Annotated in this window: 39 protein-coding genes; 18 read left to right on the top strand and 21 right to left on the bottom strand. The window is 44.9% G+C overall.

Annotated elements, in window-relative coordinates:
- From QUB10_RS22665 to QUB10_RS22630, 8 genes are all read left to right on the top strand, one after another.
- A partial coding sequence (locus QUB10_RS22665; RefSeq protein WP_333205532.1) for a transposase occupies positions 1-310 on the top strand: 310 nt, incomplete at its 5' end.
- Between the two features lie 313 nt (positions 311-623).
- Positions 624-2,363, top strand: coding sequence for a helix-turn-helix transcriptional regulator (locus QUB10_RS22660; protein ID WP_333205531.1), 1,740 nt, complete (start codon positions 624-626; stop codon positions 2,361-2,363).
- 530 nt (positions 2,364-2,893) lie between these two features.
- A complete protein-coding gene (locus QUB10_RS22655; RefSeq protein ID WP_333205530.1) occupies positions 2,894-6,325 on the top strand; it encodes a plasmid replication protein, CyRepA1 family in 3,432 nt (1,143 codons plus the stop codon).
- 731 nt (positions 6,326-7,056) lie between these two features.
- On the top strand, positions 7,057-7,407 hold the full coding sequence (locus QUB10_RS22650; RefSeq protein ID WP_333205529.1) for a hypothetical protein: 351 nt from the start codon (positions 7,057-7,059) through the stop codon (positions 7,405-7,407).
- On the top strand, positions 7,376-7,693 hold the full coding sequence (locus tag QUB10_RS22645) for a helix-turn-helix domain-containing protein (protein WP_333205528.1): 318 nt from the start codon (positions 7,376-7,378) through the stop codon (positions 7,691-7,693). Before QUB10_RS22650 ends, QUB10_RS22645 begins: the two co-directional genes overlap by 32 nt.
- A 267-nt stretch (positions 7,694-7,960) precedes the next feature.
- A complete protein-coding gene (locus QUB10_RS22640) occupies positions 7,961-8,155 on the top strand; it encodes a hypothetical protein (RefSeq protein WP_246276690.1) in 195 nt (64 codons plus the stop codon).
- Positions 8,156-8,607: 452 nt separating this feature from the next.
- A complete protein-coding gene (locus QUB10_RS22635; RefSeq protein WP_333205527.1) occupies positions 8,608-9,837 on the top strand; it encodes a hypothetical protein in 1,230 nt (409 codons plus the stop codon).
- Positions 9,838-10,589: 752 nt separating this feature from the next.
- Positions 10,590-12,017, top strand: coding sequence for a DEAD/DEAH box helicase (locus QUB10_RS22630; protein ID WP_333205526.1), 1,428 nt, complete (start codon positions 10,590-10,592; stop codon positions 12,015-12,017).
- A 464-nt stretch (positions 12,018-12,481) separates the two neighbouring features.
- On the opposite strand, the gene QUB10_RS22625 is transcribed toward QUB10_RS22630, so the two are convergent.
- Complete coding sequence (locus tag QUB10_RS22625) at positions 12,482-12,616, bottom strand: hypothetical protein (RefSeq protein ID WP_333205525.1); 135 nt, start codon at positions 12,614-12,616, stop codon at positions 12,482-12,484.
- A gap of 19 nt (positions 12,617-12,635) precedes the next feature.
- On the opposite strand from QUB10_RS22625, the gene dnaN reads away from it, so the two are divergent.
- The 3 genes from dnaN (at position 12,636) to holA (ending at position 17,119) form a co-directional block, all read left to right on the top strand.
- Positions 12,636-14,138: a DNA polymerase III subunit beta gene (dnaN, locus tag QUB10_RS22620; protein ID WP_333205524.1), complete on the top strand. Its 1,503-nt coding sequence runs from the start codon at positions 12,636-12,638 to the stop codon at positions 14,136-14,138.
- 612 nt (positions 14,139-14,750) lie between these two features.
- Entirely contained in the window at positions 14,751-16,166 is a 1,416-nt protein-coding gene (gene dnaX / locus QUB10_RS22615; protein WP_333205523.1) for a DNA polymerase III subunit gamma/tau, read from the top strand.
- The gene (holA, locus tag QUB10_RS22610) at positions 16,163-17,119 is read left to right on the top strand and encodes a DNA polymerase III subunit delta (protein WP_333205522.1); all 957 of its coding nucleotides are present in this window, start codon (positions 16,163-16,165) and stop codon (positions 17,117-17,119) included. Before dnaX ends, holA begins: the two co-directional genes overlap by 4 nt.
- Positions 17,120-17,352: 233 nt before the next feature.
- Here the strand turns inward: holA and QUB10_RS22605 are convergent, their stop codons facing one another.
- Both QUB10_RS22605 and QUB10_RS22600 read right to left on the bottom strand, forming a co-directional pair.
- Complete coding sequence (locus QUB10_RS22605; protein WP_333205521.1) at positions 17,353-17,955, bottom strand: hypothetical protein; 603 nt, start codon at positions 17,953-17,955, stop codon at positions 17,353-17,355.
- An 88-nt stretch (positions 17,956-18,043) separates the two neighbouring features.
- Positions 18,044-18,241 carry a hypothetical protein gene (locus tag QUB10_RS22600; RefSeq protein WP_333205520.1) on the bottom strand — a complete coding sequence of 66 codons (198 nt, stop codon included), beginning with the start codon at positions 18,239-18,241 and terminating at the stop codon, positions 18,044-18,046.
- Between the two features lie 270 nt (positions 18,242-18,511).
- On the opposite strand from QUB10_RS22600, the gene QUB10_RS22595 reads away from it, so the two are divergent.
- Together QUB10_RS22595 and QUB10_RS22590 are read left to right on the top strand one after the other, a co-directional pair.
- A complete protein-coding gene (locus QUB10_RS22595) occupies positions 18,512-21,157 on the top strand; it encodes a DEAD/DEAH box helicase (protein ID WP_333205519.1) in 2,646 nt (881 codons plus the stop codon).
- Positions 21,158-21,372: 215 nt separating this feature from the next.
- Positions 21,373-22,554 carry a hypothetical protein gene (locus QUB10_RS22590; protein WP_333205518.1) on the top strand — a complete coding sequence of 394 codons (1,182 nt, stop codon included), beginning with the start codon at positions 21,373-21,375 and terminating at the stop codon, positions 22,552-22,554.
- A gap of 7 nt (positions 22,555-22,561) precedes the next feature.
- Here the strand turns inward: QUB10_RS22590 and QUB10_RS22585 are convergent, their stop codons facing one another.
- Positions 22,562-23,566, bottom strand: coding sequence for a hypothetical protein (locus tag QUB10_RS22585; protein ID WP_333205517.1), 1,005 nt, complete (start codon positions 23,564-23,566; stop codon positions 22,562-22,564).
- A gap of 354 nt (positions 23,567-23,920) precedes the next feature.
- Between QUB10_RS22585 and QUB10_RS22580 the strand changes: the two genes are divergently transcribed.
- The 3 genes from QUB10_RS22580 to QUB10_RS22570 all read left to right on the top strand — a co-directional run bounded on the left by QUB10_RS22580 (position 23,921) and on the right by QUB10_RS22570 (position 26,141).
- Positions 23,921-24,352, top strand: a complete 432-nt coding sequence (locus QUB10_RS22580) for a helix-turn-helix transcriptional regulator (RefSeq protein WP_333205516.1) — start codon at positions 23,921-23,923, stop codon at positions 24,350-24,352.
- A gap of 127 nt (positions 24,353-24,479) precedes the next feature.
- Positions 24,480-25,190, top strand: a complete 711-nt coding sequence (locus QUB10_RS22575; protein WP_333205515.1) for a hypothetical protein — start codon at positions 24,480-24,482, stop codon at positions 25,188-25,190.
- 273 nt (positions 25,191-25,463) lie between these two features.
- Entirely contained in the window at positions 25,464-26,141 is a 678-nt protein-coding gene (locus QUB10_RS22570) for a response regulator transcription factor (RefSeq protein WP_333205514.1), read from the top strand.
- Between the two features lie 81 nt (positions 26,142-26,222).
- Here the strand turns inward: QUB10_RS22570 and QUB10_RS22565 are convergent, their stop codons facing one another.
- Together QUB10_RS22565 and QUB10_RS22560 are read right to left on the bottom strand one after the other, a co-directional pair.
- Positions 26,223-27,386, bottom strand: coding sequence for a hybrid sensor histidine kinase/response regulator (locus QUB10_RS22565; protein WP_333205513.1), 1,164 nt, complete (start codon positions 27,384-27,386; stop codon positions 26,223-26,225).
- Positions 27,383-29,317, bottom strand: coding sequence for a type IV secretion system DNA-binding domain-containing protein (locus QUB10_RS22560; protein ID WP_333205512.1), 1,935 nt, complete (start codon positions 29,315-29,317; stop codon positions 27,383-27,385). Before QUB10_RS22560 ends, QUB10_RS22565 begins: the two co-directional genes overlap by 4 nt.
- A gap of 83 nt (positions 29,318-29,400) precedes the next feature.
- Here QUB10_RS22560 and QUB10_RS22555 point away from each other — a divergent pair, with 83 nt between their 5' ends.
- The gene (locus tag QUB10_RS22555) at positions 29,401-30,471 is read left to right on the top strand and encodes a DUF5895 domain-containing protein (protein WP_333205511.1); all 1,071 of its coding nucleotides are present in this window, start codon (positions 29,401-29,403) and stop codon (positions 30,469-30,471) included.
- A 3-nt stretch (positions 30,472-30,474) separates the two neighbouring features.
- Here QUB10_RS22555 and QUB10_RS22550 read toward each other — a convergent pair whose 3' ends face one another.
- From QUB10_RS22550 to QUB10_RS22530, 5 genes are all read right to left on the bottom strand, one after another.
- Complete coding sequence (locus QUB10_RS22550; RefSeq protein ID WP_333205510.1) at positions 30,475-31,113, bottom strand: hypothetical protein; 639 nt, start codon at positions 31,111-31,113, stop codon at positions 30,475-30,477.
- A 670-nt stretch (positions 31,114-31,783) separates the two neighbouring features.
- Positions 31,784-33,871: a hypothetical protein gene (locus QUB10_RS22545; RefSeq protein WP_333205509.1), complete on the bottom strand. Its 2,088-nt coding sequence runs from the start codon at positions 33,869-33,871 to the stop codon at positions 31,784-31,786.
- Positions 33,872-34,198: 327 nt separating this feature from the next.
- A complete protein-coding gene (locus QUB10_RS22540) occupies positions 34,199-34,420 on the bottom strand; it encodes a hypothetical protein (protein ID WP_333205508.1) in 222 nt (73 codons plus the stop codon).
- Positions 34,421-34,713: 293 nt separating this feature from the next.
- On the bottom strand, positions 34,714-35,388 hold the full coding sequence (locus QUB10_RS22535; protein WP_333205507.1) for a hypothetical protein: 675 nt from the start codon (positions 35,386-35,388) through the stop codon (positions 34,714-34,716).
- Entirely contained in the window at positions 35,385-35,945 is a 561-nt protein-coding gene (locus tag QUB10_RS22530) for a hypothetical protein (protein WP_172186631.1), read from the bottom strand. Before QUB10_RS22530 ends, QUB10_RS22535 begins: the two co-directional genes overlap by 4 nt.
- Positions 35,946-36,605: 660 nt before the next feature.
- On the opposite strand from QUB10_RS22530, the gene QUB10_RS22525 reads away from it, so the two are divergent.
- Positions 36,606-38,462, top strand: a complete 1,857-nt coding sequence (locus QUB10_RS22525) for a bifunctional 3'-5' exonuclease/DNA polymerase (protein WP_333205506.1) — start codon at positions 36,606-36,608, stop codon at positions 38,460-38,462.
- A gap of 112 nt (positions 38,463-38,574) precedes the next feature.
- On the opposite strand, the gene QUB10_RS22520 is transcribed toward QUB10_RS22525, so the two are convergent.
- From QUB10_RS22520 to QUB10_RS22475, 10 genes are all read right to left on the bottom strand, one after another.
- Positions 38,575-40,011: an NCS2 family permease gene (locus QUB10_RS22520; RefSeq protein ID WP_333205505.1), complete on the bottom strand. Its 1,437-nt coding sequence runs from the start codon at positions 40,009-40,011 to the stop codon at positions 38,575-38,577.
- Positions 40,012-40,045: 34 nt separating this feature from the next.
- Positions 40,046-40,309: a hypothetical protein gene (locus QUB10_RS22515; protein WP_333205504.1), complete on the bottom strand. Its 264-nt coding sequence runs from the start codon at positions 40,307-40,309 to the stop codon at positions 40,046-40,048.
- A gap of 79 nt (positions 40,310-40,388) precedes the next feature.
- Complete coding sequence (locus QUB10_RS22510; protein ID WP_333205503.1) at positions 40,389-41,099, bottom strand: Rieske 2Fe-2S domain-containing protein; 711 nt, start codon at positions 41,097-41,099, stop codon at positions 40,389-40,391.
- Positions 41,100-41,893: 794 nt separating this feature from the next.
- Positions 41,894-42,964, bottom strand: a complete 1,071-nt coding sequence (locus QUB10_RS22505) for an IS630 family transposase (protein WP_333205502.1) — start codon at positions 42,962-42,964, stop codon at positions 41,894-41,896.
- 243 nt (positions 42,965-43,207) lie between these two features.
- On the bottom strand, positions 43,208-45,766 hold the full coding sequence (locus tag QUB10_RS22500) for a sigma 54-interacting transcriptional regulator (protein WP_333205501.1): 2,559 nt from the start codon (positions 45,764-45,766) through the stop codon (positions 43,208-43,210).
- A gap of 658 nt (positions 45,767-46,424) precedes the next feature.
- Positions 46,425-46,802 carry a nuclear transport factor 2 family protein gene (locus tag QUB10_RS22495; RefSeq protein ID WP_333205500.1) on the bottom strand — a complete coding sequence of 126 codons (378 nt, stop codon included), beginning with the start codon at positions 46,800-46,802 and terminating at the stop codon, positions 46,425-46,427.
- 108 nt (positions 46,803-46,910) lie between these two features.
- On the bottom strand, positions 46,911-47,267 hold the full coding sequence (locus QUB10_RS22490) for a RidA family protein (protein WP_333205499.1): 357 nt from the start codon (positions 47,265-47,267) through the stop codon (positions 46,911-46,913).
- 561 nt (positions 47,268-47,828) lie between these two features.
- Positions 47,829-48,773 (bottom strand): zinc-binding dehydrogenase, encoded by a 945-nt coding sequence (locus QUB10_RS22485; RefSeq protein WP_333205498.1) that lies wholly within the window; start codon positions 48,771-48,773, stop codon positions 47,829-47,831.
- Between the two features lie 159 nt (positions 48,774-48,932).
- The gene (locus QUB10_RS22480; RefSeq protein WP_333205497.1) at positions 48,933-49,475 is read right to left on the bottom strand and encodes an SDR family oxidoreductase; all 543 of its coding nucleotides are present in this window, start codon (positions 49,473-49,475) and stop codon (positions 48,933-48,935) included.
- The gene (locus QUB10_RS22475; protein ID WP_333205496.1) at positions 49,417-49,677 is read right to left on the bottom strand and encodes an SDR family NAD(P)-dependent oxidoreductase; all 261 of its coding nucleotides are present in this window, start codon (positions 49,675-49,677) and stop codon (positions 49,417-49,419) included. Before QUB10_RS22475 ends, QUB10_RS22480 begins: the two co-directional genes overlap by 59 nt.
- Positions 49,678-50,019: the final 342 nt, after the last annotated feature.

The raw sequence follows: 50,019 nt of genomic DNA, 5'->3' as shown, positions 1-50,019 counted from the left end.
AAGAAGGATTTTTTCAGAAAAAGACTCACGCACAAATATGATTTTATGTCAACTTAATTTAGATGCGTTTACCCTGGTATACCGTCTTAGTGTGCTTTTACTGTTTCAGCCTGCCTACAGTCCGGAAGTCAACCCAATAGAAAGACTCTGGGGATATATAAAAGAACAATTGAAATGGTTGAGGTTTGAACAAATAGAAGAGTTAAGAGCGGCGGTGCAAAAAGAGTTAAAAAAGTTGACTAATGAATTCATTGCTTCTTTGACGGGATGGCAATTTATTTTAGACGCCATATTTGTAGCAGGACTTTAGGAAAATAGTATTAGTGTCGGGCATAAATTAACAGCGATAGAGCAGGAAATTATTACTGGAAAATGTTAAAATAATAGCGTTATGGTAAACTGTAGTAACGAGCGAATTGGGACAGTATATGGGAGAGCTTTCGATCGTGAAGTTAGTGGAAAAACACATTATTTTTCGCCACCACTGGAACGCAAATGCTTTGGGGATACAGGGCCTGGTAGTACGGAAAGTTCGGGTTACTCCTTACAAAAAGGTTCGAGAAAGCAAGTGAGATATTTGTCTATCAAACCTGTAACTATTATTAGCATGAAGAGGCTAGGCTATGGAGTTATCTACTACCACCACCACCACCACGATAGATGGCGACCGCATTCAAGAGTACGCCAAGAAGCTACGCCAGAGTAATTTTTTAGAAACTTTGGCCTTGAATGTAGCAATGGGGATTCATGCCGAAATTACTAAAAGGGATGAAACATTAGAAGGCTTTAGTCATAAGTGTGTTGATGAACTCGAAAAATTTCTCAAAGAGCAGATAGTTGATGATGCTTTCTACTTGACAAAAGCAGAGGAAATATTAAATCATCTGACCCTCTGGCTTCAGGCAGGTAGAACCGAGGAAAATTTATGGAAAAACGTGGCACTTGATTCAGCTTTAATTTTTCTAGAGCCACTCGATTTATCCAATCGGACACTAGATGAGTTAACCGCTATGCTGGGGCTGGCTTCAAAAACAGTTCCCGCAACCGAACCCCAGCTATTTATCAGCACCACAATCACTCAAATACTCACCTCAGCCCCTCCTAGAACGGCTTGCAAGTCCTTATTACGAATTTGGGATTGGCAAGAAGATACCCATAAAAATGTGTTTTTTCGAGATAATTACAGCACGGGTTTTGTTAAGTTAGCCTTAAAGGATAAAGACCCAGTTACTAAAGAATATTTTTACTTTACAGGCAAGGCAGCCTGGGGAATTATTGAGGAATTTGGCAATTTGGGGAAAGATACTGCCAAACTCCACTGTTTACTATCTGCCTATGTTTTTCAACAGGCTGTGCCTTGGAGAACTGAAATTAAGCTAGCTGGAACTGGGAAAAATGGCGGCACTAACCTCATAGACTTAATGGGTTGGGGTGAGCGTAAAGATATGACCACTTCCCAGAAGTTACTCAGGATAGAGCAATGCCTGAAGCTTCTGAGAAAGCTGGACGCTACCATTAAATGGAATATCGGGAAGCTAGGATGCGATATGAATTCCCTCATTTGGGACGTTGCTGTGGAGCGCTACGGGCAGCGTAACATTTTCACAGATGAAATTGATGAACCAACAGAAATAGTAGCCTTCATTCGGGCGGGTAGATGGGCTGAGTTTTTCTTTAATAAACCTGGCAAGAATGCCAGACCTCCAGTTGCCTTATATGAGTTTGGTTGGATTTCAGAAGCGACGCTCAAAATGAACCCGTATCATGATGAGCTAGCATTCTTAATTGCCATCAATATAACAACAGAAAGCGCCATTCATACAAATGGAAAATACACGGTTAAGACCGTGCTAGAGATGGTGATGCCGAAAAATGAGATTGAATTAGCCCGTAAGGATCATCGCTACGCTGGTAAGCTGAAGCAACGTTGGGATAAAGCCTTAATGCAGCTAGCTGAGTTAGATTGGCAGATTATATATGACTCTGAAACCTACCCAGAATGGTTGCGTCCTGGAAGTACAACAGGTAAACCCAAAGATTGCAAAAAAAGAATTATTGATTTACTGCTAGAAGCTGGCGTCACCATCAAGCCTCCCGGTAAAATTCCTGCCTTGATAGCTGCTAAAAAATCAGCATCTTTGCCCCGGAAACGGAAATCAGCATTTGCTGCCCCGTTAGAGTGGGAACCGATACAGAAGGCTTGTGAAGCAAAGGATTGGACGAAGCAAAGAGTCATCGCCGAAAAGCTGGGCATATCTCAGCAGCTAGTCTCACAGCTTCAGCGCGGCAAGCCAATTAGCCCCAAAACCGCCGCCCACCTCAAAAAAATCTTGCCTAAAGTGCTACCAGAATTGTCAATCTAGCTTCCCGTCCCCTTGACCCCAACTCCAGCCCCAAGCGTAGTAAGGCTGGAGTTTTGCGTAGTAAGGCAAAAATGACCTCAAAATCACCTTCAAACTTTTACCAGGCAAGGCTTATGACTTTACTACGGACACACCCGGATCTAGTGACAAAAACACCCGGATCTGGTGACAAAAACTCCCGGATCTGGTGACAACTCAATTTTGAAACTCTTGAGTAGCAAGCATTTCAGAACCTTACTACGCGCGGATTAACTATTAATTAATTATCTTTGATCGGCGTGCAAGCAGCGATTTTCAGAACATGAGACAAAGGGATGTTCCCCACTCAAGGAATAGCCCGGTGAAGATTTATCGAGATAGCACAGGCATTGACCTTCAAAATCAGTCCTCACAGAGACTCATAGTCCACTTAACCCCATCTGACCCGTTCATGAGGCGCTCTGGCGGTAGCCAGATTCGGGTGCAACTTGGAGTGCCTTTCGCATTGCTACTAGGCCAGAAGGTCAACACAGCCAACATGGGGGTGCGTTATGGTCTTGTCTAAGTCCGCCCTCACTGAATGGCAAGAAAGCGGCGTAGACTCCGCCATCTTCGCCCTCAACGTGCAAACTCTTAGTGGCGACGCCCCCTACGCCTACCTCCTCTACGAAATTAACGCCGCCTCCGGCAGAGTCCACCCCGACGCACAATGGCGGTGGGCCAGAAAACACTACAGCCACATCGAGCACGGTGGTTGGTGGTGTTCGGGCCTTGACCCCCTCAACAACTGGCAGCCCATGTATTGGGGCTGCTTCAAACCCTATCAGCCCCGCAACAGCTTCGACCCAAACGGTAAAACCAAGCCCGTTAAATACGAACACCCCCCCAAAACCCCCACCAGAGCCTTCTTCCTGCAAGTCCCAGACCACATCTGGGCAAAAGTTGCAGAACGCCACGGCGTCCCCATCAACCCAGAAAACCCAGAGGACTTAGAGATGGGGAGTACAGGAACGGGGGAGACGGATCTCCCCTTTGCCCCTGTGCTCCTCCGCAACCCCACGAACCCCCCTCAATTCTGGGAATGGGTTTGGCTCAACAACATCCCCGTCATCATCGTCGAAGGCGTAAAAAAAGCCGCCTGCCTGCTCACAATGGGCTACGCGGCCATTGCCCTCCCCGGCGTTACAATGGGTGTCAGAACCAAAAACGCGCTAGGGGAAAAGTGCAACCCCTATCTCATCCCCGAACTCCAACACTTCGCCACCCCAGGGCGGGAAATCTACATCGGCTTCGATCGCGACAGCAAGCACTCTACCGTCCTCAACGTCAACCGCGAGATTGACAAACTCGGCCGCCTGTTCACGACCGCCAAATGCTCCGTCAGCGTCATCACTCTGCCAGGACCGGAGAAAGGCATCGACGATTTCGTGGTAACCAGAGGCGAAGATGCGCTCATTGCCCTTAAAAACGCAGCACGAGGCTTCCAATTTTGGCAGGATAGGGAATCATGGCTTTTAACCTATCCCGCGTCTTTAACGCTAAATTCTCGCTATCTGGGAGAACTCCCCTATCCAGAGGCCGGCTTAGCCTGCATCAAATCCCCCAAAGGCACCGGCAAAACCCGCTCCCTCGCCCACCTGGTTTCCCACGCCCTCAACACGGGCGAACGCCGCGTGCTAGTCATCACCCACAGGATTCAGCTCGGCCGCGCCATCTGCGCCGGGTTGGGAATCAACTACATCGACGAAACCAAGAACTCGCCGGAAGGCAAATTATTCGGGTACGGCTTGTGTGTAGACAGCCTCCACCCCCACTCAATGGCCCGTTTCAACCCCGAAAACTGGTCTGGGGCGATCGTCCTCATTGATGAGTGCGAACAAGTCATCTGGCACGCCTTGAACTCCAGCACCTGCCGCGAAAACCGCGTCGCCATCTTGCAAACCCTGCAAGAACTCATTCGCACCGTCTTAACTACCGGCGGCTTAATCGTTGCCCAGGATGCTGACTTATCTGATTGCGCGATCGACTACTTGAAGGCGCTTGCTGGCATCCCTCTCGAACCTTGGATTGCCGTCAACGAATGGAAACCTAAAAAAGAGCGGGACGCGATCTTCTACGCCACTCAAAGTCCCGCACCACTATTCGCTCAAATGGAGCAAATTCTGTCGCGAGAAGTCACCGGCTGCGACCTTGAAAGTCGCGCCCTCTGCTGCCCGCTCGATCGAAACAGGCCCCACATTATGGTTGTTGAAGACTCCCAAAAAGTCAAAGGAAAATGGTCGTGTCGCAACCTAGAAACACAACTGCAAAAACGATTTCCCAACAAGCGCATTCTCAGGATTGATAGCGAGTCAGTAGCCGACCCCAACCACCCCGCTTGTGGCTGCGTTGAGAATCTTAATGCCACCATTCAAAACTACGACATCATCATCGCTAGCCCCACCATTGGCACAGGAGTTAGCATCGACATTCGCGGTTATTTTGCAGCGGTATTCGGCATTTTTAAAGGAGCAATTGCCGTCAACGATGCCCTGCAAAGTCTCGCTCGAGTCAGGGATGAAAATGTTCCAATCTTTGTCTGGACAGCGCCCTTTGGCATTGGCAAAATTGGCAACGGCAACGCTTCTTATCGATCTCTCCTCGCTTCCCAGCAGAAGGTTATCAAAGCCAATATTCGCTTGCTGCAAGGAGTTGACTTCGACATCGACGCGGCCCACGACCCGGTTCACCTGAGAACTTGGGCAAAAATGGCTGCTAGAATTAATGCCGGAATGTGGCATTACAGGGAGGCGATTAGGTACAGCCTAAAAGCTGAAGGGTTTCAGGTAAAACTGTGCCGAGAAAATCAGCTAGAACAACTCCTTTTAGAGGGATTAGCGCAGCAAATAGCAGCCAGCGCGGTTAAAAACTGGAAGCTATTGCAGCAGGTTGCCCAGAAGGTTGATGCTGGGTTAAATGAATTAAATCTCCGAAATGTTGGAGCTGCTCTGGCTAAGAAAGAGGCTGAGTCAATTCAGCGAGAGAACTGCAGGGTAGAAGCGGATGCTGTTGCTGATGCTCCTGATATTACTCTGTCTGAGTATCTGGAGTTGAAGGACAAGCGCTCCAAGACAAACGGCGAACTCAATCAAGAGCGCAAGTACCAACTGCAAGAGACTTATGGTGTGTCGGTGACGCCCGAGCTGAAATTGAAGGACGACGACGGCTGGCTGCCTCAAATTCGCCTGCATTACTATTTGATCCATGACCCAGAGTTTGTCAGGAAACGAGATAAAAATCACTTGGCAGGCCATCAAGAAAGGGGTCAAGGGAAGGTTTGCCCGCAAGATTTGCGCTTCCTGAAAGCTTCTGTGGAAGCTCTCAAAAAGTTGGGGCTGATGGAATTCTTTGACTCAGACAGGGAGTATCGAGGGACTGACCCGGAGGTGATAGCCTTTGCTCAAAGGGTCAAGCAGTATTCTGCGGACGTGAAAGATTTTCTGGGTATCAACGTCCACCCTAATGCCCACCCAATGGAGGTGGTTCAGTATGTTTTGAAGGGGAAGCTGGGCTTTACCCTGCGACTGGTTCGCCAAGAAAGGTCGGAGGAACGAGATGCTTTGGGCAGGCCCAAGCGCATTCGAGTTTACCAGTTCCAGTTCCCCAACGACGGCAGGTCGGCGATTTTTGCAGCTTGGCAGCAGCGGGATGAGAAGGCCATCTCTTTGGCAGAAGCCGCGGCTCCCTGCTTGGAAGGGATTCCAGGCGGCACAGGGTCGGATAAAGATATGAAGATATCCGGGGGTGTGCCACCAAATGATGAAGCTGCGAACGCAGGGCGCTCCTTGAAAGTGGGCGCGCTAGTGCGGTTTGTTGGTGAGGTTCAAAAATATGTGGTTAAAGCTGTCTCAGGCGCTCGAGTGATGGTGCAATCGTTGCTTTCGGGTGCGATCGTCCACACTTGCGATCGCCGCTTGGAGCTGGCGGATGGAGGAGCGACATGAGAACGCTGCCAAAAAGTGTGATTCGTTTAGTCCCAGCGTGACCTGTAAAGGATTGTCTGTTCCGCAGAGCCTACTCTGCTAAGGACTTCACAGCCTTTACCCTCATGTAAAAGACTCATCTGAGTCCGGCCGCGTCTCAGTACAGTATTAGACGCTCGCGGCGCCGGCTCGCCGAAAAAATACTTTTCAAACGCGATCTCGACGGGAACTCGCGGATGGAACGATCGCGCTCACCTATGCGTGCGGTCTCAGACTATATTGCCTCGAAAGACCGCAATACCCCTATCGCAGGAGTTCTGTGGGGGGCGCAGTTGGCGCTCTTCAAAGCAAGTAATGCTGCGAGCGATCGCCAATAAACATATCTCAAGCCAATAAATAATAACTCCGACAGGTATCCGGTAAAAACTTGAAAGATTCCAATCCCTCACAAGTTAAATTAGAGATTTGTTTGATAGAGGATATCGTCTTTCCAAACGCTTCATCTCTGTTGGCATATCTGTCAGTTGTCGCGCGCTCAGCAATCGATGCTACCTAGCCTCCCATCATATCTTTGAAGTGCGTGAATATCAGACGATTGTGCTTGCATCCGCTTGCAATTAATGCAGGCTCTAATATTAGAGATTTTCATTGATTGATTTAAAGAAATGTCGCTCTGCAATTTCTCTATCGAGAAATTTCTCTGAAAATTTATCAAAACAAATCAGGTGCAATAGATGCACAGTTAAAAACTCATGTCAATCCCAAAAGGAAAGCGAGATTTGATTTCAATTTTGCCACTAAAACATTTGAAGGATATGCCGCCTGCAATTGAATTGCCTGCCAACTTTGCCAAAATTCATCCCGCGCGCTTTAACTGTGGCGAAATGGTGCGCTGGACGGGTGTTAGCGAAGAAGCTGACAGAGGAATGGTTATCGGCAAATTTTACAACTACGAACAATGTCAATGCTGTTGGATGTGGTGTTATATCATTTGCCTTACTCCTGATTCCAAAAGTGCAACGTGGTGTCAGTTTGATACTGCCTGGGAGGAAGATTTGGAGAAGTTTGAGGATGATAAAAAAGCAGCAGAATCTGACCGATAGAGAACGCAATTTGATTGCAATTTACAGTCAATGCCAATTGCGAATGACACCGAGGCAGTTTTATGCAAAGTGGGGAGTGAGTTATGAGGAAATCGCTTTTATTTGTTCTCGTTCAGATTCTACAGTGCGGCGTTGGTTTAAAACGGGTAAAAATCGCAGATTTCCTACTGCTGTCGATTTGCGTCATTTGGCTTTAATGGATTTTTTGCTGGAGCATTTTGAGGAAATTCCCGAGACATTGGTGGCTTTCCTGTGTCCGCCTTGCGAAGAGAATAGCCTGGATTAATAGTGGCGCGTATAACGGAAAGACTGTTTAGGGCAACGACTGTATACGTTGTCGCAATCATATACTGCTGACTTGTTCTAACAGTTTTGTTGGCTGCTATACATCAAGCTTTTTCAGCATCAAAAAATAATTTGAGCTTGTCTTAGCACAAACCTTGTCAAATATCAATGTCACCGTGACCTGTCTTTGACAAGATTATTCAATTACTGTCTTGGCAAGCAATGAAACAAGAGCACAATCTGTTACTTTTAATGCTGAGGTACTAAAATGACCTACTCTGAAAAATTGCACCCGTGGTGTATCATTAGCCTGCTTCCTAATTGTCAGCGTGTTATTGTGGCACGATTTCGTAAGAGAAACGATGCAGACGATCATCTACGGGTTTTGCAGCGGTTAGTTAAAACGCGCACATTTGTGATTATTTTTGACATCCAACCAAAGCCTACTGTGCCTAAAGAATAACGGCGAATGCAGCGAAGGTTTGAAATCGAATTAATCGAGATACCTGCGTTAGTTGAATAACCGACTTTCCAGCGATTTCTCCCAGCGACAGAACCTACTGATAGCTGGGAGAACTTTTTATGAATTGAATGATGTTAACTAAATAAATTGTTAGCATTCGATTTTTTAATTTGTACTAAATACAACTTTTTATCATAGTCTTAATTGACTATATAGAGCTATCGCATTTGTACGGATAATTACAATTCTATGAGTGAATATACTATAATTGATAGCTGTGCAATCGTACATATGGCTAATAGTAGTATAGCTGGCCATCACAACAGATCCTCCCTCTAACAACAGCTAATTTATTTCCTGCTGGTGGCTCAAGAATCCTTTGTTAAGGACACCTGCAAATTTAAAGCTACCCCCTAGCGGGAGAAGTTAAGAGATAACCACTTCTTACCGTTATGAACGCTATCAACCCCCACAAAACCTTTCCTGAATCAGCCAGCCAGGACTCCCCTCAAATTAAAGAAGTGATTGCAGTAATTTTTCCTTTCCTCGCGGATGCACCTGCTGAAGAGCATCCCTTCAAATTAAACGATATCGTAAAAACAGGCAACCAATACGGTATTGTTACTTCTCTCAACAAAAGTGAAAAACCTGTGACAATTACTTGGGACGCAAGTCCCGGCGAAGATTCATTTTCTTGGACTTATAACCTCGACGAAATCCGCGCCCTCACAATCTCTCTCGTTCCTCAGTTTATCCCTAAAAAGACTGCTGGAGAACTTCCAACTTGCACAACCATCGTACTCGCTAATTCCGAACAGGTACAATTCAGCAATGCAACTCCTTTCAAAGTAGAATCGCTCACTGAACAGCACATTCTCATCTGGGCTCTCGACCAATTGTATCACTTTCCCATCAACTTGTTTCCCGGCTACCCGACAATTTGTACCATAGATATCCCGACACCCCAGCAATTAAAAGCCGCCAGCTATTTATCTGTTACCGATATCAGAATCCGAGCTAAAACGCATTTAGCTCTCGAAGTACCCCACAACTTTTTAGAATTCGCTATGCCAATCTACAAACAGCAGTTAAAAGAAAAAATAGCTCAACAATTGAGCGAAGAAAATTACCAACTTCTCGACTTTCACATAGCTTGGGAAGAAGCCTGGAAGCAGCAGTTAGAAAACCTAACAAAGAAACAAGGCTTCTACGGATTTAGAGAGGGAGATTGCATTTTACAGCACCGAGAAGGAGTTCAACGAATGGGGAGAGTCCAACACTTGAACGTTGAAGAGCCACGTCCATTTCACATCCAGTGGAACAGCGGAGAACTCCTAAATTACAGCTTGAGAGAACTCAAAGGTTTGGGTATTGTCCGCATCGAACCCCTGGTTAAATTATCGCCCAATGTGGCTTATCAAATTAGCGAAGACGGCTCCTACTTTACAGCTTGGATTGGGTTCCGTACTAAAGCGTTAGCTAAAGCGTGGCTAATACCTGTCAAAAAGCTAGTCGGCAACTTGAGCAACTTAATTGAGTGCCAAATTTATGAACTGCAACATACAGGTTCTAAATATGAGTATGCTGTAGAAGGTCCCCGACATAAAACATTAAACAAGCGTCTTGAAGCTCTGGAAAAAGTTGTTAAACTTGATTTAGAAAGGATGCCATTTAGGAGATGAGTGGGAACGAGCGAGCACTCCGTAGGGTGTAAACGGTGCTTTTTTGCTGGGACAAAAAACAGAAAAGTTTTCTATTTGTCTTAAAATTTTTATAACAGGACTTACGAATTGTAAGGGCAACATAAGGGTTTGGGATTTGGAGTTTACTTGCATAGTCCTGGACGCATAAATACCAAAGAAACTGGGTTTTTCACTCCTATTAAAGACTCAAATGCAGTATTTTCCTAAAAAAACCCGGTTTTCGCGTAACGTAACTCCTATTGCAGAACGCAGTGAAAGCCAACACTTGTGAATGACAAAAAATCATTCTCGCTGCGTAAATCATGAGCGATTAAGAGGGATTATCGGACTACTTAATAAGCGTCCATTCCCCTCTCTCCTCAAGGGTAGGTTTTTTACAATTCAGAAATTGAGGGCAAGCAAGAGGCAAGTTTTAAAGGCATAACAAGTCGAAATCCGGGCTTTTTCGCTTATCCCTCTCTCCCTCTCTCCCTCTCTCTCTCCCTCTCTTCCTCTCTTCCTTGCCCGGAATCTAAAAAACCTACTCTTGAAAGACTCCCCCGTCAGGGCAAACGCATCTAAATTCTGAAAGCTTTATGCTATCAGAGGTTCCATTTTTGGCAACTAAACTCAAATAATGACTGAAACCTTTGTCCAGCAAGTATTCTAAAAATAAGATGCGTTTGCCCTAACTCCCCCGTCAAGCTAACGCTTAATCAGAGGTTGAGAAAATTAGTAATGGACGCTAACTAATGATTCAAACGTTACTCGAACAACCCCAGAAACTTACACAATTTCCCTTCACGCTCAAACCGCAACAGCAGCAAGCCATCGACAAATTAAGAACCTTTCTAACCACTACCGAGTCATTCTTCTTGCTGTGCGGCTATGCAGGAACTGGAAAATCCACAATTGTTTTTCAAATTATCCAAGAACTCTTGAGTCAAAGCAAACGCATTGCCCTCACAGCACCTACTAACAAAGCAGTCGGCATCCTCAGAAAAATGGCAGCGTCTCAAGGCATTTTCGGAGTAGATTTTATGACGATACACCAACTTTTAGGATTAGGCATGGTCAGAAAAGAACAAGAAAAAGCTTTGGAACAGACAAGTTCCAGCAGCCTTCACCTCTACGATATCATCTTCCTCGACGAATGTTCGATGGTTGGAAGCGAATTGTGGAAATGGATAGAACGCAATTTTGAACGCACATTCTTCAATCACCGCAAGCTAATTTTAATGGGCGACCCCGCTCAACTCAATCCTGTAGGAGACAAAAAGTCGCCTGCTTTCAGCATTACCAATAAAGCTGTACTGACCAAAGTTGTCAGGCAAGCAGGGGAAAGCCCTGTGCTCGATTTCATAACAGAATGCCGCTCTTTTGTCAATAGCAAAGCAGACATATTTTTGCCACACTCTAAATACAAAAAAGGAGACAAGTCAAACGGTGCATTCAAAGTTAAATCAGAAACGCTGCTACAATATGCCGTCAAAACGATCGATCTGGAATTTAGTCAAAATCCCGATCGCTTCAGAATTCTGTGCTGGACTAACAAACGAGTCAGATACTACAATCAGCTTATCAGAGAACAAGTCTACGGTAAAGCTGCACCCAGATTTGTACCGGGAGAAAGGCTAATTACCAAAAAACCCGTCATGGCACCTGACGGCAAAACCGTAATTTTACCGACTTCAACGGAATTTACCGTCAAGGAAGTTGAGATTAACCAGCACGGAGGCTATCGAGTTTGGCTGCTAAAAATTGTGACTGATGACGGTTTATTTCGGCAAATCTTTGTCCTGCACGAGTCTGAGAATAAGCGCTACCATGCTGAACTTAAAGAAAAGCTAAAGAGTGCTAAACGCAATGGATTTCTTTGGAGGAAATATTACTGGTTCAAAGATGACTTGTTTGCTGAAATTAACAATTGCTTTGCTCTGACTATTCACAATTCGCAAGGCAGCACTTTTGATGAAGTTGGCATTGACGGAAGCGACCTTTTCAGCAGATTGTTAATCGGTCAAGATTTGAGCCGTCAACAGAAACTTAAAGAGTACCATCGACTTTATTATGTCGGTGCAAGCCGCTGCCGATATCGGATATTATTTGTTGCCCCCAATGACTCGTACTCAAACAAGAAAATTCTCAAGTACAATGTAAACTTCTCAACCAAGAGGTAAAGTCTTCAACCAAGAGGCACATACGTTTGTAGAAAACAGTCAGTAACACTCAACTTTCAAAAAGCTTCTCCATCGGGACTTAGGCTGCATAAATCAATTTTTACACTATCTGTAGTAGTAACGTGTGCCATCAGCACCTACAAGTACAGTCCTGGGCGCAACTGGCACAATTAGTAAGGTACGTTACTATCCCAAACCCTCGATAATCGCCTTATAACGAAAGTCTGACGCACCCTACAAATCGATTGGAGTCTGCCAGTTGCGTAATTCCTAAAGTAGAGTCTGTGCGTAAGTCCTATTTATAAAATAAGGCGAACAAGGAAACGAAAGGGCAAGGGGAAAGAGAAGATAAAGATGGAGAAAAAAACTTTAGTTTTGGGTTGATAGCAACGTTCAAAAAATTAATAATTGTATCGATACCCACCGAGTTAGATACAAAATGTCTACCCTTCAATCCTATGCTTTTAAGCGTGGGTTCCTTCTCTTTCTCCTTTTCCTTCTCTTTCTCCTTTTCCTTCTCTTTCTCCTTCTCCTTCCCCTTCCCACTCCTCTTTCTCAACAACCTGAATAAGTGCTGCTACCGCAGCGGCCAATCGCACCCCTGACACCAGGCTAATTATGGCAAAATCTCGACTAACAGGAACACCGCCTCAAGAGGAAAATTTGGAGAGAACAGTTAAGAAAAAACGCTCGACTGCCACAGCACATAATTCTGCCAAAACTGTGAAGAAATCAGTCAAACCAACAACTGAAACTGACTCGGTTTGCGAACCCTTAACAATCTCTCCACAAAAAGTAGAAGCTTCGCAAACTTGCACAAATTTGGCAGCACTTCCAGCCGTCGATGCTCCTTCTCTAGAAACATTGTCAAATGAGGCAATATTGCCTTCCCCTTCTACTCTCCCATCAGCTATTGAAGTTGCCTGCAATTCAAGAGAATTCAACGATTATATACAAGCCCTGAAAGGCATCATTCCCAGCAATAGCAGCCATCCCATTTTGTCCAATATTTTGATTGAAGCTGATGCAGAAACTCAACATTTGCACCTGACTGCTTACAACTTAGAATTTGGAATGCAAGTGAGCTTTGGTGCGAATGTCAATCAATCTGGGAAGCTTACCCTCCCCGCACCCATACTTGCTGACATTCTGGGAAAATTTCCTAACGGCAGCCTTACCTTAAAGAGTTCTTCTGAAATTATTAAAGGAAGCCACGTTCCATCAGTCAGTGCCACTCTGAGTGCGTCAAGAAGCAAGCACGCCATTCGCGGGCTAGCTGCGGACGAATTTCCGGCTATCCCCAGCGTTCAACAGAAACTTGTAACGCTTCCTGCTAGCGTGTTAATTTCTGTCCTAAAAGCTAGCTTATTTGCTGTAAGTTCTGAGGAAAACAAACGCATTTTAACAGGAGGGAATTTTCAACTCAGTCACGACGCAGACAGAGGACTCGATCAACTGAGAGTTTGGACGACAGATGGGCATCGGGTAGCAATGGTTTTAGGATTGAACGAAAGCAGCAATTCCTATCTTTTGAGCCGTCAAATAGTTAATTTTACTGTCCCTGCTAAGGTACTCCGGTTATTGGAGCGTTCTTTGAATTCTGCTGACAAAGTTACGATTTACTATGAAGGTTTGCCAGAGCAACCTAGTAATTTTGTCGCATTCGAGTGGAATAATTGGCGGTTGACAACGAAGTTGCTAGAAGGGCAATATCCAATTTGTGACCAAATTATCGCTCCCTATCGACCTGAATTTAGTCATCAAGTGGTGGTTGAGAGGCTGAGCTTTTTAAAAGCCTTAGAGAGGTTAGCTTCTCACAGCGACAAGTCTCACCTAACAGCTATTTTAGAATTCGATTTAGATGCCCAACAAGTGCGAGCATCACTCAACAATACTCTCAGTTCAGGAACTGAGACAGTTGATGCTAAACTCTGGGGCTGTGAGTTTCGTCTCAAGTGCGACATCCGCTATTTGATTGATACAGCTAAAGCGATTTCCAGCTCGGATTTGCGGGTGTTAATGGCAACTCCTACCGCTCCCCTACTGATTGCACCGTTTGGAACGCCAGCTTCGGGTACAGAGGCTTTGGATTGCGAATATATTGTCGCTCCGCAAGAATAATTGAAAGGTAGGGAGTGGCATCTAAATTTGATGCCCTCTCCTGCCAAAATTTGGCTTATATTACTGTATGAAATACGACAAATAGATTGGTTTAGTGCAACAGTCACTTCTCTAACAACTCAGATATATTCTACTATTTATTTTTTGATATAAGCAACCTTTTTGCTAAAAAATAAGTGAATTTTAATGTCTCTCTCCATTGGTTCAAATAAGCTCGCGACCGCCGACCCTGTTGCACCTTCAAAATTCCCAAAACCGCAAGTAAGCGGGGTGTAAATTACCCCTGTCTTGCGATCTGGAATCAGCTTCCACTCGCTCAAACCTTTTGCTTTCTATTTTTCCTTCATGCCGTGCTTTTTTGCTGTATCTCAGCAGCAGATGGTTTAGCAATTTTTCCTTGCGGTAGTGTGTTCAGCGCGATCGCCAGCGCCAACAACTGAGCCAGGACTTACGCCAAAAATACTTGGTAACACTATTAGTAGCGAGCGGTAAAATACACAATTTTTATACTACAGATAGAGCTTATGCGTAAGTCCTATGAGTTTAATTTCAGGCACGGCTCACGCCTCCCCTATCGGGGAATAGTTACCAGAAGTATTCTAACGACTCAAAATGTACCAACCACTGCACCTCAAATACCGCCCCAAAAACCTACAAGAATTAGTGGGTCAAGATACCATCAAAACAACCTTGACCAATGCCATCACCTCCGACAAAATTGCTCAAGCTTACCTATTTACTGGCCCCAGAGGAACAGGCAAAACCTCAACCGCTCGCATTCTTGCTAAATCCCTCAATTGTTTGAATAGCAAAAAGCCAACCGCCACTCCTTGCGGAGAATGTTCAAGCTGCAAAACCATTGACTCCTGTTCAAGCTTAGACGTAACTGAAATCGATGCTGCCTCTCACAATGGCGTGGATGATGCCAGAGAATTAATACAACACAGCAACTTTGCCCCAGCGCTGAGCCGCTACCGCATCTGGATTTTAGACGAGTGCCACCAACTCAGTACCAGCGCTCAAAATGCTCTCCTCAAATGCCTTGAAGAACCTCCGGCTCATGTAGTATTTATTCTCTGTACGACTGAAGCACATAAAGTCCTGCCGACAATTATCTCCCGCTGCCAAACTTTTAACTTCCGAGCCTTGTCAGTTGATGCTATTGTCGGCCAATTGCACAAAATTAGCTCCGCTGAATCTATTGAGATCGCAAGTGAGGCCATGCGGGATCTCGCTCGCACCTGCGACGGAGGGTTAAGGGATGCCCTGCAATTACTTTCTCAGCTTTCACTGCTAAACTCAGAGATTACCCTAACTCAAGTTGCAGAAGTATCTGGCAGCATCAGCGAGCAAGACTCGATCGCCCTTCTCAAAGCCATTCATTCTGGCGATACCTTAAGCGTACTGCAATCTTCGAGAACGCTCATTGACAGCGGCAAAACCCCTAAACTTATTCTCAGCAGCTTGCTAGCAGCAATGAGAGATTTGCTCATTGTCAAATCAACGCGCCACTGCCAGAATTTAATTGCAGGGCCAGTAGGCTACTCACAACTGCGCTCGCTCGCTCTTCATCTGGATTTTGAAACAATTGATGCGGCTTGTACACAATTGCAAAAATCAGAATTTCAATTGAGAACTAGCACCAATGCTGCTACGTGGTTAGAAGTTTGCCTGCTGAACTTGATGCTGTCAAGCAAACCCGCTGCCCCCGAAACGCGATTGCCGGCAACTTTCCCATCTAATCAGCCTGACAATTTTGATAAAACCCCTCAAAAAATAGAGGCAGATTCTCCTGACTTTGAGACAACTTGGGCGCAAGTAGTAGCAGCAGCGAAACCAGGCAATCGTAGCCTCTTAAACCGCGCTCAAATTGCCGAACTTTCGGCTGATTCATGTGTGTTAGCAGTAGAAAGAAAATACGCGAACAAGTTTCAGAGTCACCTTGAATCCGTGCAGCGGATCGTTACTAAAGCTTTAGGCCGCTCTGTTACTGTAACTGTCAAACAACAGGAGGAGTTAGCAGCATGATTAGCATCCTAATTGGGAATGATACCTACGCAATTGAACGAGAAGTTGAAAAGTTTAAGACTCAAACTCATCCTCTCTGGCGAGATTTCAACATCCACCGCTTCGATGCTTCTTCCCTGGATGCAGCCCTCTCTGCTGCTGCTTCAGTTCCTTTCGGCGGTGGAAACAAACTTATTGTCGTTGAAAATTGCGATTTCAAGCAATTTGGAGAAATGGGGCTAGAATTGCTGCAAATTTTGCCCCAATTACCTGCTACAACGCATTTAGTCTTCACTGCTGCTGTTATCGACAAACGACTCAAGGTAGTCAAGCATTTGTTGCAGTTTGCTAAACTTAAGGAATTTACTCTCATTCCTCCTTGGCGTACTGACTTGATTGAAAGTGCGATTGCTACTACTGCTAAACAAAAGAATCTCTCAATTGCCAGAGATGCTGTCAGCTATCTAGCAGTAGCGATTGGCAACGATTCTGCTCGAAGAGTCAGTGAACTGGAGAAATTAGCCATTTATGCAGCAGGCGCTCGCATTACGAAAGAAGCTGCTAAAATCCTCGTTCCAGCTACCACAGCCAACTGTTTTCAACTTGCCGAAGCTCTTTTAAAAGGTCAAGCAGTGGCGGCAATTAAGGTGCTTGATGAATTGCTATCTCGGGCAGAGTTTCCTTTGGCAATTATCGCGACTCTTCAAACTCAGTTTAAAACTTGGCTGTGGGTAAAAGCTACTATCAATTCCGACCAACAACGTTCTGATAGCGAAATTGCTAGTATGTGCGGAATTAGTAACCCCAAACGGCTGTATTTCCTTAAGCAGGAGGTTAAGGAAGTATCTGCGAACTTCTTAAGTCGATCGCTCTCCATTTTGTTTGATTTAGAAATCGCTCTCAAAACAGGAGATAAGCCTGACTCGATGTTGCCTGCTTTGCTCAGCATCACTCAACTCACTCACCTTAAATAACAGGAAAGCGCTGCCGAGTTAATTCGGCAGTCTTTCATTAACAATCCTGGAGGCAAAAACTGCTTTGCAACACTATTGGTAGCAGTAAGGTGCGCGGCGTACCCTACAGATAAAGTTTATGCGTAACTCTTAATTAACTGTAGTGATAAAGAAGTTGTTTTTCTCATTAATTTATCAAAGAAGTTTGTGAGTTTATTTATCACACTAGCTCGCTATTTTTGTTTAATAACAGCTCATCTTTCCTGCATCATCCAAACCAGAAAGCCCAAGATTTGCTCAACAGGAGGTAGTGGATAATCTGTAAGGTCAATGGACGCGCATTGCTCTTCTAGTTTAAGAAACCGCCAAACTGTACCGCTAGTTACCGTTCCGTAAATCGTCGATATCGGCTGTTGCTTTTGTTGATTAAAGCGTTGAGCTGCCACCATTTCTGCAAGGCATTGCCCAAGAGCCGGTTTAAGGTCTTCTTTTTTGGCTTCCACCAATACAACCGCAGGGGCTTTAATGTAGAGTTGTTCCGGGGAACGACTCAGGAGAAAGTCAACATAGCCTGTGAGTTCAGCCTCCGGTTCTACATTGAATTCCTCGCCGGAAAAAACGCTAATCAGTCCTTGAAGCTGGCGTTTTACTTCTAGTAACACAGGATTGATAATCCCTTCAGAACGAGCTTTTTCGCTACTCACCGCGATCGCCCAAGGAATTGTTTCTTTGAGAGTATCTTGTAGTAAAAGACTAGGAGTCACTGGGAGGATTTCTGGTAAAAAACGCGCTCCTTCAATGATTGTGAGATGAAAATCTTCTACAGCTTTGCTGAGAGTGAATTTACTGTAAGGCATAGGTTTATTATTCTTAATCGGATACTATAACACTTCTGGGTTAAATGAGGTAAGTCTGGTAATTGGTAATTGGTAAGCTGTCGCGTCTTTAAATTATATACTTAAATCCTTGTATAAAAAGCGTAAAAATTTCTCCCTCTCTCCCCTTCTCCCTTTCTCCCCCTCTCCCTCTCTTCTTTGCTACATTCCAACCTTCAACTCCGAACTGCACTCTCTCCCCTTCTCCCTTTCTCCCCCTCTCCCTCTCTTCCCCTCTCCTTCTCTTCCCCTCATTCCCAACATACACTTTAGATGCGTAGCAGCTTAGGCAGTTGACACCTCACTTGCTTGAGAACCGCTATATACATGGCAAGTGTACTGTGTTAATGCTAGCGTCTCACGAGGCGGGGCGATCGCGCAGTGAGGTGGAAGTCTACCGCTTTGTTGGTTCCTGAACCAAAACCCATAATTGCTACCAAAATCAGTCCGACTCCTAGTTTTTTTATTAATTTCCTCTCTCGTTCTTTTTCCTACCTATCGGTAGTAAGAGAGAAAAGATTCATTCTTAGAGTGACCAATGCCTCCCAATTATATCAACCTTCTTTCCCAACTAATAGCCAGACATGATTTTCACCAAAATAACTTCCCAGAAGCAAGCCATTTGCAGCCAACTGCAACAGCCGATTTGTGTGAGTTTTTAGGCGAAGAGGTTATTTATCAGACAATCGCGACTGCTACAACTCCTAAGCTCTACAAAATTCCTCAAGACTTGCCACCTTCAATAATTTCTGCTTTGCACAGCCAAGGCATTCAACAGCTTTATTCGCACCAAATTAAAACACTCAAAGCCGTGCGCCAGGGCAAAGATGTCATCCTCAGCACAGCAACAGCTTCTGGCAAATCTTTAAGTGCGTACTTGCCTATTTTAGAGGGCATTCTCCAACATCAATTTACTGCACTCTCTATTTATGGTTTGAAAGCTTTAACAGCCGACCAAAGTCAAAAACTTGCCGATTTGCTCCAACTGATTCCTGAGCCTGCGCGCCCGCGCCTTGCCCTTCTAACTGGGGATACTCCTCCCAAAACCCGAGAACAATTATTAGCTGCAAATCCTAGCATAATCAGCGCAACACCAGAGTTAATTCACTATGCGCTGAAAGGCGTTCACTGGAGTCAGCCTTGGCAGCATTTTTTAAGTCGCCTCCGCTATATTGTCCTAGATGAAGCTCACACTTTTAACGGAGTTTACGGAGCTAACATGGCTAGCTTAATTCGCCGCTTAAAATTGGCAGTAGACGAGCGCGGAGGTTCTTCTCAAAAACTGCAATTCCTGATATTGAGTGCTACCGTTGGCAACCCCGTTAAATTAGCGAAGTTACTATCTGGTAGAAGTCGAAAGCGAAATATCAATAAACCCGAGCGGTTAGTTTGGATTAACTCTAGCGGAGCTGCTGTCCCAGAACGGCAATTAATTGTTACTAAACCGACTCATGATGCTAATTCCGATGTTGCTCGCATCATTATGTTTTTGTTGCAGCAAGGGCAAAGTGGAATTTGCTTCGGTAACGGCAGACAAGCAATTAAGAACTTGTGGGCAACTTTTAAGCAAGAAGCTGTAACTCAAACTAACTCGGGAATTGAGTCGCAAGTAGCAATTTTCTACGGCAGTTTAACAAGCGAGCGCCGCAGGGAAATTATTAACTCTTTGCAGTCAGGAACAGTTAAGTGTATCCTCAGCACTAGCGCTCTCGAAGCAGGAATTGATTTGCCTCAACTTGATTTTGCTATTATTAGGGGATGGCCGGGAAGCTTGCAAGCTTTCAGGCAGAGGGCTGGCCGGGCTGGTCGCGCAAACTCCGGTTTAATTGTCTTCATTCCCATTGCACAATCACCTTTGGATAACTATTTTGCCGAGCGCCCTGAATTGTTGCTGTCGGCAGAATCTGAATTGGTGAGCTTTAATGCCAATTATCCCATAGATATTGCCAAACATTTGATGTGCGCGGCTGTTGAAACTGGCATTCCTGCCAATAAGCTCAAGCACTACTTTGGCAAGAGCGCTCCTCAAATTGCAACGGCTTTAATTGAGCAAGGTGTTCTTCACAAAAGTCGGGATAAATTATGGGCCAAGGGCTTTCCCCATAAAGATGTAAACTTTCGAGGGGGAACGGGTGCTAGCACGATACAACTGGTGGATGCAGATACTCAAGAAGAGATTGAACTCCTCAGTGCGGAGATTGCTTATCGAGAGGTATTTCCTGGTGCTATTTACCGCACGCAAAACTCAGACGGCTGTTTGGTGACTTATACTTCGCGCTCGCTCTTGAATGGCAAAGCTATTTTGCAAAACACCCCTGAAACTCGACTGTTTACTGTAGCGATTAGCCACACTGATACCAGCCTCAAGCAGAATTTGAGTTTGCCTCAACAAATCCCGTTGGTTATTCCAGAAGTTGAAGGAAATGTTCAAACCAATTCAACGGATAGTAAGACAATGCCAGCTCAAGCTATTCTGGAACTGGTTTGGGGAGAAATTAGCCAACTCGTCACGGGTTATCAATTATTAACTCGCAATTACGAGTTAACTTGTCTCAATAGAAAGTGTGTCAATTACAAAGAGCATTTACCAAAATGTACTGCCTGTCCTGTTTGTGGTAAGAGAACTCGCTCTGCTGAGCTAACATCGGTTCTTAATGAGGTAAACTTTGAGCAACCTTACGAAATCAAATTTGCGACTCCTGTACTGCAAATTAGTTTGAATTCCCCGGTTGAATGTTACCTGCAACACGTAGTAACAGCTACTCGCCAGGAATTGCTTCAGTCTCAACAGCCGATTCCTCCCGGATATCAGCAGTTGTGGGAGTACCCCGCGAATTTGTTGGCTATTCACAGTTTCGGCCATCAAATTTTAGCAGCTTTACCTCTGACTATTTTGGCTTCACCTAATGATGTGAATTTTCTAGTAGAGAAGAGAGGTGCAAATGACTATGCAGGACTCTTTTACGATTTAGCAGAAGGAGGTTCGGGAACCTCGGAAGCTATTTTTCGTTCTCTCCCTCAATTAGCTCATGCGGCTGCTGAGTTAGCCCGCAGTTGTTCTTGCAGTTCTGGCTGTCCTAAATGTTTGATTCAGTCGGGATGCCCTGATGGTAACAAAGCTTTACTCAAGCAGGTGGGGCTGCTGCTGTGCGAAGCATTTTCTACTCCTCAAATATCAAAATAATTGGTGGAATAGACGGCTGAGAAAGGGGAATGGGGAGAGAGAAATAGGGAAAATGGGAGTGGGGAATAGAGTGTAGCTTTTTTCAAACAAAAAAGCTACACTGTATTCCCAATTTTTTTTACTGTTTTTATTAAACAAGACGCTGCTTGCATCAACATAGAATTGTGCGAACCGCTACTGCGGTTTTTATGGGTGCATTTTTCGGACTTGTACTCATGAAAAACCAGCTTTTATTACCAGTTATTGACTCCAAAACTAGAGAGTCAACGCTGTTACATTTCAGAAAGCAACCCTATAAACTAAAGAAAAAGCAAGCTTTAATTCCCAACCTCAAACGAGATTTAAAGCATGGCTGGCTTTTAACAATTCTCGCACAAATAGACCGATGTTTATGGGGAAGGTGGGATTATTGGGCTTTGTGTCAAGCTGTCCCCGCTCATGCCTGGATGCGGTGGAAGATGGAGCCAATGCTAGCCATTCTGGAGAACAGAAAACCAGAAATTTTACCCAAATTTGTAATTGAGGAAACTTTGCCAGCAGAACCGATTCCCCAAATCGAATGGCAGCATTCTCCTACCGCAGAAGCCATGCTAGATAACACTCTCAATTGCATTCCTCAACATGGAGAATGGAAAACTTGGTCAGCTTGGGACTATTTGGAGTTTTTCTTGGACTGGGTTTTGTTCGCATTCGGACATCCAGCTTATAAAATGTTACCCAAAGAACCCGCCGGCTGTGAAGGTGCATCAATGCGTCTCTATCAGATGTTTGACCTGTCAATTCTCATGCTATATCCTGAAGATTATATGGGCAGACTGCTACCCCAAATCTGCGGAAAGACTGCTCAAAAAAGTTCAGGGTTTTATCCGACACCTTTAGCTTTGTGTCAGTTGATATCTAAGTTAGTCAGTGGTGATAAGACAGAGCGAATTTCCAGCTTCAATGAACCCGCTTGCGGTACGGGTGCTTTAATGTTAACACAGTCGAATTACTGTCTGAGCGGTATCGGTCAAGATATAGACCCTACTCTGTTAAAATGCGCTTTGTTTCAGTTTTATATGTTTTCACCTTGGCTGGCTGTTCCGATTTGGTGGTTGGGTCAAACTGATTTGCTCCTTGGCAATACTTTAAGTAGCGATAGACCTCAATCAATAAACGCTGCTTACTGGTATAATGAGTGGTTTGAGCCTGTCGAATCTCAGGCTAAAAATGATACTGATTATCCAGGCGAACATGAAATAAGTTCAGGAGAAAGCTCAGAAGTTATTGACTTGAATGAGAAGACATCAATTCACTCAAATCCAGTAGTTCAAGAAGTTGTTAATGGCCAACGCCGACCCAGAAATACGACAACATCGCCTCATCAATTTACGCTGTTTAATTTAGACGAATTCTAGCCCTATACTACTTACCAACTGTTGCTTGAAGGATTTGTGCTGCCCAATCTACTACAGCCAGCCCTTGAGTTTTAGCCGCATCTTGCATCTGGGCTTGCAGGTGTATCGGGAGCTGTAGAGTTAAGGTAAAAGTATCTCGTTGGGCTCGTTTTGCCTTTTTGACTAACTCTGGTTCGATCCATCGATCGAGCCACAATTTACATTTAGCTCCTCGTTCGTTACCATCTTTCTCAATAAAGCTTAGTTTGCCTAGCTTTTGACAATAAAAACTGTGAGGGTCGTCTTGAACAGGCTCAAAACTGCAATGATAGCAATTCCAGCAGCTTCGGCATTGAGTTTCTGACTGACTGGATGTTGCTCCCAATCCCTCAGCATTCTCTTGAGTGGCTGCTGAAATCTCACGGTTTGACGATGGATGATTGGCCCAGAGAGTTCGTTGGTTTTTGGAACTGTTCTCGTTGTTAGACTTATTCCTCGAATTTTTTTTCTGGTGTTCTTCAACAACTCGGGCAACGTGAAAAGCCGTAAGTTTGCCGTTCGGAGCAGTAGAAACGGCTTGGGCCCAAGCCCTAGGCTGCTCTTGGGAGGGTAGTGCTGTTAGAGGGCGAACTTGGCGCTCATTGGCGGGAAGGATTTGTGCGCCATGGCGCACATTTTCATAGACGGTTGCCGCCTCGATCAATTGGTAAGCCCAGCGACGAGACATTTCCCACCGATTAGTGCAATAGTCTTCAAACGTCGAGAAGTCTTGTCGGTAGAGGCGGCGATCCCGGATATGGCGCAAAGCTTGCCCTATTTCCCAGAAAGCTTTCAAGCTCCGTTCGACTTTCGCTTCCAAGCTGCTTAATTCTAATGCTTCAGCATCAGTGAGCGTACTGCTCTGAGCAGACAAATCTTTAGCGTCGGCTTTGTTTAGGTGGCAGTCCTGTGCAACTCTCGCAGGGAGTTCAGCGCTGGGAACAACAGAGAAGTTATGTGCATCAGAACCGCGAACTGTTTTGGAGGTTGACATTGATGTTCCGTCCGTCTTGCGCGGTGCAAGATTAAGTATTGCATAGTGCAAGGGTAGTTGCGTAATCGATTAAGGCTGTGATGGCTCAAATTTTGTAGAAAGGGCGTAAAATAGCGAAAAAGTATCGGCTTCAACGCAGCAGAAAGTAAAATAGTGTACGGTAAAAGCGTTAGTTGACATCCTCCGGGTGCGTTCGCGCGCGGGGATTCCCAAGACCACTCTTTGGGCTTCCTCTTTCCATTACTCGGCTTACACTCGGAGGAGTCTCCTCAGCCAAACTCTTGTCGGTGTCTCGCAAGGGCGTTAGTTCCCGTGTGCCCCAGGACTTTAAACCTAAATTTTCGGTAAGCAATTGTGACTGTTAGCTCTGTATCTTCTCTTATACTCGATCGCCAAAAGCGGCTGACTCAGTTGATAGAGCTGCTGCTGAAAGAAGGCTGGACTCAAAGCGCTTTAGCGTCCGCTATCGGAGTAGATTTTTCAACCGTATATCGGTGGTTAAAAGGGAAAACGATACCCGAATCCGATTCTAAGAACTTTCGGCAACTGGCAAAGTTAAGCGGTGGCAGTACCAAGACTCTGCAACTTTATTTGGATGGAGAAATATCCCTATCAGTTTATCAACGCGGTTTGGATGAGGTGGCGATCGGTCAGGTGAGTGGCAGCAAGAGGGTAGGCTCTGAAAAAATTAAAAAAGAAGTTTTAGCAAAGATCTATTCCCTCGATCCAGATGATATTGCCGATATCATTTCCTCCTCAGTAGCATTTTTAGCCAAACTTGTATAATTAGGTAACAAGCAGCCTACACCCTCACGGTTTTCAGTTGAGAAGCCGGAAAAGTCAGCGTCTCATTCCCCACTCCCCCTGACTTCTGGCGATCGCCGCTATTGCTCAGTCTTTTATGCTCTGAGCAATGTACCTCCTTACTCTATCAGACCTCAATCAAACTATTCATACTAGCCCACTACAAGAGCCACCTCTTGTTCCTTCCTATCTGCAAGAACGCTTGCAACTGCTTGTCAAGCAAGTTTTAATGGGATTACCTGTCGAGCCAATACTCAACAGTCAGCCCCAGTTCCAGCAGTGGGTTTTCCAGCTCCAAGAACTATCGCCATCACTGTTTTTACCGCAGCGAAAACTGTTTGTTGACATTCCACTTCAAACAAAACTAGACCGAACAAAAAGGGGAGTGACAGAAGAAAATTCTTCCCCTTCTCCTCCATTTAAAGTGATACAAGTCCGTACAAATGTGGGTTTAGTCAAAGGAACACCCAGACTATTTGAGTGGGCGATTCGCCATCCTGTACTGACTTGGCAAGACCGAGTTAAGTTATGGGTAGCTGCCGAATTCTTCGAGATCGAGCCTCACAAGCTACAACTGATTATTTTGGCACTGCACCCGACTCAACCAGCAGAAAAAGTTCTGTTTGCCTGGGACAGCAAGCAACACCGACACACTCAAAATTGGCTTTTGACTACCATTGAACGAGAGAGAAAACAAACAGTTATCAAGCTCAATGGTCATCTAACACCTCAACCGAAGGAAGTAGCAACAGCTATCAATTTGGATGAAGTCAATTTGGATGAAATCAATTTGGATGAAGTCAACGAAGTGTCGATATAATCTGTTCAGATTGTGTATAGCTCTTCTGGATTTGTGGTGGCAACGGTAGTGTGAGCCTCTCGCGCGGGCTTTTCGGGCCGCATCACTAGAATTTTTCTGAGCACCTAAAAATCTGGAGAATCGACTTTATTACCATCCTCCTATCGAGAGACATCCACCTTCCGACGAAATTGCCCAAAAATCAATACTTTTCTTCTCTCCATAGGAGGATGACACTCTTTAATATGAGGAAAAACAATAGACTATGGATAAAATGTAGTAGGAATCTTAGCCGTGACTGCAACTACCGCCACCCAACCAAAAACAAGCCAACTAAAAACCATCCTGATAGTTGAAGATGACCCGATGATGCAGCTCGGTCTACAGCATATCCTCAATAACCAACCCCATTTAACAGTTGTCGCACAAGCTGTTAACGGCAACGAAGCCGTCAGTGCTGCACTGCAACACCAACCAGACATCGTGCTGATGGACATTGACTTACCCGGAATCGACGGTATTGCAGCCGCGCAGCAAATCAGAGCCTCACTGCCGCATACTCGTATCTTGATGCTCACCCACCACAGCAATCCAACTCAGGTAATGGCGGCTTTGTCAAGTGGCGCTCATGGCTACTGCGTTAAAGGCACTAACGCAGAACAACTTCTAGCAGCGATTACGACTGTGCAAGAAGGTGGCAGTTACCTAGACCCTAAGATTGCCGACTGCGTGCTGCAAAATCTCAAAACGCCACTGCCCGATAGCTATGCGAATGACGACATCAAGCTGACAGAACGGGAAATGCAGGTTTTGCAGCAGCTAGTTGAGGGTAAAAGCAATAAACAAATCGCTGCTCAACTAGGAATGAGCGTCCACACCGCCAAAGGTCATGTAGAGATGATTATAGCTAAATTTGAAGCGAGCGATCGCACCCAGGCTGCCGTTAAAGCACTGCGTTTGGGGCTGGTTTAGCCGTTGGAATGCAGCTTCTAATTGTTCTAAAAAAAGTGGTTTTTGAGGCGTAGCTATCGCGTAGCAAATTATGGCATCTTGTCAATCTTCAAACTTTGGCAATGTCAACCAAAACCTCGCTCCTTTTCCCAATTCGCTATCAACGCCAATCTCTCCGCCGTGAGCCTCAACAATTTGCCTGCAAATGAAAAGTCCCAATCCCAATCCTTGCCTTAAACTAACTCCAACTCCCCTCGTATAAGGCTCGAATAATCTTGCACATTGCTGAAGAGAAATTCCTGCCCCATTGTCTGCAACCGTACAGCGAACCATCTCACCTTCCTTTTTAGCTTCTACCGTCAAAATAAACCCAGACTGATTGTATTTAACAGCATTGTCGATCAGATTGCCAAACACCCGCCAGAGCTGCTGGGCATCAGCATTGACTAAAGGCAAATCGGCTGCAAAAAGCTGCTTAACCTTGACTCGATGCTGGTTGAGAATTGGTAATCTTTCAATAAGAATATTTTGGACTAAAGTGGGCAGCGACAGCGGCTTCATGGCTAAAGAAGCACTTTTCACATCAAACTGTTGTGTTGCTGTTAGTGACTCAATCAACTGGAGTTGGCGCGAACAACTTTGCACCATAACCTCCATAGTCCGCCTATCAATAGCAATGTTACTGCCAGCATCATTGAGGCGACTTCGCAGCAGCAGCGACATTCCCGATAGAGGCGATCGCAAATCGTGCGAAACAGCGTGCAACAGCATTCTTAAATTGGTTTCTGCTTGCTGTCTTTCTTGAATTTCCTGGCTGAGCTGAACATTTTGTGCAGCCAATTGCACGTTAGCGCAGCGAAGTTGCTGCTGCAAGCGCTGCATTTTAAGTTGGGCAGATACCCGCGCTAACACTTCAACAGGCTCAAAAGGTTTTATAATGTAGTCAGCACCGCCCGCCTCAAACCCTTTTACTTTGTCAAATACGTCATCTAAAGCGCTGATGAAAATTATAGGGATATCACAAGTAGCTTCAGATGCTTTAAGTTGACGGCAGACTTCATAACCATCCATACCGGGCATTTTTATGTCTAGCAAAATCAAGTCTGGCGCTTGCAACTCTACTGCTTTTAAAGCTCGCTCTCCACTAATCAACTTCCTGACTTTGTAACCATTTTCAATTAGCAATTGAGAGAGTAGTTGAATGTTAGCTAGAATATCGTCAACAATCAAAATGTCAGCCAAAAATTGTTTAGTTTGCTCCATCATCTATCGTCACCAAAGGACAGAGTTTTGAGTTTTTTCCGAATATTGCCAACCGCTATTTTCTCAGCCGCACTGTTCGCACCAGCAGCATTAACAGGCGACTTAACATCAGCCACAGTCACGGGTTCTTCTGGATCGTTCGGATGTGGCAGCAATTGGTAAGCGAATCGAATCCGCTGATCCAGCTCTTCATCTATATTGAGCAGTTTACCCGTCTGCTGCTCTACTGACAAAGCTTTCGCCCGCCTTTCAAGCTGCGGTCTGATGCTGCTGTCCCACAGTTGTTCAGACTCTTTAGCTCGCTTTATGTCGCCGGGCCGCACCGGAATCTTGAGAGGGTAGGGAAATAAAGCTTCCGTCCCCGTTGCGTAGGCCGGTGAAGTGATGACGCACTTGCCTTGAGGAAACCTCAGAATTTCGTCAGGACTAATCAGCGGTTTCTTTTGCAACTGTTCGCTCCAGTTGACAGAACGGCTCGTTTGCTGCCCCGTCGAGCTGCCGGTCGATCGATTTTTTACCAGCACTTCCACTTCCCCGTACCGCTTAGAATATTTTTCGGCTGTCTCAAAATCGCCGGGGTTGAAGAGGACATGAGTTGACAGAGCACTGGCGATCGCCGCCCCTTTTTTATCCCCATAGAGATTGTAAAGCTGATTGAGTGATTGAATGCCAACAATCGGCACGCCGCCAGCAGAACGATATTCGTTAGCCCACTGATCCATTCTGTCGAACTTGAGAGACGGAAACTCGTCTAAGCAGTACAAAAATGGGTCAGAACGTACCCGACTCAAATTAGACACCACACATAAGTGAATAGCAGCAGCTAACAGCGGCCCCACTACAGTGCGTCTTTGGTCATCTAATTTGAAAATAATGCACTTTTTCCCTTCTAAAGCAATTGGAATGGTGCTGCGACCAATAAATGCCCGCAACAAATCTTTTTGAATGAAACTGGAGTAGGTAGCCTCTGCGGTGGCCTTGATGCCCGCCACTGTTTTTTCAGCATCTTTTGAACTTAATAACTGCGAAAAACTAGAGGCAATCCACCTGTCCATTTTGAGGGGATGACCGTCTGGTCGGTGAACGGCGTGGTCGATGCGCTTGACCAAATCAGGCAGTTGAATAATTGCGTACACAAAAGCTAAATCCGGGTAAGGACTGCTTTTTGCCAACTGCACTAAACCCTTCGCCATCAACTCGCCTGCTTTCTCAAAAAACTCATTGCCTTTACTCTCCCCCGGACTAGCATTTCGAGCAATAACTTGTCCAATTTCTGCTGCCATTACTGCATCTTGTGCATCTCTCATAAAATCCAGAGGATTGATAGTGCCGCTGTAAGCTTCCCCTGGCGCAAACACTTGCACATCGTAGCCATAGCGCACTGCAAGGGGTGCAAGCACTTTCATCTGGTCTCCTTTTTTGTCGTAAATAATGGCAGGAAAACCTTGCTGGAATGCACTTTCAACCATCCGGTCAATGACGCTGAATGTTTTGCCAGAACCCGGAGCACCAATGACTAAAGTTCCGCGTTCTGCGTGGGGAAACCAAACCGTCGGATTTGCACCTAATAGCGTTTGCAATCGAGCACTCAATCCCTGACAACCTTTAAACCAATAAGTCGGCGTACCGCTCCACAAAGTAACGGGCTGCCGTTTTTTTTCTTTCATTTGCTTGAGGGCAGAGCCTGTGGCTGCCAATTTTTCTGCCGTCCCGCACAGCCGCCCGGAGGTAATTTTACCTTTCCCGTTTCCAACTAATTTGGAAGCAATAAGTAAGCCTGCCATTAGCCCTAACATTGCCAGTCCCTCTGGCTTCATAAACTGACCCAACAACCCGCCAAAATCGATGCTAGTTAACGAACGTTTAGGAGGTTGAACTGCCATTGGTATCAAGGTAGCTTTGTTAATTTTAGGCAGAAATTGCAAATTGTTCATTTTTTTTAGCTCTTAAAAAAACTAAATGTTTCAGCTAGCGGCTATCGCCTCAAGGGGGAGACAATGACAAAAATAGGTAAACAATGGTAAGAAGCAATAACGCGAAATCTCCCAGTAAGACAGTACAGAATTCTAGTGGAAAGTCCAACACGCAAAAGAACAAGAGTGCTGATTCTTACGAGATAGATCCGGAGCTATTCAACAGTGATTACAACCAAACTCGCAAGCCCTCTTTGCCCTATGGAATCGTGATTAACGATAACCCAGCAGGTATTTTGCTCCCGAACGACCAGCTTGTCAAAGCGGAATGGCACGTAATGCCTAATGTTGAGGAATTGACAACGGTCGAACTAAGCGAAGAAGTGACAGGCTTACTGCTCCCAAAAGCGAGAATGTTGGTATTAGCTTTTGTGCCTGAGTACATCCGCTACAAAGATATTGAAGAAAATGGAGAATTAGCAGGTAGTTTTATTGGGCTTTACGACGAATATCGCGATTCCCTCGATAAAAAGACGCAGGAAGTGTGTTCCGAACACGCTCTCATCTTTCTAAATCCCAAAAACCAACCCCTGCATCAGGTACCGATTGTCGTCCGCTTCAAGAATGTAGCCCTCTGGAGCTTTAAGAGCGCTAGAGAAGAATTTTACCGCAATTTGGAACGGGCATTTGCTGATTGCTTTGGGAGAGATTACAGCGGTAAAAATGACAAGTGGCGCTCTTTGGGAGTGTTGAATGTCGAGTTTAGAGCTATCAAAGAAGGGGAAGGCAAAAATAAATCGTTTTGCTGCAAAACTCACAGCATTACTCAGCCAACTGATGCTAATTTTCATAAGCTATTTCTCGGTCAAAAACAACAAAAGAAATTGATTTGGGGACTGCACAATAACATTGCTGGTTTCATTGAGGCTAGCGATGCCGGGTTGCCAGCTATAGCTGCTGGTGCCGAACCTGAAGTCCAGGCGTTGCCAGAAAGCCTAACTAACCGCAAAGGTCGAGGTAAATTGTCGCCCCCTCGCAAAATTGCACAAGTTGAAGGAGGAACAGACTCAGAATTAGAGGAGTTAGATGAATTGTCGGAAGCTGCTGAGGTTGAGGTTGAAGTTGAGGTTGATTCAGAAGAAGATTTTGACTTCGATGAACCCGCCGACTACTAAACACTAACCATCTTTGAAAAGCTGGCTGTCAGCAAGTTGATAGGTAAGGCCGTCGTAGCAAAATTGAAGCTGGCGGCGGCCTTCTTTGGAAAGCTGATTCACTCCTAGACAAGGCAAACCCTCGTGCGAGGAACTGTCAGCCTTAAACAAAGGAGTTTTCGGCGGTTTATGGGGGTCGAGATAAGCTGCAAATACTTCTGTTGGCATTTGACTTGAATCATTAGGAATTAAGTAGCCAACATAAAGGCAGCCTTTTGTACCGCACAGAGCGGAATTATTGAAATCATAAAGGTTCAGCCGTCCTACCGAGCCATTAACTTGCCACACTCGCATTCTCTTAATTGCTTCCGCCGCTGCACTTTGCCCAGCCGCTACTTTGAGTTCTGGAAGGCTGCTGTGTTCCTTTACGATTAGGGTTAAAGTTTCTTTTGGAGTGACTCGCAAAGCTTGTTGCCAAGAAGCTGGTGCGGTTGTTGCTGAACTAGAATTCGTGCAAGCAACTGTCCCCAATAATAGCGACAGGGCGGTAAAAACTGTCAAACCAATGCGAAACCAGTAACCAAGTTGATTTAACCAAACCGGGGGTTTTACAATCTTTTGGCTGCCTGCTGTTTTTTGCTTAACTCGATTTTGTTCAACCATTTGTTACTCCAATTATACAAAACAACAGAAAAAAAAGGACAATAAAGCGGAAGAAAAAGACACGAAAAGAGAGATTTCTTTGCTTAATTAAGCTGTTGTATGTCTAAAATTTACAGTCAATTTTAATGACTTCCTTATCGGAATATAAAACGACTATGCAATTTAGAGCGAGAACAACTTAGGAACAAGTCATATCAAATCCGTTGATATCGGAATTATTAATCTCTCTCTTTTCTTTCTCTGCGTCCTCTGCGTCCTCTGTGGTTTAATCATTCCGATGCCACCGGAATAGATGTCAGAACAGAAATGCAATAAAATTCAGGTTTCGGAATAGATATCAGAACAGAAACGTAAGAAAATTCATGTTTTAAGCACTTAAAAACGTCCTGTTAGCGAAAAAGTTGTTATAGTCCAATACGCTTGGGTTAGCCCTTTCAGACGAATTCCATTTCACGAATTTTTAGGATATACAGACTTGTGAAAGGAAGTCAGATTGTTCTTACTTGAACCGTATTGTGTTATAGTTCACTCGTGAACGCAGAGACACTATTTGTAAGGTGTTTGTAGGTGTTCTTCGGTGCAGTTGGCCACAAATACTGTAAAATTTGCTGTCTTGCGTAAGTCCTATATTTGTTAATACCTTGCATTTCCACTTCCCCTTTCCCTTTGTTCAATGGGAGAGCACAGCCGTGCCAAGAGTAACAGCTAGCCCCAAAGCGATTAGCATCAGAAAAATTTGCTGCTTTCGCTTGTGAAACAGTCGAATTAAAAACCACGTTCCCACCAAAAAAGAGCTAATGAACAGCGCCACCTTAATACTCCAACTAGCATTTAAAGTAATGCCGGAGCCGACCGAGTTGCTGATGCCATTGCTGTCACCAGAATTAGCTTGGCAATTGTCGCTGGTATTGTGGTTATAAAGCTCTCGAACTTTTTCCCCGTACTGTTTGAGAGAGTAGCCACCTAAAATGTTGGAATAGCTGGCATCAATTTTACTGCCAGAACCCCCAAAGTGTTTCTGTGCTACTCGCTCAATTAAGCGATCGCCCTTGAACACCTGCCCAGTTTTAGGGTCAATTTCCTGTTGGCTGCTGACTAAGTTCTCAGCTAGAGAATTTTGCAAGACTTTATCCTGAACAGCAGGAGGAAAATATTGGAAGAGTTCCTCTCTTGTAGGTTTTTGACCTTTGTTGACGTTCAGGATAAAGTTAGCCGCCCCTGGAATTGAGCTGACAGCACGCTGCACGTCTTCCCGGTAACTCATCAACTGATAGCGACCGATCGCCCGCCCGCAGTTGCGAGATCCTTCGGTACAAACCATCTCGCCAATGGCTTCGTAGTCGGCACTGGCTGTATTTTCCCAATTGGAGATTCCTTCAGAAAGTTTCGCTAACGCCTCCCCTAATGAAGCCACATCCACACCGCTAACGTAAGTCGCGGGGCGCGCGCACTCTCGCTTCGATTCAGGTACAGGCTGAGTTGGTAAAGTGTTTTCTTTAGCTTGATTGGAACTCAGCGGCTTTGAAGGTTTTGTTTCAGATGCGACGCCTTTTGAACGCGAAATACTGTTAGAAGAACCGCCCTCCAATCGACCGACAAACATAGGCGAATTAACGCTGTAACTGAGAAACGGAATCGGGCCAATAATGTAAGGCGATTTGCCGCAGGGCAAACTAAACCTGAAGTACAGAGCCGTGTCAACAGTATCGCTGGTTTCTGACGGTTCCATTACCACTACTTTAAACACTTCCCCAAAAGGATGCCGGCCCGTCGGTTCCCAACCGGTCAAACAGCCAGAACCACCTCGCACTTCCTGATATTTGCCGCTAATCCACTGCTTGCCTTCTAGTGGCCCTGTGGCGCGGCGACCGGCGTTTTCCATGTCGTCGAGTTCGATATAAGCGCAATCTTTCTCGCAGGCTACCGCAAATCCTTCTACATCAGAACCGGAAATTGTGTTATTGCGCTTGCTTTCGTACCGACTGTAAATCATGTCAATTCGCATGATTGTGCTGCCAATAGACGCAATAGGAACCGGAAAATTAGAAAGCGGGACTTGACTGAGTAGCGGAATATTGCTGATGAGTTCCTCTGACCACCCAGAGAACTGTTCTAAATTTACGCTATTAAGATTGGGAATTTGGGCGAGCGCAAACTCAGATAGGTCAATTTGGTTAAGTTTTGCCTGCGCTAGTTGCGGTACTTGTTTTACAGCTTGACCAATTGGTAAATGGTTGATGTTAGAGTTCACTCCGGCTATTTGAGAAGATAAAGTAGCAATTGGAGGAACATCGCTCAATTGAAATTGGCTAAGATTCGGAACAATTTCAGCTAAGTGACCGACAGTTTGCTTACCAGCTAAGGGAAATGCTGACAAGCTGATATTCTCTAAATTGATATCCCCTAATGCCAATTGTTCAATTGCTTGCAAAGAAAGAATTTCAGGTTTTACATCGTTAATGTCCCCCAGCTTCAAGATGTTGTCAACAGAAGTGCCGGCTTGCCAGCTTCGACCGCCAGAACTTCCAGAACTAGCAACGGCTGGCAGGGAATTGAAGGTAATCTGGCTCCAATCGGGCAGCAAAACTCTTGATTGTTCTTTTTCCCAAATTTTAGTAGGTAAGGAACTAGCGCTAGCAATTGATGGAAAGCTTAAGAAAGTAATGCAGATGAAAGCAAAAATTAGGCAGAGTGTACTGGCAGCTATTAAAGCCGAGCCTACCTGGCTTATTTTTTTTAACTGCTTTGGACTGTTCATGGGAATCCTATTGATGTTAACTCAAATTAGGTAAAAAAAGCTGCTCTATTCTTTCTAATTTGGAAAAACTTTAAACGGTTTTTAAAACCTTACGAAAAATAGAGCAGTATTGCAGAAATTAGCCATCAGCTAAATCTCCCTCTCCCCCTCTCTTCCTCTCTCCCTCTCTTTCTCTTTCCCTCTTTTCCTCTCCATTTTAAGAATTACCCAAAAACCCGCTCTTTCTATGTAATTCCGTCATTCTAGGTTGAACATGAGAACGAGAAACTGTTTTTTTTAGGTTGATAGTGCGTCCTGGACTGCATTTCTCCATCTTCGCTTTTTTCTTTAATCAAGCTCCAGCTCAAGCTGTGGATTCGGGCGGACTGCTGAATCTGTCCAAGGAGTATCTGCTAGGTTGGACAAGTCATACACATTTTCTTGGTAAGCGTTGTCAAAATTACCTTGACGAACTTCTTTAGATGACGAGTAACCGACAGTCAAATCGGGTTCCGCTTCGTAACCGGAGTTGTTATAGCCAGAATTAGGTTCAATCGATGAATTATGCATGGTTTTTATGAGTTCATGTGGTGAACAATTCCAATTTAAATCGCATCGAGTTCCTGCAACTTCATTCCTATGAGCGATTTTGTTCAGTAAAAATTACCCCCTCCACATGGAGGGGGCAGCTCTATGAAAGTTACCTAACGGCTCTCAGCACTGGGCAATGCTATGAAACCTGTAAAAATGTCTTTTAAGAGAGAGTAGGAACTAAAAGCTAAAGAATACCCATGCTTAAGAGAGGGGATATGACGCAGGTTGGGGTACGTTTAAAGCTACCAAATTCCTTCCCCATTTTTTATTTAAAATTTGTTCATTAAGTCCAAGCAAATCACTTGGTTTGGTGCGAGAACACCTCCGACTTTTATTACTTGCAGCTCTCCGGTTTCGTGGGAATATTGTGCTTTAACTTGGGCAATTGCTGCATCTAAACTAGATGCCTGAGCAATATACACCTTCTCAAGAGCACTTAGTACCCAAATAGGTTTGGGCCACTTATGTCGAGGTTGGAGAAGTGAATAGTAAATCACTTGACCAGTGTAATGAACAATTTGCTCGATCGCAGTTTCCGAACAAAACTCCCCCAATTCTGACTCAATACATTGTTTGAGTTCTTTCGCAGGAATTTGCTCAAAAACTGATTCTAAGAGCATTAATGCTGGTCTTGTCTGCTCTAATTGAGTGTGTTCCTGCACGACTAATGACTCTACGAAATGACTCACCTGGTTGATGATTGAGTCAAAATCTAGCTCCATCAATAAATGACCTAAATACTCCCTTAACAAATTTCTTAGCTTTTCATCAGAGATATTGATACCGCAGGTTTTTAGATAAAGTGAAGGTTTATTACCCAAATTCCGACCGCAGCCAACTTCTCCATTAGCTGCATCTTCTGCTTCTATCAGTTCCATCAAGCGCGGATAACTGGTTGTATCATCTATTGTGGATTGGGGCTGGGAGGGAATTGAGTTACTCATTTGTCTTTCCTTAATGTTTCAAAGTAATTAAGATTGTCGGGTTCTTCAGGATCTGGACCGCAGTCTAGCAGCCCCACTTTCAACTTTCTATAAAATACTAGCGCACCAGGCAGTGCGTGGAAGCCTATCCTTCCTTGGTATCCTAGTTCCTCACTACGAGCGATCGCAAAATCTATTAGAGTTCCACCTACTCCTTTATAAGTGGGAGGATTGCTAATAGCTGGTCGATTCCAGGGAGCCGTTGCTAAGGCTTTGACGTACACCAATCTTCGTCTCAATTGAGACTCAATATAGCAGCGTTTTTTTAAAATATCGATAGTCATTAAACCCTGAGTTATGCCATCACACTCAATGGCATATAGTTCATCTCCTGGTAAAAACTGAGTTCTATAGCTTTTACTAACCCAATTCCAGTATTCATCTTCTTCTCCACTCCCTCGAAGCGTTGGTTGCCACAGGGTTGTCGCATCTTCTAAATGCTTCTCAGTAACGGATGTCAGGATAGCATTAACTACCTGTCGATCTCGAACTCGAAGAAGCTGGATAGGGCGATTCAATTGCCAAACCTAATTATTGTGACAACTACATTATATCAATAGTCCGGACAGTTTTTATATGGCCCAATGGCTTATGCTCGCTTGACTTTGAGCCACTGTGGATAATTAAATCAATGTCAGCTCCACCCCTGACTTACATTTAATTCGACTTTTTTATGCTCCCTGCCCCGCGTAAGCTTGTAGTATCGTTCCCAAAACTGTCCGGAGTATTGTTATATGTCATAATTTTTAAATTTCAATTCAAGCAATATTTTCCAACTCACCTCCCTCTAAAAATCTTTTTCAAAAGCTAATCGTACAGACGCTAACGCAGCCGTTTGTAAAAAGATTCCAGATGGCAAACCAGGCTGCGACCTTTTAGGCCGCACTTGGGATAGTCAAAACAACTGTTGCCAGCTCTAAAGTTGGCAACTATTTTCAATCAAAACCAGGGTTGGCTGGTTTTTTTCGACCAACCGCCATCCTTTATGTCTCTTACCTTATTCCTAAAGTTCAGGACTTAAATTGATTTACAAAAAACAGACTTATAACTCGTATACTTCCCAAATAAAACCCATCATCCTCAAGCTACCTAATGTCGAAAACTCCTTAAAAATAGTTAAATTTTGTGCATTATTGACACAACGATATTCTTTCACTTTTTTATAAACGGAACTAATTATGAAACCTAATCCACTCAAAGAGCAGAAACAATCAACCGCTATCCCAACTGTTTTGAGTCCAGACAAACTTAAAATAGCTCAGTTGCAAGTTACACTTAAAACTCCTTATCAACTGATCGATACTGCTTTCAATCTTGAAACAGCCCTTCAACCATTCCAACAAGCAAAAATCATCGGTATAGACTGCGAAACGACAGGGCTTGACCCCTACAAAGCCAAAATTAGATTGTTACAACTTGCCATTCCTGACCATCCAGTAATCATTGTAGATTTATGGACCATTGAACCGAGTTCCCTCGAACCATTACGCTTGCTCTTAGCGAGTCCTGCACTGAAGGTAGGTCACAACCTCAAATTTGAATGGCAAATGCTCGCTTTTGCCGGACTGGAACCATCCAAACCCTTTTTCGATACCTATTTGGCTTACCGAGTGCTGACGGCTGGACTAAAACGCCATTTGTCCCTAGATGCTGTCACTGAGAATTTGTTGAAAGTAAAGCTAGACAAAACGCAGCAAGTTAGCGATTGGTCGGGAAACTTAACACTCGCTCAACTCCAATATGCTGCTACCGATGCTGCAATCTTACTCCCGCTGGCTGCTGCTCTGCAACAAAAACTGAAAGCTTCTAAGCTTTGGAAAACTGCTTTACTAGAGTTTGCTTGTCTGCCTGCGGTGGCTTCTATGGAACTCAACGGAATGCTTTTAGATAGAGAACAGTGGAAAGTTTTGGGAGTCAAGCTCTGTTATCAACGTGACTCTCTTTTAAAACAAATTACTTCACAACTCCATCGACCTAACCCTAATCAACAAATCTCTCTGCTGCCCGAATTTACGGATACAATTAATCCTCGCTCTCCCAAGCAAGTCTTAGCGGCTTTGCAAGAAAAAGGTATTCCTGTTACTTCCACTAGCTCTCAACATTTAATTCCTTTGCAAGGCGAGTATCCCGTTATTCAAGCACTGTTAGAATACCGCAGTTTATCGGCTCGTATCGATACTTTTACTCTGGGTTTACCTGAACGCATTCACCCGATTACAGGGCGCATTCATCCCAATTGGTTTCAGATTGGTGCTAGATCAGGACGGTTTAGTTGTCGAGAGCCAAATTTAACGAATATCCCCAGAGATAAGGAAACCCGACAGTGTTTTAAAGCTGTACCCGGTTACGTCCTGCTCAAAGCCGATTACAGCCAGATTGAACTGCGGATCATGGCGAAGGTTTCGGGCGATCGCACGATGGTGAAAGCTTACTCCAAAGGGGAAGATTTGCACTCTCTGACCGCTTCTTTGGTGCTAGCAAAACCTTTATCTAAAATTACTGTCGAAGACAGACAGCTCGGTAAAATTATTAACTTCGGTTTAATTTATGGCATGGGAACACAGAAATTTAAGAATATGGCTCAAGCAGAGCATGGAGTCACTTTAACGCTGCAACAAGCTTCACACTTTCGTAAGAAGTTCTTTGAATCCTATACAGGTATCAAACAATTTCACGGCAAAGTTCGGAGCGCCTGGAGCCGAGGTATTCGAGAGAGTCGGACTGTCTTAGGCAGAAGGAGATTATGGTCAAAAGATACTAAACCGTTGCTTAATGAGATGCTAAATAACCCAATTCAAGGAATGAGCGCTGACATTACTAAACTCGCTCTTGCTCTCATTTTTTCACCTCTAAGCTGCACGGATGCTAAACTGATTTGTGTGGTTCACGATGAAATTTTAATAGAGTGTCCTATCGAAGAAGTAAAGCCCGTTAAAGCAATGCTTAAAAAATGTATGGTGAGAGCCGGGAATAAATTTCTCTCTCCGATTCCTTGCGAGGTAGAAATTAAAGTGATGGAAAGTTGGGGAGGATAAACCCGCCCGACCCCACGAAAAATTCCCTGATTGACATTGCTGCAAGATATCAGGGAGATCGAACTTGATATAAGTGATTCAAACCTAGCAGTTGGATCTCGCCTGAGCCGGCTCAGGCTGCTGAATGATGAAACCGCAGCGACATAAAGATGAACCGAATCACGAAGATGCCCGCCACGATCCAAGTTCCCCCAGACACTTCCTTGGCTCTACCTTGGCAGGTTTTCACAATCGGATAGGCAATAAATCCGATCGACAACCCTTCCGCGATTGAATACGTTAATGGAGTCAGGAAAATCGTTAGAAATGCTGGAATCACTTCCGACATATCATCCCAGGGAATTTCTTTCACCTCAGCTAACATCATCGCGCCAACAATTACCAGCGTCGGCGTCGTTGCAAAAGCCGGAATCGCTTTAAACACCGGAATGAAAAACAGCGACAACGCAAATAATCCTGCCACAACTAAAGCGGTAAATCCAGTTCGACCGCCTTCGGCAACGCCTGCGACCGATTCAACATAAGCCGTCACGCTCGACGTACCGAATATCGGACCGATTGTGTTGCCAATGGCATCTGCCATCAGTGCTTTATTGGCACGCGGCAGCTCGCCATCAGGTCCGATATAACCAGCCCGCATTCCGACACCCGTTAACGTCCCGATGGTGTCAAAAATATCAACAAACAGAAACACAAATAGCACTGCAATCCAGTCAATAAAATTCTCCGAGTTCAGATTAGCAATTCCCAGAAATGCTTGACCAAAAATGTCTTTTGGCAGTTCCGGCAGCGCAAAAAATCCTTGAGGTGGGGGTGAAACCTTGAACAGCCAAGCCCAAATAGCAGTTCCAAAAATTCCAAATAGTAACGCACCTCTGACGCGCCGCACCACCAATCCGGCTGTAATCGCTAAACCCGCCACAGCCAGTAGCGTGTTCGGTTCTGCTAAGCTGCCAAACGCCGTTTTTGTGGCGGGATTTGCCACAATCAATCCGGCCCCCCCATTAACAACATCTCCTGACATCCCGATGTAGGCAATAAACAAGCCAATCCCACCTGCGGTTGCGTGCTTGAGCGACTTTGGAATTGCCGCGATCAATAACTTACGTACATCTGTCAACGTCAGAAGCATAAAAATTAATCCCTGAACAAACACGCATGACAGCGCCAACCGCCAATCGATTTTCAGTCCGATTACAACTGAAAAAGCAAAAAAGGCATTCGTTCCCATTCCAGGCGCGAGCCCGAACGGGTAGTTGGCTAAAATTGCCATGCAGAAGGTTCCAACTGCCGACGCCACAGCGGTTGCTACAGCCAATTGCGAAAACAAATCTCCAGGTTGTTGTAGAAAAATCGCGTTTGACAGAATAATTGGATTGACGACTAAGATGTATCCCATCGTCATGAACGTGGTGATACCCGCGAGCGTCTCTGTTCTGAAATTGGTTCTGTAGAAATCAAACTCAAAGAACTCTGCCAGTGCTGCTTGCCAACCTGTGTAGGATTGCTTTGGTGGAATTGGTTTTTGAAATTCTAAATCAGCGCTCATGGTTTGGATATCCGAAATTTAATTGAGATAGGAGTTAGGCGGTAAACGATTGTCCTAGACCCAATGCCGCCAATCCTTTGCGATAGGCGATCGAGCTTTTATCCTCGGCAATGTGGACTTCATCTTGCAGCGTGATCGGTAAATCTTGGGGATACTGTTCTTCAACAATGTCCTTATCTTCGCCAAACACTTGATGGTTAAAGTCCAGCGTGTCTTGCAGCGGTGCATATTTGTCAAAATTGCGGCCTCTCAGCACTACCCAAGCGCGTTGTGCGGGCCCAAACCGGACAGGCAGCATTCAGGATGTGTAACTGCCCGTTCCCAAAGGTAACGCTTAACTTCGCTGTGAACGGCAGCCACACTTCAAACAATCGACGCTACTTAAACCCAGGCGGACTCAGATGCTTTAGATTGTGCGGATAGTTGCTCACAGTGCTGACATCATCAGCGCGAAACCCGTGCGGTAGTCGCTCAACGGGATAATCTGGCACTTCTGGATTTTCGCCCTCGCCAAAGGATTCGGTGTGAACAAACGTAAAATGACTCACATCCAGAAAGCCTTCGACTTGACGACCTGCTGCAGCTTCGTGAGCCACGCTGGCTGGCAGAACCTGAATATAGTCTGGATCGTTCCATTCCTGAAAGTATGGAAAATGCACCGAACCGTTATCCACCAGCCTTACCCACACTAAACCATAGCGTTCGGTGACAGCGTAGGTCGTCAATTTCAGCCGAGCGGGAATTGCGGCATCGGGTTGAGCGGGAATACGGGTGCATTGACCGCTTTTGTCGTAGCCGGCGCCGTGATATTTGCATTGGAGTTCATCGTTCTCAACCCATCCCAAACTCAGAGGAGCACCGCGATGCAAACACAAATCCCGTGCTGCAACAGTTGAGCTATCGGAAAGTCGAAACAGCACTCGACGTTCATCGAGCAGCTTTGCGGCAAACGGTCGATCCGTGACTTCATGCGAGAACGCGATCGGATACCAAAACGGCGCAAGGGTTTTCCAATCAGTTTCACTAAAGGTGCAGTTTCGAGGCAATACAAACGCAGAATTGCACGATAGTTCTTGTATAGTGTGCATAATCCTGTATGCGAAATACCGCTGAAGCTTAAGATATTAGAAAGCTTACTTCTGTACGATTTACTACATACCTCTCTTTTGTCACTTTCGGCAGAAAATAATCTGGGATGGTTATAGCATAAGACTTTTACCAAAAACCTTGATTTGGGCCATTCTGTTGGAAAATAAATGCTCAAATCCTTGATAAACCTACAGTTGAAAATTTGGTTCTCATTTTTAATTTCCCAAAGTGACAAAAGAGGGATACCCCTCTTTTGTTACTTTCGGCAGAAAATAATCTGGGATGGTTATAGCATAAGACTTTTACCAAAAACCTTGATTTGGGCCATTCTGTTAGAAAATAAATGCTCAAATCCTTGATATATCTACAGTTGAAAATTTTGGTCTCATTTTTAATTTCCCAGAGTGACAGAAGAGGGATACAGCAATTTCCAGGTTTATGGAGTACGGTTGCAAGGGTTTGTCAACCAGTTTGGTAAGTGCTTGGGATTAAGGTGTACTTTATTTGCCTGGAATCTGCTGTATCCCTCTTCTGTCACTTTCGGCAGAAAATAATCCGGGATGCTTAGAGCATAAGACTGGCGTTGCTGATTTACGGTATGAAAAGCTAAATATGCAAGTTATAGAAACCAGTATCCACAAAGCTTCGGGAGCTTCAACTAATTTTTTTTCATACCCCGATTAAGCAATACCAATAAAAGCCACCTGTTTTTGTCGGCCGGGAGCCTGCAGCATTCCGCCTCACCTTTAGTCAAACAGTTTGGAGGGTTCGGGAGACTCCTGATACCATTTTTTTAAAGATGTGATAGAGATAAAGCCTGTAAAATCCAAGACCATCCGGTGAGAAATCCAATGACGCGATCGGTGAAAGATGCTAAAATTTCCTGAACTTTTGTGCGAAGTTCATCAAGATTACTAAACACCGACCAAGCTAAGAAATCTTTGAGATATTCCCACACTCTCTCTGTGGGATTTACTTCGGGACAAGCCGGAGGTTGAAACAGTAAAATAATATTGTCTGGTAAGTCAGATGAGTCTAAATTATGAGCGGGTGCATTATCGACTTGAATGATGTGTAATTCATCGGGATATTGTATTGACAAAAGTTGCAAATATGCTTCAAAACAAACTTTATCTAAATGTGAAAACTCCCAAAAAAAACTTTTGCCAGTAGAAATCGATACAGCCCCGTATAGCCAAAAGCACTCAAATTTCCATTGGTGCTTCCCCATAGGCTTTACGCCAAAAAGCGTTAGCTTTCGCCTCCGAATTGTATGCAAGCCTAATCGAGTTTCATCGCTGCACCAAAACTTGACTTTTTTATATTTGTTTACTTGAGGTGAAGCTGTCTCCAGCAAAGCTTTTATTTGGTAGTGCAAGCTATTTTTGAAGTCATTAATTGCCGTAGCTTTTTGAGAGATACTTCGAGGTCTCGGAATTTTTAATTTACTTTTTAATTCACCTTTAGTTAAAGAATATACAGCCGAATAACTACTGGCTATTCCTTTGATTAACCAGAGCCATAACCGAACTTCTTGGTAACTGCGAAATCCTTCAGGATCTCTAAATTCTTGTTGCAATAAAGCGCCTACTTCAACTGAGAACTTTTTTGGGCGACCAAAAACCTGCCGATTTTTTAATAAATTTTCTAGACCGCCTTGTTTGTATTGAAAGAGCCAGCGATGAATTGTTGCCTCACCTTTACCTAAAACTGCTGCTACTTCTCGCACAGTTGATACTTGTTTCGATTGGAATAAATAAAGCATTTGTACTTTATTGTAGGCAAGGATTCTTGTTTGTTTCTTAAGAATTATTTGCAAATATTCTACAGATTCGGTAATTTTTATGTTGGGGCGACCAGACATTTTCATTGGCTCCTTTACTTCTTACATAAGTCTATCACATCTTTAAAAAAATGGTATGATTCCTCCCTTGCGATAAACACACAGATGGCAGTTAAGCGCCTTATGCGCTCAATCGCCATCATAACGGGAATGGCTAACTCGAATTTGGTATTACATTGGCATTTTGCTGGTTAGTTTTACATCCTAAGTTCGGTAAAACCTAAAAAATTAAAACTAAAAGTAATATATCGCGCATAGCCACTTTCAGGTTCCTACGATCGCATACCACAAACTCACCATCAGGCACAAACTCGCTAAATGTTGTGGAATCAAAGATTTAATTGAGCGCTTGGCAATTTTTTGAGTCACCAGTATTGTGACTAATAATGATACAATTAAAGTGAAACCTTGCAAGAAACTAATCACCGCTGGATCGCCAATAAAACTCGGTAAATCATCTCTAATTCGTCCGAAAGTGGCAAAAGTTACGGGAATTACCCGACCCCCTTCCTGTAAACCCAATCGCCAATAGTGAGCCAAACTACCGCCCCAGACTAAGGGTAAATAGCCGTAGGCGAGAGAGACAAATGAGAGGGGTTTGTAAGTTGTAAATGGCATGGTTTCTGCTTGTCCCAATCGATAAACTGCTTGCATGATTGCGTAGGCAATTAGGGGAATCATCGGCGGGATAATTAACACTGCGAGCGACAGTCCTAAATGAGGTAAAAATTGCTCTAAATTGATGCCCAGGCCCAACAAACTATTTATCTCGGGCAAGCGATGCAGATAAATACCGCCTAATAAGAGAAATAACAGGGCAACTTCATAACTGTGAGGAACGTGGGTAGTCCATAATTCGATGCCGGGAGGGCGCAGATTTAATTCTACTGATCGATGCGGACAAGCTTTCAAGCAAGTCATGCACAACACGCAATCTTTATTATCGGTTAATTGGGCGGGATGGGAATAAACCGGACAGCCATTAGTAGTTAATCCTTCCCCCAAGCCGGGGCCGCCTTTGTAACATTGGTAGGTGCTGCATTCCGCCGCGCAGGTTCCTTGTTGGGCGCGAAGTTCGATAATTGATAGTTTAGCAAATAATCCATTCATTCCCCCGATCGGGCATAAATAACGACACCAAAATCGCCTCTCGAAGATTAGGGAAAAAATTACCGCTCCGGCGGTGATGAGCAACAACAAACAACTGGATAAATAGGCGGTATTTTCTAAATCCCACAACTCTTCCCACAGAAATATCAGAGTAAATAGCCCAAATAGAACCCAACCACCCCATTTTTCGGCTTGTTGTCGCGGCCATTTATTGAGAGTTCGAGGGAAAATTCTTAGCGATAGTTTTTGGACGATTTCCCCATAAATCATAAAAGGGCAAAAAGCACACCATAACCGCCCGACGATGGGGAATAATAATAAAATTAACGGCCACCACCACGCCCAAAAGATATTTAGGGCAAAATTATGTTGTCGATCTTGGGGAGCAACAAACAGGATAATTACTACCAATGCAAACACCCAGGTAGTAAACCAATAATTCACGCGATCGGGATACCAATCGCTCCGTAAAAATTGCCGAAATTTAGGATAAATATTTAATAAATTCAGCCGAAACTTTTGTTTCTTCGCTGCCTGGGCCCAAAACACTTCTTCCGTTAATACCTGATTCCCCTGTGCTTGAACTAAGGCGCGATCGACCATTCCTTGCAGTTCCTGCAAGTTTCCTGGAAAATCGTAGGCTTGCAAGCGGCGAATTGCTTCCGGCGTGACTTGGGGCTTGACTAATTTCTTTTTACGACAAATGAGGTTAAGGTAATAGTTAACCTGTGCTTCTAAATCTGATTTTCGCACCCGCAATGATGGAACTTTAATTTTATGTTGCGTCAGGTTATCCAGGTGGGGCTGGACAATTTCTGAGATTAAAATTATCCGCGCATTACTTGAACGTGGTGGTGGCGGTATTTGTCCTTCTTTGACAACTAGCGTATAGGTTCCATCGGTTAATAATTGCTGAATTTGGGGACATAATTGAGAGGGTAATTCTTGCAAATCATTTAAAATTAACGTCCCTTCTCCCAACCATTCCAACAGCCCCGGCTTGCCGCCCAACCGCCCAAATAATTCCGCTCCATTGCTCTGAAGTAAAGCACTTTTAATTTGAATAATTGGCTCGTTGCGGCGATGGGAACCGAAATGAATTAAAGCAGCTAAATTATCCTTTTCTAAACCAGGTTCGCCAGAGATTAATACCGATCGGCTGTCACTCGATGCCGTGCGAATTTGTTGGCGCAATTTCACTGCATAACGACTATTGCCAATTACTCCCCGTCTCGCCTTGGGTACTAGATAGCTGCGGAGGGCATTTTGACGCTCGCGTTCGTAGGCAATTTCTGCTTCTAACTGCTCTAATTTCGCTGCCAAGCGTTGAGCGTAGGCTTCGGTAATGCGTGGATATCTTTTTAGCAAATTGTGCCAGCGATGGGTAGTAATTACCCAAAATTGACATTCTGTCCGAGTTATAATTCGACTATCGGCAGGTTGCGAGTGCTGGAGGGCAGATAAATTCACGATCGCCCCCGGCAACAAACTGCTCGCCCACATTAATCCCGGTTGTTTGCGGCGGTAGCGATCGGCTTGTCCCCGTTCTAAAATATAGAGATTAGTGACAGGCGTATCTTCAATTACCACTCGAAACCCGGGGGGAAAAGTTGCCATTTCCATTTCACGCGCGATCGCCTGTAAAATATCGTGGGATAATATACCTAATTCGGTATTTTTTTCCAGCCAGTTAACTAATGTTTCGGTAGACATCGTTTAGCGTCGGCGAAAGCCGAGGCGTGGTAGTTGGTGTAGAATCTATTATATTCAAAAACTCGACAACCATAACCATTACTCAGTCATTTTATTTGCATAAGCCTATTTTAGCGTTACCCTTGAATTTTACCTCGATAGCCCATCGTAAAAGTGGTAATTGCTCAACTACGGTAAAAAATGGAGCCATCAATAGAGAGAGCTTGTTGAATAAATTGATAAGCAGTTAGGCGTTGCTGATTTATGGTATGAACGACTCACTCTCCACAAAATGAAACAAGCGCGTCAGAACATCTTCGGAATTTCCAACTTATCTATTTTCATACCGTGATTCAGCAACGCCCATAAGACTTTTATCAAAAATCTTGATTTGGGCCATTCTGTTAGAAAATAAACGCTCAAATCCCCGCTCTATCTACAGTTAAAATTTGGCTCTCACTTTTATTTTCCCAGAGTGACAGAAGAGGGGTATTTTTCAGAATTGACCCGCATCCGCGATCGTGACACGGCTTTTTGAGTATTTATACTCAAATTTAACAAACCGATCTACTCTCCATTAGCACCCCAACTGTGTGTGCAAGTTGAGGGTGCGGAATGTGGGTTTCAAGTTTCGTTCTCGCAGGTGATGAGAAAAAATTTTCATGATAATCGATTCCTTTTATGCCGCGTTGCTGCTTTCATCCTTGACCTTGGTTTTGATCACGAAAGCCTTTAATTCGACCATCTGGCCGCCGCGAAAGCACCAGACATCGCAGTACGAGTAATGAGCCGTCTTCCCCTCTTCGTCCTTGATTGTGAGGTCGCCGAGTGCCGTGACGAAATCCCCCTCAGCGATCAATTTCGCAACGATATTCAAAGGCGGTTCCACATACTCCGTTGCCATCCATTGGCGAACGGCTTCCTTCCCTTGAAGGGTCTTGTCGCCTACCAATGTCCATTGCGTGTCGTCCGTGCAGAACGACAAAAATTCTTCATAGTTGCCCTGAGCGATCGCCGCGTTTGCCGCTTCTAAGATTGCTTTATTTTTGTCTGACATCTGAATTTCTCCTCTGTTCAAGTAGATGCTTTAACGAAGCGAGAGCGGTTTCCCGATCGGTGCGTCTTTCTTAGCCGCCGAATCACCCCGTTGCCGCTTGTGCAAAATTCACGGAACAATTGCAGTAACACGGATTTCAATCCGCATCGTTGGCAGCCCAAGAGCTGCGACTCCTACCTGTGTCCAAATTGGGGCATGGTTGGGCATGTAATGGCGATATAACCTGACCATCACTTCGTTAACCTCCGGGGGAAACCCGCCAACATGGTAAGAATTGACGTGGACAACATGCTCCCAACCCGCACCAGCAGTTGCCAAGGTTCGCTCTACATTCCGAAACGCCTGGGCAATCTCATCCGCAAGCGCTTCGGGAATTTGCAGATTGTCATCCCAGCCACCTTGACCTGATATCTCTACTCGATCGCCAATTTTTACCGCTTGCGAGTAATGCAATTCATTCAGCATGTATTCCCCATAACCAGGGGTAACAAAAAACTTGGGCTTATTCATGGCGTTCCTTGTGTAGTATATTTGCTCTATCTCGCGTTGCTGAAACGAGTTTGTTTCGGCCGATTTAGACCCTAATGTTCAGAATTCACTTTCCATGTAATCACAATGAGTTCTACAAACAGTAAGACACCTATATCGCGAAAACGCTCCTAAAATGGCTTCCATCGTCCAGTTCTGACTCTGAACCTCCCAGATCCTCCCAACAATGTTCACTCCAATCACCAACCAGGGTAGAATGACCAGTGAATTCCGTCTGCGATAGAAGCGGATCGTCGTCTCGCGCCAAAATGGGAAGGTGCTGAGGAGACAAGCAATGTAGGAGGCTCCTGCACTGCTGAACAAGCTTCTTTGAAGATCCGAAGGCAGGTTTGGGTATCCAAGTGCGATCGCTGTTAGACAAACTCCCAGCGCCAGATACAGGAAAGTAAACAAGGTAAATTGTTTCATTCTTTGTAAATAAAGCTCAGCGATAATCTATTCCGAGGTGGCTGCCATGACTCAGCCGATGAACAACAATTAGTCCACATGCAGCACAGCCTTACCTGAAAATCTGCGCCCGATCAAATCAGCCGACGTTACGTCTGCTTCACGCCACGAAACTGCTCGATCAATATGCGTTTTGAGCCGCCCCTGCTCAACTAACCTCAGCAGACGAGCCAGCCCAGAACTAGCGCTTTCCATCTCTACTTCGGTGTACAGTGTGAACCCGTAAAGCGTGCGCTGCCCTCCATTCTCGGAATAGAAGTCTGCCAGGGACAGCTTCATCTCGTTGCCGCTGCTACTGCCATAACAAACGCAGGTGCCTCCTTGAGCCAAAAACGCAGTTAGCTTCCCGACCAATTCACCTCCTACTCCATCGACAATCAGTCGATAAGGCGCGAACTGCTCGGCTTCTTGCCCAGTCTCGGTCACCACCACTTCATCTGCGCCGTAATCTCGCACAAATGCTTCTTGCGCTGACTGACGAATTTGGGCAACGACGCTGGCTCCCATCATCCGAGCAAACTGCATGGCGAAGAGTCCCACTCCCCCTGTTGCCCCTGTGATCAGCACCCGACTTCCTAGTAAACGAGATCCCTTTTCCACTGCATACAGTGCTGTTAACCCCGCGACGGGCAGTGTGGCGGCATCGGTATGTGATACGCCCTGGGGAATGATAGCCAGAAAGCGAGTCGAAATTGCTACATATTCTGCCCAGCCCTCCGAGCGGATAGAGAGGGCAACAATTTTTGTCCCTGTGGGTGGACCACTGCCGTCCTGTGCTGTTTGTTCAACAACGCCAACGATATCCCAGCCAATTGGAGTACCCAGTGGATCATTTTGCGATCGCTTAAGTTCGCCCCGATTCATCGAAAATGCCTTGACGCGAATCAAGCACTCGTTAGCCTTCGGAGTAGGAACTTCAGTGTCTTGAAAGGTGAGGTTGCCAACGGCATCTGGTGAACTCACGAGTCTACGCATCGCCATATCCTTGTGTGTAGAGGGCTATAGTTTCATGTTCTAGATAGAACTGTTTCAATCAATTTGCTGTATATAGCAAGTCTATTTGAGTCATGAATGTAGAACCACCTGAAACGCTTGTGATCATTGAATCGATTGTTTACAAATCAAATGGTTTTGCTATATCCACCATCGATCACGCTTGGGTTGTCCCGTGATATAGCTGGGAGCATCAGAGCAAAGAAACACAACCGCTTGAGCAATTTCCGTTGCCTGACCGATCCGACCGATCGGAACCATAGACCCAAGATCATCGAACGTTATGCCTATCTGGTCAGCGCTACGAGCCATTAGATCAGTCGCAAGGGAACCGGGATTAACAGCATTAATCTGAATGCCCTGTTTGGCATAGTCAAGTGCGGCAGTGCGTGTCAGCCCCATCACCGCGTGTTTGCTGGCAACGTAGGGAGAGATTCCTGGCAGCGCAACAAGACCATTGGTGGACGAATTGTTCACGATCGCGCCTACGCCTTGGGTTAGTATCTGCTGAATTTCGTATTTCATACACAAGAATAGCCCTCGTGCATTGACCGACAGGATCTTGTCAAAATCCTCGATCGATTGTTCATGCAACGGTGTCACAACAAGATCGATGCCAGCATTGTTAAAGGCACAATCCAGTTTGCCGTAGATTGCGATCGTCTTGCACCAATTCCCGAACATCCGCCTCATTCGATACATCTGATTTCACGAACAAGCATTCCGCTCCAGTCTCACGAATCAAATCAGCGGTTTCTTCACCTTCTACACTGCGTATGTCCGAGAAGACAACTTTGGCTCCAGCAGCACCGAAGGCGATCGCTGTTGCTCGACCAATTCCCAATGCGCCTCCTGTAACTAACGCCACTTTATCTTGCAGTATCATTCTGTTTCTCCTGTTTCAATCTTTGTGGGTAGATTCCCCGCACCTGGGGGCGTAAAATGCCAGGATGATTGAGTACATCCATAAGCGGCATAACGTTCCTGCTCACCGGACGCAGATCGCCTTTGTCTGTGACCAACAACCTATATTCGTTTTGGTGCAGAGGGCTTGTTAGCTAGTTTTTGTTGCATCGAACATGGAACTTTATGAGTTCAACGCCTTTTCAATACGACGATCGGGAATGAGCCACAGAACTGCAACCAGAGCGTAAGTAGTTAAGCAAAATTAATTACATAATTATCTCCAAATTCTTTAAGAATTTTTTCTACAGATGAAACAAGAGAT

This window comes from Microcoleus sp. B5-D4 (assembly GCF_036705145.1).
Classification (GTDB): domain Bacteria; phylum Cyanobacteriota; class Cyanobacteriia; order Cyanobacteriales; family Microcoleaceae; genus Microcoleus.
The sequence above is the reverse complement of the archived record's forward strand: the minus strand, read 5'-3'. Positions and strand labels throughout refer to the sequence as shown.

Coding starts and splice junctions, on each gene's coding strand:
- QUB10_RS22480 (WP_333205497.1), bottom strand. CDS start 49,475: ATGTTCGGGAATTGGTGCAAGACGATCGCAATCTACGGCAAACTGGAT.
- QUB10_RS22520 (WP_333205505.1), bottom strand. CDS start 40,011: ATGAGCGCTGATTTAGAATTTCAAAAACCAATTCCACCAAAGCAATCC.
- QUB10_RS22565 (WP_333205513.1), bottom strand. CDS start 27,386: ATGATGGAGCAAACTAAACAATTTTTGGCTGACATTTTGATTGTTGAC.
- dnaX (WP_333205523.1), top strand. CDS start 14,751: ATGTACCAACCACTGCACCTCAAATACCGCCCCAAAAACCTACAAGAA.
- QUB10_RS22585 (WP_333205517.1), bottom strand. CDS start 23,566: ATGTCAACCTCCAAAACAGTTCGCGGTTCTGATGCACATAACTTCTCT.
- QUB10_RS22560 (WP_333205512.1), bottom strand. CDS start 29,317: ATGAACAATTTGCAATTTCTGCCTAAAATTAACAAAGCTACCTTGATA.
- QUB10_RS22475 (WP_333205496.1), bottom strand. CDS start 49,677: ATGATACTGCAAGATAAAGTGGCGTTAGTTACAGGAGGCGCATTGGGA.
- QUB10_RS22595 (WP_333205519.1), top strand. CDS start 18,512: ATGCCTCCCAATTATATCAACCTTCTTTCCCAACTAATAGCCAGACAT.
- QUB10_RS22650 (WP_333205529.1), top strand. CDS start 7,057: ATGTCAATCCCAAAAGGAAAGCGAGATTTGATTTCAATTTTGCCACTA.
- QUB10_RS22545 (WP_333205509.1), bottom strand. CDS start 33,871: ATGAACAGTCCAAAGCAGTTAAAAAAAATAAGCCAGGTAGGCTCGGCT.
- QUB10_RS22630 (WP_333205526.1), top strand. CDS start 10,590: ATGATTCAAACGTTACTCGAACAACCCCAGAAACTTACACAATTTCCC.
- QUB10_RS22535 (WP_333205507.1), bottom strand. CDS start 35,388: ATGAGTAACTCAATTCCCTCCCAGCCCCAATCCACAATAGATGATACA.
- QUB10_RS22540 (WP_333205508.1), bottom strand. CDS start 34,420: ATGCATAATTCATCGATTGAACCTAATTCTGGCTATAACAACTCCGGT.
- holA (WP_333205522.1), top strand. CDS start 16,163: ATGATTAGCATCCTAATTGGGAATGATACCTACGCAATTGAACGAGAA.
- QUB10_RS22590 (WP_333205518.1), top strand. CDS start 21,373: ATGAAAAACCAGCTTTTATTACCAGTTATTGACTCCAAAACTAGAGAG.
- QUB10_RS22510 (WP_333205503.1), bottom strand. CDS start 41,099: ATGCACACTATACAAGAACTATCGTGCAATTCTGCGTTTGTATTGCCT.
- QUB10_RS22575 (WP_333205515.1), top strand. CDS start 24,480: ATGTACCTCCTTACTCTATCAGACCTCAATCAAACTATTCATACTAGC.
- QUB10_RS22645 (WP_333205528.1), top strand. CDS start 7,376: ATGATAAAAAAGCAGCAGAATCTGACCGATAGAGAACGCAATTTGATT.
- QUB10_RS22640 (WP_246276690.1), top strand. CDS start 7,961: ATGACCTACTCTGAAAAATTGCACCCGTGGTGTATCATTAGCCTGCTT.
- QUB10_RS22605 (WP_333205521.1), bottom strand. CDS start 17,955: ATGCCTTACAGTAAATTCACTCTCAGCAAAGCTGTAGAAGATTTTCAT.
- QUB10_RS22660 (WP_333205531.1), top strand. CDS start 624: ATGGAGTTATCTACTACCACCACCACCACCACGATAGATGGCGACCGC.
- QUB10_RS22525 (WP_333205506.1), top strand. CDS start 36,606: ATGAAACCTAATCCACTCAAAGAGCAGAAACAATCAACCGCTATCCCA.
- QUB10_RS22635 (WP_333205527.1), top strand. CDS start 8,608: ATGAACGCTATCAACCCCCACAAAACCTTTCCTGAATCAGCCAGCCAG.
- QUB10_RS22485 (WP_333205498.1), bottom strand. CDS start 48,773: ATGCGTAGACTCGTGAGTTCACCAGATGCCGTTGGCAACCTCACCTTT.
- QUB10_RS22550 (WP_333205510.1), bottom strand. CDS start 31,113: ATGGTTGAACAAAATCGAGTTAAGCAAAAAACAGCAGGCAGCCAAAAG.
- QUB10_RS22655 (WP_333205530.1), top strand. CDS start 2,894: ATGGTCTTGTCTAAGTCCGCCCTCACTGAATGGCAAGAAAGCGGCGTA.
- QUB10_RS22490 (WP_333205499.1), bottom strand. CDS start 47,267: ATGCTGAATGAATTGCATTACTCGCAAGCGGTAAAAATTGGCGATCGA.
- QUB10_RS22495 (WP_333205500.1), bottom strand. CDS start 46,802: ATGTCAGACAAAAATAAAGCAATCTTAGAAGCGGCAAACGCGGCGATC.
- QUB10_RS22555 (WP_333205511.1), top strand. CDS start 29,401: ATGGTAAGAAGCAATAACGCGAAATCTCCCAGTAAGACAGTACAGAAT.
- QUB10_RS22505 (WP_333205502.1), bottom strand. CDS start 42,964: ATGTCTGGTCGCCCCAACATAAAAATTACCGAATCTGTAGAATATTTG.
- QUB10_RS22500 (WP_333205501.1), bottom strand. CDS start 45,766: ATGTCTACCGAAACATTAGTTAACTGGCTGGAAAAAAATACCGAATTA.
- QUB10_RS22515 (WP_333205504.1), bottom strand. CDS start 40,309: ATGCTGCCTGTCCGGTTTGGGCCCGCACAACGCGCTTGGGTAGTGCTG.
- dnaN (WP_333205524.1), top strand. CDS start 12,636: ATGGCAAAATCTCGACTAACAGGAACACCGCCTCAAGAGGAAAATTTG.